General features: G+C 57.3%; 55 protein-coding genes, 3 tRNA genes and 1 pseudogene (2 of these 59 cut by a window edge). 18 read left to right on the plus strand and 41 right to left on the minus strand.

All coding sequences use genetic code 11. The features are described from left to right. Positions 1-1,298: the 3' portion of an acylating sulfoacetaldehyde dehydrogenase gene (sauS, locus tag AC2FFP_RS03055; RefSeq protein WP_496843725.1), read on the plus strand. 124 nt of this gene lie to the left of the window's left edge; only the last 1,298 of its 1,422 coding nucleotides appear in the window; its start codon lies beyond the left edge, outside the window; the stop codon is at positions 1,296-1,298. Beyond that, a complete protein-coding gene (locus AC2FFP_RS03060; RefSeq protein ID WP_496880696.1) occupies positions 1,295-2,791 on the plus strand; it encodes an AMP-binding protein in 1,497 nt (498 codons plus the stop codon). Before sauS ends, AC2FFP_RS03060 begins: the two co-directional genes overlap by 4 nt. A 61-nt stretch (positions 2,792-2,852) precedes the next feature. Here the strand turns inward: AC2FFP_RS03060 and AC2FFP_RS03065 are convergent, their stop codons facing one another. The 7 genes from AC2FFP_RS03065 to AC2FFP_RS03095 form a co-directional block, all read right to left on the minus strand. Then, entirely contained in the window at positions 2,853-4,865 is a 2,013-nt protein-coding gene (locus tag AC2FFP_RS03065) for a DEAD/DEAH box helicase (protein ID WP_496880697.1), read from the minus strand. A 233-nt stretch (positions 4,866-5,098) separates the two neighbouring features. Continuing rightward, a tRNA-Phe gene (locus AC2FFP_RS03070) sits at positions 5,099-5,173 on the minus strand. Between the two features lie 79 nt (positions 5,174-5,252). Next, positions 5,253-5,435 carry a DNA gyrase inhibitor YacG gene (locus AC2FFP_RS03075; protein WP_058275399.1) on the minus strand — a complete coding sequence of 61 codons (183 nt, stop codon included), beginning with the start codon at positions 5,433-5,435 and terminating at the stop codon, positions 5,253-5,255. Further along, complete coding sequence (locus AC2FFP_RS03080) at positions 5,432-6,454, minus strand: ribonuclease E/G (RefSeq protein WP_496880698.1); 1,023 nt, start codon at positions 6,452-6,454, stop codon at positions 5,432-5,434. The genes AC2FFP_RS03075 and AC2FFP_RS03080 overlap by 4 nt, the downstream gene beginning before the upstream one ends. Then, positions 6,451-7,029 carry a Maf family protein gene (locus AC2FFP_RS03085; protein ID WP_496843728.1) on the minus strand — a complete coding sequence of 193 codons (579 nt, stop codon included), beginning with the start codon at positions 7,027-7,029 and terminating at the stop codon, positions 6,451-6,453. The genes AC2FFP_RS03080 and AC2FFP_RS03085 overlap by 4 nt, the downstream gene beginning before the upstream one ends. Positions 7,030-7,040: 11 nt before the next feature. Continuing rightward, positions 7,041-7,259: a translation initiation factor IF-1 gene (infA, locus tag AC2FFP_RS03090; protein ID WP_005978431.1), complete on the minus strand. Its 219-nt coding sequence runs from the start codon at positions 7,257-7,259 to the stop codon at positions 7,041-7,043. A gap of 91 nt (positions 7,260-7,350) precedes the next feature. Further along, positions 7,351-8,226 carry a carbon-nitrogen hydrolase family protein gene (locus AC2FFP_RS03095; RefSeq protein ID WP_496843730.1) on the minus strand — a complete coding sequence of 292 codons (876 nt, stop codon included), beginning with the start codon at positions 8,224-8,226 and terminating at the stop codon, positions 7,351-7,353. Between the two features lie 368 nt (positions 8,227-8,594). On the opposite strand from AC2FFP_RS03095, the gene AC2FFP_RS03100 reads away from it, so the two are divergent. Beyond that, positions 8,595-8,807 (plus strand): dodecin, encoded by a 213-nt coding sequence (locus AC2FFP_RS03100; protein WP_496880699.1) that lies wholly within the window; start codon positions 8,595-8,597, stop codon positions 8,805-8,807. Positions 8,808-8,863: 56 nt separating this feature from the next. Here AC2FFP_RS03100 and AC2FFP_RS03105 read toward each other — a convergent pair whose 3' ends face one another. The 10 genes from AC2FFP_RS03105 to AC2FFP_RS03150 form a co-directional block, all read right to left on the minus strand. Continuing rightward, positions 8,864-9,457 carry a GNAT family N-acetyltransferase gene (locus tag AC2FFP_RS03105; protein WP_496843733.1) on the minus strand — a complete coding sequence of 198 codons (594 nt, stop codon included), beginning with the start codon at positions 9,455-9,457 and terminating at the stop codon, positions 8,864-8,866. Beyond that, positions 9,450-9,848, minus strand: coding sequence for a ketosteroid isomerase-related protein (locus tag AC2FFP_RS03110; RefSeq protein ID WP_496725489.1), 399 nt, complete (start codon positions 9,846-9,848; stop codon positions 9,450-9,452). The genes AC2FFP_RS03105 and AC2FFP_RS03110 overlap by 8 nt, the downstream gene beginning before the upstream one ends. A gap of 2 nt (positions 9,849-9,850) precedes the next feature. Next, positions 9,851-10,303: an arsenate-mycothiol transferase ArsC gene (locus tag AC2FFP_RS03115; protein ID WP_058275393.1), complete on the minus strand. Its 453-nt coding sequence runs from the start codon at positions 10,301-10,303 to the stop codon at positions 9,851-9,853. 3 nt (positions 10,304-10,306) lie between these two features. Beyond that, positions 10,307-10,786: a UPF0262 family protein gene (locus AC2FFP_RS03120; protein WP_496696377.1), complete on the minus strand. Its 480-nt coding sequence runs from the start codon at positions 10,784-10,786 to the stop codon at positions 10,307-10,309. Positions 10,787-10,871: 85 nt separating this feature from the next. Further along, a complete protein-coding gene (locus AC2FFP_RS03125) occupies positions 10,872-11,669 on the minus strand; it encodes a hypothetical protein (RefSeq protein ID WP_496780589.1) in 798 nt (265 codons plus the stop codon). A gap of 124 nt (positions 11,670-11,793) precedes the next feature. Continuing rightward, on the minus strand, positions 11,794-13,095 hold the full coding sequence (hisD, locus tag AC2FFP_RS03130) for a histidinol dehydrogenase (protein WP_496741274.1): 1,302 nt from the start codon (positions 13,093-13,095) through the stop codon (positions 11,794-11,796). Between the two features lie 60 nt (positions 13,096-13,155). Next, positions 13,156-13,623, minus strand: coding sequence for a GNAT family N-acetyltransferase (locus AC2FFP_RS03135; protein WP_496780587.1), 468 nt, complete (start codon positions 13,621-13,623; stop codon positions 13,156-13,158). Positions 13,624-13,666: 43 nt separating this feature from the next. After that, positions 13,667-14,143, minus strand: coding sequence for a DUF2948 family protein (locus tag AC2FFP_RS03140; RefSeq protein WP_496880700.1), 477 nt, complete (start codon positions 14,141-14,143; stop codon positions 13,667-13,669). Further along, positions 14,140-15,408 (minus strand): UDP-N-acetylglucosamine 1-carboxyvinyltransferase, encoded by a 1,269-nt coding sequence (gene murA, locus AC2FFP_RS03145; RefSeq protein WP_496880701.1) that lies wholly within the window; start codon positions 15,406-15,408, stop codon positions 14,140-14,142. Before murA ends, AC2FFP_RS03140 begins: the two co-directional genes overlap by 4 nt. Positions 15,409-15,414: 6 nt before the next feature. Continuing rightward, positions 15,415-15,570 (minus strand): hypothetical protein, encoded by a 156-nt coding sequence (locus tag AC2FFP_RS03150; protein ID WP_496725483.1) that lies wholly within the window; start codon positions 15,568-15,570, stop codon positions 15,415-15,417. Positions 15,571-15,653: 83 nt separating this feature from the next. On the opposite strand from AC2FFP_RS03150, the gene AC2FFP_RS03155 reads away from it, so the two are divergent. Further along, a tRNA-Thr gene (locus tag AC2FFP_RS03155) sits at positions 15,654-15,728 on the plus strand. A gap of 160 nt (positions 15,729-15,888) precedes the next feature. Here AC2FFP_RS03155 and AC2FFP_RS03160 read toward each other — a convergent pair. Further along, a complete protein-coding gene (locus AC2FFP_RS03160; protein WP_496768814.1) occupies positions 15,889-16,392 on the minus strand; it encodes a hypothetical protein in 504 nt (167 codons plus the stop codon). A 385-nt stretch (positions 16,393-16,777) separates the two neighbouring features. After that, a complete protein-coding gene (locus AC2FFP_RS03165; RefSeq protein WP_108862113.1) occupies positions 16,778-17,728 on the minus strand; it encodes a GlxA family transcriptional regulator in 951 nt (316 codons plus the stop codon). Between the two features lie 137 nt (positions 17,729-17,865). On the opposite strand from AC2FFP_RS03165, the gene AC2FFP_RS03170 reads away from it, so the two are divergent. The 4 genes from AC2FFP_RS03170 to AC2FFP_RS03185 are packed head-to-tail and all read left to right on the plus strand — an operon-like array spanning position 17,866 to position 22,338. Then, positions 17,866-18,576 (plus strand): GntR family transcriptional regulator, encoded by a 711-nt coding sequence (locus AC2FFP_RS03170; RefSeq protein WP_109310760.1) that lies wholly within the window; start codon positions 17,866-17,868, stop codon positions 18,574-18,576. A gap of 7 nt (positions 18,577-18,583) precedes the next feature. Further along, entirely contained in the window at positions 18,584-19,501 is a 918-nt protein-coding gene (locus AC2FFP_RS03175; RefSeq protein WP_496740646.1) for a dihydrodipicolinate synthase family protein, read from the plus strand. 3 nt (positions 19,502-19,504) lie between these two features. Beyond that, positions 19,505-21,001, plus strand: coding sequence for an aldehyde dehydrogenase (locus tag AC2FFP_RS03180; protein WP_496880702.1), 1,497 nt, complete (start codon positions 19,505-19,507; stop codon positions 20,999-21,001). Next, positions 20,998-22,338, plus strand: a complete 1,341-nt coding sequence (locus tag AC2FFP_RS03185; protein ID WP_496768820.1) for an NAD(P)/FAD-dependent oxidoreductase — start codon at positions 20,998-21,000, stop codon at positions 22,336-22,338. Before AC2FFP_RS03180 ends, AC2FFP_RS03185 begins: the two co-directional genes overlap by 4 nt. A 4-nt stretch (positions 22,339-22,342) precedes the next feature. On the opposite strand, the gene AC2FFP_RS03190 is transcribed toward AC2FFP_RS03185, so the two are convergent. The 5 genes from AC2FFP_RS03190 to AC2FFP_RS03210 form a co-directional block, all read right to left on the minus strand. Beyond that, positions 22,343-23,077: an SDR family NAD(P)-dependent oxidoreductase gene (locus AC2FFP_RS03190; RefSeq protein WP_496740651.1), complete on the minus strand. Its 735-nt coding sequence runs from the start codon at positions 23,075-23,077 to the stop codon at positions 22,343-22,345. Further along, positions 23,074-23,805: an SDR family NAD(P)-dependent oxidoreductase gene (locus tag AC2FFP_RS03195; RefSeq protein WP_496843738.1), complete on the minus strand. Its 732-nt coding sequence runs from the start codon at positions 23,803-23,805 to the stop codon at positions 23,074-23,076. Before AC2FFP_RS03195 ends, AC2FFP_RS03190 begins: the two co-directional genes overlap by 4 nt. Positions 23,806-23,816: 11 nt before the next feature. Next, entirely contained in the window at positions 23,817-24,920 is a 1,104-nt protein-coding gene (locus AC2FFP_RS03200) for a mandelate racemase/muconate lactonizing enzyme family protein (protein WP_496768823.1), read from the minus strand. A gap of 76 nt (positions 24,921-24,996) precedes the next feature. Further along, a complete protein-coding gene (locus tag AC2FFP_RS03205) occupies positions 24,997-26,544 on the minus strand; it encodes a trimethylamine methyltransferase family protein (protein ID WP_496843739.1) in 1,548 nt (515 codons plus the stop codon). Between the two features lie 156 nt (positions 26,545-26,700). Continuing rightward, positions 26,701-28,527, minus strand: a complete 1,827-nt coding sequence (locus tag AC2FFP_RS03210; RefSeq protein ID WP_496843740.1) for a BCCT family transporter — start codon at positions 28,525-28,527, stop codon at positions 26,701-26,703. A 556-nt stretch (positions 28,528-29,083) separates the two neighbouring features. Here AC2FFP_RS03210 and AC2FFP_RS03215 point away from each other — a divergent pair. The 7 genes from AC2FFP_RS03215 to AC2FFP_RS03245 all read left to right on the plus strand — a co-directional run bounded on the left by AC2FFP_RS03215 (position 29,084) and on the right by AC2FFP_RS03245 (position 36,783). After that, a complete protein-coding gene (locus AC2FFP_RS03215) occupies positions 29,084-29,989 on the plus strand; it encodes a LysR substrate-binding domain-containing protein (RefSeq protein ID WP_496880703.1) in 906 nt (301 codons plus the stop codon). A 99-nt stretch (positions 29,990-30,088) separates the two neighbouring features. Further along, positions 30,089-31,243 carry an aromatic ring-hydroxylating oxygenase subunit alpha gene (locus AC2FFP_RS03220; RefSeq protein ID WP_496768830.1) on the plus strand — a complete coding sequence of 385 codons (1,155 nt, stop codon included), beginning with the start codon at positions 30,089-30,091 and terminating at the stop codon, positions 31,241-31,243. Between the two features lie 59 nt (positions 31,244-31,302). Continuing rightward, positions 31,303-31,542 carry a hypothetical protein gene (locus AC2FFP_RS03225; protein WP_496768832.1) on the plus strand — a complete coding sequence of 80 codons (240 nt, stop codon included), beginning with the start codon at positions 31,303-31,305 and terminating at the stop codon, positions 31,540-31,542. 110 nt (positions 31,543-31,652) lie between these two features. Continuing rightward, positions 31,653-34,073: a GcvT family protein gene (locus AC2FFP_RS03230; protein WP_496880704.1), complete on the plus strand. Its 2,421-nt coding sequence runs from the start codon at positions 31,653-31,655 to the stop codon at positions 34,071-34,073. A gap of 103 nt (positions 34,074-34,176) precedes the next feature. Then, positions 34,177-35,646, plus strand: coding sequence for a flavin-containing monooxygenase (locus tag AC2FFP_RS03235; RefSeq protein WP_496843746.1), 1,470 nt, complete (start codon positions 34,177-34,179; stop codon positions 35,644-35,646). A 4-nt stretch (positions 35,647-35,650) separates the two neighbouring features. After that, entirely contained in the window at positions 35,651-36,625 is a 975-nt protein-coding gene (locus AC2FFP_RS03240; RefSeq protein WP_496768837.1) for an alpha/beta fold hydrolase, read from the plus strand. Positions 36,626-36,706: 81 nt separating this feature from the next. Further along, a tRNA-Met gene (locus tag AC2FFP_RS03245) sits at positions 36,707-36,783 on the plus strand. Positions 36,784-36,990: 207 nt separating this feature from the next. Here the strand turns inward: AC2FFP_RS03245 and AC2FFP_RS03250 are convergent. From AC2FFP_RS03250 to AC2FFP_RS03325, 16 genes and pseudogenes are all read right to left on the minus strand, one after another. Next, positions 36,991-37,124, minus strand: a pseudogene (locus tag AC2FFP_RS03250) (IS5/IS1182 family transposase); the annotation flags it as partial. 153 nt (positions 37,125-37,277) lie between these two features. After that, the gene (locus AC2FFP_RS03255) at positions 37,278-37,973 is read right to left on the minus strand and encodes an RraA family protein (RefSeq protein ID WP_496725449.1); all 696 of its coding nucleotides are present in this window, start codon (positions 37,971-37,973) and stop codon (positions 37,278-37,280) included. Continuing rightward, positions 37,970-38,665 carry an alpha/beta fold hydrolase gene (locus AC2FFP_RS03260; RefSeq protein ID WP_496768838.1) on the minus strand — a complete coding sequence of 232 codons (696 nt, stop codon included), beginning with the start codon at positions 38,663-38,665 and terminating at the stop codon, positions 37,970-37,972. Before AC2FFP_RS03260 ends, AC2FFP_RS03255 begins: the two co-directional genes overlap by 4 nt. Further along, the gene (locus AC2FFP_RS03265; protein WP_496768840.1) at positions 38,662-39,786 is read right to left on the minus strand and encodes a cobalamin-independent methionine synthase II family protein; all 1,125 of its coding nucleotides are present in this window, start codon (positions 39,784-39,786) and stop codon (positions 38,662-38,664) included. Before AC2FFP_RS03265 ends, AC2FFP_RS03260 begins: the two co-directional genes overlap by 4 nt. 10 nt (positions 39,787-39,796) lie before the next feature. Continuing rightward, positions 39,797-40,399 (minus strand): class I SAM-dependent DNA methyltransferase, encoded by a 603-nt coding sequence (locus AC2FFP_RS03270; RefSeq protein ID WP_496756251.1) that lies wholly within the window; start codon positions 40,397-40,399, stop codon positions 39,797-39,799. Further along, a complete protein-coding gene (locus AC2FFP_RS03275) occupies positions 40,396-41,361 on the minus strand; it encodes a cupin domain-containing protein (RefSeq protein ID WP_496768842.1) in 966 nt (321 codons plus the stop codon). Before AC2FFP_RS03275 ends, AC2FFP_RS03270 begins: the two co-directional genes overlap by 4 nt. A 192-nt stretch (positions 41,362-41,553) precedes the next feature. Beyond that, positions 41,554-42,543 carry a nuclear transport factor 2 family protein gene (locus AC2FFP_RS03280; protein WP_496880705.1) on the minus strand — a complete coding sequence of 330 codons (990 nt, stop codon included), beginning with the start codon at positions 42,541-42,543 and terminating at the stop codon, positions 41,554-41,556. After that, a complete protein-coding gene (locus tag AC2FFP_RS03285) occupies positions 42,540-43,583 on the minus strand; it encodes a LacI family DNA-binding transcriptional regulator (protein WP_496725441.1) in 1,044 nt (347 codons plus the stop codon). Before AC2FFP_RS03285 ends, AC2FFP_RS03280 begins: the two co-directional genes overlap by 4 nt. Next, positions 43,583-44,347: an SDR family NAD(P)-dependent oxidoreductase gene (locus tag AC2FFP_RS03290; protein ID WP_496768846.1), complete on the minus strand. Its 765-nt coding sequence runs from the start codon at positions 44,345-44,347 to the stop codon at positions 43,583-43,585. Before AC2FFP_RS03290 ends, AC2FFP_RS03285 begins: the two co-directional genes overlap by 1 nt. Beyond that, positions 44,347-45,399, minus strand: a complete 1,053-nt coding sequence (locus AC2FFP_RS03295; protein ID WP_496768848.1) for an ester cyclase — start codon at positions 45,397-45,399, stop codon at positions 44,347-44,349. Before AC2FFP_RS03295 ends, AC2FFP_RS03290 begins: the two co-directional genes overlap by 1 nt. Then, the gene (hisD, locus tag AC2FFP_RS03300) at positions 45,396-46,727 is read right to left on the minus strand and encodes a histidinol dehydrogenase (protein ID WP_496725437.1); all 1,332 of its coding nucleotides are present in this window, start codon (positions 46,725-46,727) and stop codon (positions 45,396-45,398) included. The genes AC2FFP_RS03295 and hisD (AC2FFP_RS03300) overlap by 4 nt, the downstream gene beginning before the upstream one ends. An 11-nt stretch (positions 46,728-46,738) precedes the next feature. Then, positions 46,739-47,269 (minus strand): ester cyclase, encoded by a 531-nt coding sequence (locus AC2FFP_RS03305; protein ID WP_108859141.1) that lies wholly within the window; start codon positions 47,267-47,269, stop codon positions 46,739-46,741. A 127-nt stretch (positions 47,270-47,396) separates the two neighbouring features. After that, positions 47,397-48,551 carry a carbohydrate ABC transporter permease gene (locus tag AC2FFP_RS03310; protein WP_170561322.1) on the minus strand — a complete coding sequence of 385 codons (1,155 nt, stop codon included), beginning with the start codon at positions 48,549-48,551 and terminating at the stop codon, positions 47,397-47,399. Position 48,552: 1 nt separating this feature from the next. Beyond that, positions 48,553-49,575 carry a carbohydrate ABC transporter permease gene (locus AC2FFP_RS03315; RefSeq protein ID WP_496740692.1) on the minus strand — a complete coding sequence of 341 codons (1,023 nt, stop codon included), beginning with the start codon at positions 49,573-49,575 and terminating at the stop codon, positions 48,553-48,555. A gap of 66 nt (positions 49,576-49,641) precedes the next feature. Further along, positions 49,642-50,853 (minus strand): ABC transporter substrate-binding protein, encoded by a 1,212-nt coding sequence (locus tag AC2FFP_RS03320; protein WP_282153301.1) that lies wholly within the window; start codon positions 50,851-50,853, stop codon positions 49,642-49,644. A 48-nt stretch (positions 50,854-50,901) separates the two neighbouring features. Then, the gene (locus tag AC2FFP_RS03325) at positions 50,902-51,975 is read right to left on the minus strand and encodes an ABC transporter ATP-binding protein (RefSeq protein ID WP_496768851.1); all 1,074 of its coding nucleotides are present in this window, start codon (positions 51,973-51,975) and stop codon (positions 50,902-50,904) included. Between the two features lie 164 nt (positions 51,976-52,139). Here AC2FFP_RS03325 and AC2FFP_RS03330 point away from each other — a divergent pair, with 164 nt between their 5' ends. Together AC2FFP_RS03330 and AC2FFP_RS03335 are read left to right on the plus strand one after the other, a co-directional pair. After that, positions 52,140-53,141 carry a nuclear transport factor 2 family protein gene (locus AC2FFP_RS03330; protein WP_496843749.1) on the plus strand — a complete coding sequence of 334 codons (1,002 nt, stop codon included), beginning with the start codon at positions 52,140-52,142 and terminating at the stop codon, positions 53,139-53,141. Then, positions 53,138-54,013, plus strand: coding sequence for an amidohydrolase family protein (locus AC2FFP_RS03335; RefSeq protein WP_496768855.1), 876 nt, complete (start codon positions 53,138-53,140; stop codon positions 54,011-54,013). The genes AC2FFP_RS03330 and AC2FFP_RS03335 overlap by 4 nt, the downstream gene beginning before the upstream one ends. A gap of 582 nt (positions 54,014-54,595) precedes the next feature. Here the strand turns inward: AC2FFP_RS03335 and AC2FFP_RS03340 are convergent. After that, positions 54,596-55,465 (minus strand): LysR family transcriptional regulator, encoded by an 870-nt coding sequence (locus AC2FFP_RS03340; protein WP_496768857.1) that lies wholly within the window; start codon positions 55,463-55,465, stop codon positions 54,596-54,598. Positions 55,466-55,562: 97 nt separating this feature from the next. Between AC2FFP_RS03340 and glyA the strand changes: the two genes are divergently transcribed. Continuing rightward, positions 55,563-56,809: the 5' portion of a serine hydroxymethyltransferase gene (gene glyA, locus AC2FFP_RS03345; RefSeq protein WP_496843750.1), read on the plus strand. It continues 61 nt past the right edge of the window; 1,247 of the gene's 1,308 nt are visible here — the first part of the coding sequence; its start codon is at positions 55,563-55,565; the stop codon falls past the right edge of the window.

Raw genomic sequence — 56,809 nt, forward strand, 5'->3', positions numbered from 1 at the left:
TGGCGGCAGGTTGGGCGATCATGGATCCCGCACGCAATCAGGCACTGGCAGAACTGGCGGTTGAAACCACCGGACTGGGCAATGTCCCCGACAAGATTACCAAGAACCACCGCAAAACTCTGGGTCTTCTGCGCGACATTGCCGAGGCAAAGACATATGGCATCATCAGCGACGATCCTGAAACAGGGATCACAGAAATCGCCCGTGCGATCGGCGTCGTAGGCGCGGTGGTCCCTTCGACCAATCCGGCCGCAACACCGGCCAACAACATCATTAATGCTCTCAAAGGTGGCAACGCCATCGTCGTCGCCCCCTCGCCCAAGGGCGTGGCATCCTGTGAGAAGCTGCTAAGCTTCATCCACGCGGAGTTTGACAAGCTGGGTCTGGATCGGGATCTGGTTCAGATGATCCCCGCACCGGGGTCAAAGGCCAAAACCCAACGGCTGATGGAGACCTCGGATCGGGTGATTTGTACCGGCAGTCAGAACAACGTTCACCGCGCTCAGTCCTGCGGCACACCCGCCGTCGCGGTCGGCGCGGGCAATGTCATCGTGATTGTCGATGAAACCGCCGATTTGTCGGCGGCGGCAGCCAAGATCACGGCGTCAAAGTGTTTTGATAATGCGACTTCGTGCTCGTCCGAGAACGCAGTTGTGGTGGTAGACGCGGTCTATGATGACTTTGTCGCAGCAATGGCCGCCGAAGGTGGCGCGCTGGTCCCCGCATCCGATGCCGCAGGTATCATTGCGCGTCTCTGGCCGGACGGGCACCTCAACCGATCCGCGATTGCTCAGGACGCCGACAAGATGCTTGATGCGTTGGGGATGGCAGACAAAGCACCCGAAGGCACAAAGTTTCTGGCGGTAGAGACCGATGGGATCGGTCCCGATCATCCCCTGTCCGGAGAGAAGCTGAGCCGCGTTCTGGCCCTATATCGGGCGTCGGACTACGCGGGCGCCAAAGCTCTCGCAGCGCGCGTCCTGGCCTATCAGGGGGCCGGACACTCGGTCGGCATTCACACCAGTGACGACGCACGCGCCATTGAACTGGGTCGAGAGTTACCCACCTGCCGGGTAATCGTGAACCAAGCCCATACCTTTGCCACGGGCGGCAGCTTCACCAACGGAATGCCTTTCTCTCTATCTATGGGATGCGGCAGTTGGGGCGGAAACTCTATCGATACCAACCTGCATTGGCGGCACTTCGTCCAGACCACCAAAATTGTGCGTGAAATAGCCCCACGCGAGCCCGCGCTCGAGGACGTATTCGGCGCGTATTGGAGGGAGGCTGGCCAATGATGGAACCGCCCAATGGAACGGTCCGCGATTGGCTGGACCTAAGAGCCGATCAGGGCGGAACCGGGTTTGTGTTTCCCGATGGCGCACAGGATCTGAGCTGGGCTGAATTGCGCGGCTCGGCCAAATACGTCGCAAGCATGTTGACCAGCCTTGGGGCGCAAAAAGGCGAAAGCGCCGCCCTTATCTATCCCAATTGCCGCGAGGCTCTTATCGCCTTGTTCGGCGTACTCTATGGCGGATTCCGGGCAACCATGATCAATCTCGTCGCTGGCGACGGTGCCGTAGCCTACGCACTTGAACACAGCGGCGCGCGCTTTGCCTTCGTGCACCCGGATCAAGCAGAGTTGTTTGGCCGAACAGCCGACCCTGCCGTGACCAAACCTTTGCAGATCGCCGATGCTGGTGACGCAGATACCCAGCTTTACGACCTGACGCCCGATGATCATGCCCTTCTCATGTACACCTCAGGCACAACCGGCAGACCAAAGGGCGTTGTTCATACCCATTCCAGCCTTTTGGCAGGCGGCTGGACCACCGCTGTCGCACATGAACTGACCGACACTGATCGCGGTTTCTGCGTCCTGCCGATCTATCACATCAACGGTCTGTGCGTGACTGTAATGGGAACGCTCGTTTCGGGCGGGTCCCTGGCTATGTGCGAGCGGTTTTCGGCCAGCCGATTCTGGGAGAACCTTGGAAAGACTCAGGCTACTTGGTTTTCGGTTGTGCCCACCATCATCTCTCATCTGCTGCAATCCGACACCAATCCGGACATCCAAACCCGCCAGCGGTTGCGGTTCGGGCGCTCTGCCTCGTCCGCGCTGGCACCGGACGTACAACGGGCTTTCGAAGACCGGTTCGACGTTCCCATCGTCGAAACCATGGGGCTTACCGAAACCGCCGCGCAGATCCTGTCGAACCCACTTCCGCCCGGTGTGCGCAAGATCGGCTCACCGGGCGTTGCCTATGGAAACGACGCCGCGATCCGGGATGCGAACCAACAGCCCGTCCCGCACGGAACCGAGGGTGAGCTGGTCATACGCGGCCCGAACGTGATGCTTGAGTACCTCAAGGATCCGGATGCGACCGCAGGCACGTTTACTGCCGATGGATGGCTTCGCACCGGCGATCTGGCGCGTATGGATGAGGATGGATACGTCTATGTCACGGGCCGCTTGAAAGAGCTGATCATCAAGGGCGGCGAGAACATCGCCCCGCGTGAAATCGACGAGGCGCTTTATTCCCACCCCGACGTTGTCGAAGCCGCAGCCTTTGCACGCCCCTGCCGCAGCTATGGTGAAACCGTCGAAGCCGCTGTCAAAATCCGGGACGGGTCTGAGCTGACGCCGCTTACCCTATTAGAAATTTGTGAGACCAAACTGGGTCGGTTCAAATCCCCTGACGAGGTTCACATTCTGCATGATCTGCCAAAGGGGCCATCGGGTAAGATTCAGCGCAACCGGATACTCGAAATCGTTGACGATCAGGGCTGAGTACCAGAGGGACTATTCCCGCTGGCGCGCAGCCGGGGCCGACCGCGTGCATTGAACGGCGCTAAGTCTTGCGCCGTTTCGGCAAGGCGTCTCCACCTTTTCCCGGTTTCGCTGTCGCAGCGCGGGCGCGATTTTTCTTGCTGCTGGGTTTTCCCTTGGGCGGCGGTAGGCCTTTGGTAGATTTACCGCCGGGCTTTACGCTCGCGTCTTTACTTTTTCCGGCAGGTGCTTTGTGGGACTTCTTCTTTGCGCTCGTTGCCGTGAATTTAACATCCGGCTCGCTGAGTGACGAGTCGCGGTGCGGTGTCGAGCCATGTTCTTTTGATCGGGTCTGTTTGAAACCGCGTTCCGCTGCTTTTTTGGGCTTGCGATCTTCGGGCTTGGGTTTGCGGTTACGGGGCGTCGGGGCATCGTTCCAATCAACCGGGGTGGTGTCCCCTTTGCGCGGACGCGGTTTACCCTTGGGTGGGCGGTTGGACCTTGGACGCTCAAACGCTGGCACGTCAGGCGCGCCATCCAAGCGCACAACGTCTTTCGAACCTTCGATTTTCATACCCGGTCCAACAGCCGCTAGAAAGCCCGAAACACTGGCTTCGCGGATCTCAACGTAAGACACATCATCGGCAATCCGGATCGCACCGATATCGTCTTTGGTCAGATCACCGGCCTTGCAGATCATCGGCAGCAAATGGCGCGGCGAAGCATTTTGGTTGCGACCTTCAGACAAGGAAAACCAAACGCTCGGACCAAAGGCGGCGCGGGGTTTGGGGCGGTCCGCCGTAACCGGGGCCAACTCTTCCGGTGCTGAATGGCGCAATTTATACTGACGTAGATACGCTGCTGCTATTTGCTCAGGGGTAAATTTTTCAACCAGGTGCCGAACCGCGTCCTGTTCGCTTTCGGTAACTTCGACTTGCCAGTCATCAGAGGCGAGCATCCGCGTCTGATCTCGCTCGTTCACCTCATCCGAAGACGGGGCGACGCCCCAATCCGCCGTGAGCTTTGCGAACTTCAGAATACGCTCGGCCTTTTTCCGCGATGACGGTTCGACCACCAGGGCGCTGACGCCCTTTCGCCCTGCCCGGCCCGTGCGCCCAGAGCGATGCAAAAGCGTCTCGTGACTGTTGGGCAATTCAGCATGGATCACCAGATCGAGGTTCGGCAAATCAATCCCGCGCGCCGCGACATCTGTCGCCACACATACCCTCGCACGCCCATCGCGCATCGACTGCAACGCGTTAGAGCGTTCACTCTGCGTCAGCTCACCGGACAGTGCCACCACAGAAAACCCGCGGTTTGAAAGCCGCGTGGTCAGTCGTGACACCATCGCGCGGGTGTTACAGAAAACGATGGCATTGGGGGCTTCGTAATACCGCAATGCATTGATGATCGCGTTATCCCCGTCCCGCGGCGCCACCATCATCGCACGATATTCGATATCGGCATGTTGGGTTTTCTCGCTGACAGTGCTCACCCGCTCGGCATCGCGCTGATAGCGCGTTGCCAGGCTAGCAATGGCGCGCGGGACCGTGGCTGAGAACAGCAACGTTTGCCGCTCTGCCGGAGTTTCATCCAGGATGAACTCAAGATCCTCGCGAAATCCAAGGTCCAGCATTTCATCGGCTTCGTCCAGAACCACAGCCCGGATCGCGGTCAGATCAATGGAACCACGCATGATATGATCGCGCAGGCGACCCGGCGTTGCGACAACAATATGCGCCCCACGCGCCAGAGCCCGGCGTTCATCACGCATATCCATGCCACCAACACACGAGGCCAGAAACGCACCAGCATCCGAGTACAGCCAGCTCAGCTCGCGCTTGACCTGCATGGCCAGTTCCCGCGTTGGCGCAACCACCAAAGCCAACGGCGCGCCGGACGCCCCGAACGTCTCATCTTCGCCCAGCAACTGTGGTGCGATCGCCAACCCGAACCCGATGGTTTTTCCCGATCCGGTTTGCGCCGACACCAACATATCGCGCCCTTCCAGCTCGGGCTGTGTCACGGCCTGCTGGACTTGTGTCAAAGTATCGTAACCCTTGCGGGCAAGCGCATCTGCGATGGTCTGTTTCACGGTGGTGTTCTTTGTATCAGCCGGGGGATACGTGCCTTGCGGTATTGCAATCAGCGCATCTTCCAAGGTTAAAGACCGCCTCTTAACGGGAGTCGCTGGCAATGTATAGCCGTGTCTTTTGTGGTGACCGAAGTAAAAAACCGCCGGTCACGTAGGTATCTTTTGATGAACTTGTCTGCAGTTTCAGCCAACTGTCAAAAGCCGATGCGAAACCAATACTTTACCAGATAAAGTGGTGCCCGGGGGCGGAATCGAACCACCGACACGAGGATTTTCAATCCACTGCTCTACCCCTGAGCTACCCGGGCACGGGAACGGCGTTTACCGTTGGGTGGAGGCCTTCTATGACTTGCTACAGGCAGTGTCCAGAGGCTTTTTCACATTTTTTCAATGTGGACGTTGTTGCTCTGGTTCGGGATCGGAGACTTCTGTTTCAACGTCCTCTTCCCGCTGCGATGGAACCGCGTAGGACCCGTTCAGCCACTTGGCCAGATCAATATCAGCACACCGCTTCGAACAGAATGGTCGAAACTCGGTTACAGACTTTTCTGCGCAGATCGGGCAGCTCATTTCAGCACTTCCGACAACGGGATACGGCCGCGTTTGCGCTGTAGCTCGTAGTGGCCAAGAGGGGTCCAACCTGCCAGCGTGGTTTCGACCGAATCTGCCTTCAACGCAGCGCGCAGAGAGGCCTCGAACCCACGGCGATCCTTTTTAGGCATTGGTGCTAGGTCCAGAGTAATTTGCCCCCCAAGACCACGAACGCGCAAGGCACGGGCAAGCCCCTTGGCACAGGCGAAATTGACCTTGGTTCCGGCTGCCATCGACGTGTCGGACCCGGTGTTGACATCCACAGCGACCAAGGCCCGGGTGGGCTGAATATATAGATACCCGCCTCCGGGCAGTGGCTCGGAAATACCACGCGCCAAGTCCAATGCATCCAATACGCCATGCGTTTCGAAACTGCCCGGCTGTGTCACAACCTCAGCTGGGTCAGTCCAGTCGCGCCAGGCCAGAACATGGGGTCCGTCACCTTCCAGCAGCAGCTCGGGCTCAGTTCCCGGATCGTTCAAAACCTGATCCGCATGGGCCAGCATCGCACCGATATCTTCGGCGATTTCAGCCGCACCTTCGCCCTCACAACAGGACCGCAGGATCAGGCCATGGCTGCTGCCCTCCATGCTCTCATGAGCGATTTCAAGAAGGCGGTCACGCTCATCTTCGTCGTGGATGGAACGTGAGATATTCAAACCGGGCGCATCAGGCGTGACAATCGCATAGCGGCTTTTGAACAGAACCCGATCGGTCACTGGCAGCGCCTTACCGGGTTCGGCATAGCCCGTCACCTGAACCAACATGAGTGCACCGGGTGCGAGCCCTTTGATCTGTCGTAGAAAGGCCGGACCGTCGGGTGTGGTCAGGAACATGCCACCCTGCCCTTTGACCGGTCGGTCGGCACGGGCACGGTAAATCGTACCCGGCGCGGGCGCGTCAGCTGCAATCAGGAAATCTTCCAGCTGACCGTCGACCATAAGGGCGGCAGCTTCGCGGTTTTCGATGTGATCCAGAACAATGGTTCGACCCTTCATGACACCTCACGATACAGGGGATAGCCGATGCCTTGCAAAAGCGCGGCAGTCTCGGACAGGGGGAGCCCCACGATGCCGGTAAACGAACCAGAAATCCACGGGATGAAAGCCCCGGCAGGGCCTTGAATGGCGTAAGCGCCTGCTTTGCCCTGCCAGTCTCCGGTCGCCAGGTAGGCGTTGATTTCAACGTCTGACAGACGTTTGACCTTGACCTGAGACACAACATCACGTTGCAGAACGCGGTCCCCGCACCGTACGGCGACCGAGGTGATTACGCGGTGCCGTCGACCGGACAAAGCATGCAGAAACTCAGCCGCCTGGCCCGCGTCTTCCGGTTTTCCCAGAATACGGCGCCCCAGTGCGACCGTGGTATCCGCGCAAAGAGTTACATCGTCGCCATCGGCCTGTACCGCCTGTACTTTTGCCCGCGTAATGCGATTGCAATAGGACACCGGCAGCTCACCTTTCAGCGGCGTTTCATCAATGTCGGGTGCACGGATGGCATCGGGCTGCACGCCAAGCTGGGCCAACAGGTCCAGCCGCCTTGGGCTGCCCGATCCTAAGATAAACGCCATTGCGGCAGGCGTTACTTGAAGCGGTAGTTGATCCGACCCTTGGTCAGATCATAGGGGGTCATCTCGACCTGAACTTTGTCGCCGGCCAGAACACGGATGCGGTTCTTGCGCATCTTGCCTGCCGTATGTGCGATGATCTCATGGCCGTTTTCCAGCTCGACCCGAAACGTCGCATTAGGCAGGAGTTCCTTCACGACACCGGGAAATTCGAGCGTATCTTCCTTGGCCATGTTGTCTCCACATTTAAGTTGCACTCGCAGAATCTGCGAGGATGTGCGCTTAAATGAGCCCATTTTGGGCTTATTTCAAGGGCGGAATCACCTAAAGGGCGGATAATGTGACCGATTCGACTCGGGGGGCTTGTTCTTCCCAGTGCGTTCGGTTCAGCACCTGGCCGTCGGCACGCACTTCCGCGATGGCGGACAGATCGATGTCTGCATAGGTCCAACCGGGGTGGTTAAGTGTGCCTTCGGCCAGTACGCCGGTGGCCGGAAAGCCCTTGTCTGGCGGGCCGAAAATGCCACCCGTTCCGGTATTCATATCTACAGCCTCGGACCAGTCGTTGTTCCCGACCAATGACGCCATAACCGTAACGCACTGATTTTCCAACGCTCTTGACATAGCACCAATCCGAACGCGCCAGTAACCTGAAAGCGCTTCGGTACACGAGGGGACAAGGATTAGGTCGGCGTCGCTGAGCGCACGGCCCAGCAACGGAAACTCGCTATCATAACAGATCAACACCCCGATCTTGCCCAGCGCCGTATCGAACAGTTTCAATGGGCCGCCAGGGGCGATATCCCACGACTCGCGTTCGAACCGGGTCATGATCTGTTTGTCCTGGTGGTCCTGTTTGCCATCTGGGGCATAAAGTGCTGCCCGGTTCACAGGTCGACCGGGGCCATCCACAACCGGGGCCGATGCGCCCAGAATGTACGCCTTGTACTCCTGTGCGAGGCGCTGGTGCAGGTTTTGCACATCCTCCATCCGATCCGAGACTGCATGGATCGAACGCTCCAGATCACCCGCCACCTCGGTTCCATCGAGTGCCGACAGTTCCATCGCGCCGTATTCGGGGAAAACCAGCAGTTCCGCCCCCTGCCTCGCGGCGTCTGAGACCCAACGGTCGAGCTTGTCCTCATATTGCGCCCAACTGTCGAGCCAATCGAGGTTATAGGCGGCAGTAGCGACTTTCATGGGCTTTCCTTGCGGTCCAAACTCGGGCGAATTTAAGTGTGAGTTCGCGGGCTGTATAGCCCCATCCTGACACCTTGGGTTTTGAGTGACCATTTCCGCTATGACCCCGAACTGTCAAATGCCGCAGGATGCATGAATGACTGCCAAACCTTGCTCTTGTCGGAAATGAGCGGCCAACGAAACCGTCATTGTTGACCGGTGAACCAGCACACAATTCATTTTAAAGTGCTGGTATGTCAGCATGCAACCATCTGTCAGTCTGCAAGAGACAGATTCAGTTGATGTCTTGGCAATGATGAGAGAGCCTGAGGGTCGGTTCCGAGGGGCCATCAAACACGCACCCAATAATCCAGTTCAGCTTAGGGAGAATGAAAGTGACGAATGCAACCTACAAGAAAGTCGATGTCGTCGGCACGTCAACGGAATCTGTTGATGCAGCTATCAGGTCGGGTATCTCAAAGGCGGCTGAGACAGTTAAAAACCTTGATTGGTTCGAAGTTTCGGATATCCGAGGTCACATAACGGATGGCGAAGTTGGTCACTTCCAGGTCGCTATGAAAATCGGGTTCAGGCTCGACTAAGACAAGGCACAAGAACAGCAAAAGACCGATTTGTCCGCAGAGCAGACGAAAACTATCTACAGATCCCGCATCCAAAACTGCAGTCGCTTTGCTGTCTCGCCCTCTTCGCCAACATCCTTCCACGAAAACTGCGCGATCACACCGGGCAGCGGCTCATATCCCCGCGCGCGCCAGAAGGTATCCAAGGGGCGATAATTTTTGGGCCGCATGGGGTGGTCTGGGGCGCGCTGTACACTGCAAAAGGCGCATTTTCTGTAGCCCAGCTTGCGCGCGTGTGCCTCGCGAAGGTCAAAAAACTTATGCCCAACCCCCTGCCCCCGATAGTCCGGCAAAAGGACAGATTCGGCGCAGTAGAAGATGTCGGTCAGGTCCAGGCCCGAGCCTTCAAAGGCGGCGGCGAAATCATCAGCGTGATCGGTCAGAGGGGCACCGGTTGAAGTGCCTATCAGGCGGTCACCATCGAACGCTCCAACAACGACCGCTTTGTCGCTGTCACGGTAAGATTGCAGGTACTTCCGCTCGTAATCGATGTCGCCGTCATACAGATACGGCCATGCCCGAAACACTAGAATCCGCAAACGCGCCACATCGTCCAAAGCATTTGTCAGCGCCGCGCCAGTCAGGGGGCGGACAGCTGTAACCTCAGCCATTCGAAACCTGCTTTGTCCAGTCAGCGAGGTTGTAGAACGTGGTAACGCGGGTGATCTTGCCGTCTTTCAAGTCAAAGAACGACCCAGCGGGCAAGCGATAGGTCTGGCCGTGGGCTTCGGGCAAACCCTCATCCGTTTGCAGATAGGTGCCGTTCACAGTGAACTCGGCCGAAGCGCGGGTGCCGCCTTCGGCCTCAAACACCACGATGTCCGTCAGGTGTTCCTTGTAGCAGCGGTTCATATGGGCGCAGAAGGCTGCAAATTTTTCCTTGCCAGTGCGGATCTGGCCTTCGTTCACGTGATGCGCCACGTCATCTGACAGGCAAGCCAGCATGCCGTCGACGTCACCGGCATTGAAAGCGTCGAAATAGGTTTTGACGGTCTGGTTCATGGTCACTCCGTAGGTTCGCCCCAGCGACCTTTGAGATGCTGAATGATCTGGTCGCGGGTCTGTCGGTAGTGAATTAACTTGTCTGCGCGGCTTTCGCCCAGTCCGGTAGGGTCCATTATTGGCCAATAATCGACATCCAAGTGAAAAATGCGCGTCAATTCCAGAGCCTGGCGCTGACTGGCTGGAGACAACGCAACGATCAAGTCGAACGAGCTGAGGTCGTCACCCCATTCCTGCATCTCATCAAACGAGCGGGACCGATGGCGGGACAGTTCAACGCCGACTTCCTGACAGACAGCAATGCAAAATCCGTCAATCTCAAGGTCATTTCGCACACCGGCGGACTGCACATAAGTGCCCGTACCATAGAACTTTTTCATGAGCCCTTCGGCCATAGGGGACCGAACCGCGTTATGGTCGCAACAAAACAGGACCGACTGCGGTAAAGGCTTCACGCGTCAGCCCCCGAAATGCAGCACGCAGATCAGCGTGAAAAGGCGACGCGCGGTATCGGTATCTATGTCGGCCTTACCTTCAAGTCGCTCCTGCAAGACGCGGCTGCCTTCGTTGTGGATGCCGCGACGGGCCATGTCGATGGTTTCGATCTGGCTGGGCGGCAGGGTTTTTACCGCGTTGAAATAGCTTTCGCAGATCTGAAAATAATCTTTGACCACTTGCCGGAACGGCCCCAGCGACAGGTGAAACTCAGCTGCCTTTTCCTCGGCCTCGGTGGCTATGTCAAAGACCAGCCGCTTATCGCGGATCGACAGCTGCACACGGTATGGTCCATCAGGCGTGACACGGTCATCGCGCACCGGCAGCGCAAAGCTGTTTTCTTCCAGCAAATCATAGATCGCAACCTTACGCTCCTGCTCAATCTCGGGGGTCGGCGGAGGCAGGTTTCGGTCGTCAAGTTCGATGTGCGAGATACGAGTCATAAGGCGTGGTCCGTTCAGGTCGGGACAGACTTATAGCAACAAAATTAAATGGGCAACGCACACAGACCATTTCCTGACAAACTCGCTACAACGGGTGATCCGAAGGGTCGATTCCGTGCTTCCGCAGCAGGGTGTCGACAAGCGAGCCCTTGGCGATTTCACGACCCTGAAAAATCTTCCGAAACCAAGATCCAAAGAAATGCACGGACATTTTGTTCTGCCAGTCCAGAAACTCGAGCGCCGACATATCCGGATCGTTCCAGTGCTTTCTGTACCTAAGAGGAATCGCGTAAAGCTCGGCGCGGGCAGAACACATATCATGTTCCGGCGTGTTATAAATGTAGTGAAAGAACAAAGGTGGCCCAAAGGTCGAAAGCGGCAAACTCCAGACAGTTGATCTGCCGAATATGTCGATGTAGCTCTTTCGCCGATCCTCTGCCCACCAGGGCGGAACAAGGTCGCTGGCAAAAGCAAAATCACACATTTTTTTCAATGCCAGGCTGTCGCTTGGCAAGGCAACAACACCATTCATCATACGCCGACGTTTCATATTCGCCTTAGGAAACAAGTAACCCTGTTTGGTCTCGAACGGTCTGTTCGCGTAGGCATCGGCATCCACCCAGATATAGTCGGTATCCTGCATAAGCTTCAGGCGGAACAGATCCGCATGAACGGCAACGGATCGGGTGATCGGGTCGCGGTAAATCTCGGACGTATCAAATACTTCACGTGCGTCACGCGCCTCGATGTAATCCGGAATATCCTCGAGGTCGCCATAGTGGTAGACGATCGGCTTCTGGTCCACATCCGCGAAGGATTTCAGGCACAAATGCTCTAGAAAACTAAACCGTTTGCCGATCCAGAGTGTTGCCACGCGTTCCAAGTCTGGCTCCTTTGTGCCGGGTCGTCTTGCGGCTAGGGCGCCGTTGAACACCCATATGTTTCAAGCCCAATCCATGAGAACCAATGCAGGTTCACAGCAGGTGTGACCCCATAGCCATAAACCTTCAGCCATTCAGACGCTTCAGTCGCGCCGTGACAGACAGCCCATGCGCCTCAAGGCTTTCGGATTGTGCCAGTTGCTCAGCTGCTGGTCCGATTGCACGCAGGGCTTCTGGTGTCATTTGGCTGAGTGTGGTGCGCTTGAGAAAATCCATCACGCTGAGACCGGAGGAGAAGCGGGCCGAACGGGCCGTCGGCAGCACGTGGTTGGGGCCGCCAACATAGTCTCCAATGGCCTCGGGCGTGTACTGGCCCAGGAAGATAGCGCCAGCGTGGACAGTCTTGGCGCTCAGCGCGACCGGGTCGGCCACGCACAACTCAAGGTGTTCGGGCGCGATGCGGTTCGACAATGCCGCCGCCTCGTCCAAATCACGCACGGTGATGATCGCGCCGAAATCACGCCAGCTGGCCCCCGCGATTGCGCGGCGTTGCAGGGTTTCAAGGCGTTTATCGACGGCTTTGACGACAGCCTGCCCAAACCCGGCGTCATCTGTAATCAGAATCGACTGCGCGCTTTCGTCATGTTCTGCTTGGCTAAGCAGATCCAACGCGATCCAGTCGGGGTCGTTGTCCTTGTCGGCAATCACCAGAATCTCGGACGGGCCGGCAATCATGTCTATGCCAACCTTTCCAAAAACGCGGCGCTTGGCGGCGGCGACAAAGGCGTTGCCCGGCCCGGTGATCTTGTCGACGGGCGCGATACTGTCGGTGCCATAGGCCAGTGCGGCAATCGCCTGTGCACCGCCTACACGATAGACTGTATCCACACCGGAAAGCTGCGCCGCCAGCAGGACCAGCGGGTTCACCTGCCCGTCCGGCGTTGGCACCGCGATGGCCAAACGCTCGACTCCCGCAACCTTGGCCGGGATTGCGTTCATCAGCACTGATGACGGATAAGATGCCAGCCCGCCGGGCACATAAAGACCAGCAGCCGACACTGCAGACCAGCGCCACCCCAGCGTTGCGCCTGCTTCATCGGTCCACGCGTGATCCTCAGGCATCTGCCTTTCGTGATAGGTCCGGATACGGTCGGCAGCCAATTCCAGCGCGGCCCGATCTTCGGCCGAGACCTGATCCACAGCCTCAGTGATCTGTTCAGCGCTGAAGGCCAATGTTTCGGGGGTCAGCTCCAGCCGGTCAAACTTGGCGGTCAGTTCGATCACCGCCGCATCGCCGCGTTTCCGCACGTCATCGATAATCTCAGCGACAACGGCGTCCACATCCGGGCTGTCCTCGCGCTTGGCGGACAATAGTGTTTTGAAGGCGGTCTCGAATTCAGACGACGTCGTGTCGAGGAAAACAGGCATGTTCTGGCACTCCGGAGCGTTTGATCGGGACATACCGCCCAGATGGGCCGGCCTCAACCCTCAGTCCTGTAGGTGCAGCGATTTGCGCATACTCAGACAGGGCACGTCATTGCGCTGACTGCATCCTCCGGTGGCTTCCCAGCCGTGCCGCGCATAGAAACCCTGTGCCGTTTGGGTGGCTTCAAGCTGCCCCTCGGTACAGCCAAGAGCGATTAGTTCCCGCTCAAGCGTCTTCAACAAAGCACCGCCAATACCGCAACCAATGTGACCTGGATCGATATACAAAAGCGTGACTTCTCCGGCTTCGGTCAGCCCACCGACTGCAGCAGGCTGCCCGTTATTCTCGGCGAGCCAGATTTGTGCCCCGTTCCTGATCCAGCCTCTGATCGTCTCCGGATCTTTGTTTGCGACCCATTGTGCGATCACCTTAGGATCATCCTGATGGTCCGCCTTGCAAAGCTCGGTAATTGACCGGACCAGAACACGGCTCAGATCGAACACGTCGAAAACGGTCGCACGGCGCAGCACCAGACCCTGTGGGGGTCCGGGGAATGCCTGCGCTATGCCGCGCTTATTCCGGATGGTGCGGTGCCTGACCGGAAGGGGCCTGATACGGCCGGGTCACGTCCTTGAGGGTGACATCCAGCGCCTCGACCGACAAGCGGATCGTACCATCTCCGGCCAGTGTTAGCATGATCTGCCCGGTGCCGTCTTCGCCCGCTTCGAAATCAATCGACAGCAGGGACATCACCATTTCCTTGTCGCCGCGTTCGACCCCTTGGCTCGCCACAGAAAGCACTGAATCGAAAACCAGAACCGACTGCACCCGTTCAAACGGGCGGTCGCGGCGGGCGGCGGCATCTTTGTCTTCCCAGCGGAACCGGTTCAGCAACAGGCCAAAGCGACGTTCAGAGGGCCGCCACGTCATCTCGGTGATTGGGAAAACCGCATCCTGCGCCAGGGTCGAAATCACCTGAAGGTCATCGGCGTCCTCGGCCCCCAGATTCAGTGGGGCTTCGCGTCCGTCTTCAAAACTTGCATCTGTCATTGGCCTTTGATCCGTTCAATCTTTGCGCCCACGCCTTCCAGCTTACGCACCACATGTTCATATCCGCGGTCCAGATGATAGACCCGACTGACTGTCGTTTCCCCTTCGGCCGCCATACCGGCCAGAATCAACGACACCGAGGCCCGCAAATCCGTCGCCATTACGGGCGCGCCTTTTAGGCGTTCAACTCCGGTCACGGTCGCCGTGCCACCGTGCACTTCAATATTCGCGCCCATGCGCACCAATTCCGGGGCATGCATAAAGCGGTTCTCAAAGATACGTTCTTCCAGAACTGAGGTACCTTCGGCCGTGCACATCAGCGCCATCATCTGCGCCTGCAAATCCGTCGGGAAACCGGGAAACGGCTCGGTCACAACGTCCACAGCGTTAACACGGCCGTTCTTACGGGCAACCTTCAGGCCTTTTGGGGTTTCTTCGACATGCACGCCTGCCGCATCCAGCTTCGCCGCGAAAGAATCGACCAAAGCCATACGACCTCCCAACAGCTCAACCTCGCCGCCGCACATGGCCGGGGCCAGCATATAGGTGCCCAGTTCAATCCGGTCGGTCACCACCTGATGTGTTGCACCATGCAGCCGATCTACGCCCTGAATCTCGATGGTCGAGGTCCCCTCACCCGAAATCTGTGCACCCATCTTGCGCAGACATTCTACTAGATCGACGATCTCAGGTTCTCGTGCAGCGTTCTTCAGAACGGTCGTGCCTTTGGCCAGCGTCGCAGCCATGACGATGTTCTCGGTCGCGCCCACCGAGGCAAAGCGCATTTCATGCACCGCGCCTTTCAACCCTCCGGGGGCTTTGGCGTGCAAGTAACCGTCTTTCAGTTCAATATCCGCGCCCAGCGCTTCAAGTCCTTCGACGTGCAGATCCATCGGACGCGCGCCGATGGCACACCCCCCCGGCAGCGACACGACGGCCTGCCCGAAACGCGCCAGCAACGGACCCAGCACCAGATTGGACGCCCGCATCTTGCGCACGATCTCATAATCCGCCGTCTGACTGGTCAGGTCATGGCTGGACATCGCCAGCACCTGCCCATCCTGCAACGAGGACACTTCGGCCCCCAGCGATTGCAACAGCGCAGTCATTGTCTTGATGTCACTCAGCCGTGGCGCATTGGTCAACGTCAGCGGTTCTTCGCTGAGCAACGTTGCGGGCATCAGCGTCAGACAAGCGTTCTTGGCCCCCGCAATCGGTATCTGACCGTTCAGCGGCCCGTTGCCCGTTACCAAAATCGAATCCATCTGCTCTTATCCCTCGTCCTTGCCGGCCTTGTCTCCGGAAGCCGCTCGTGCCTTGGCCTGCGCTTTGCGCCGCGCCATATTTGCCTTGAGCGCGGCCTTAAGCCGTTCTTCGCGCGCGTCCCCGGATTTACCGTCTTTTTTAGGTGAATTTTTGTCTGCCATTGTCTTTCTCTACAGGAGACGAAAAAAACCGTCCAGACACCCTTGCGCCGCGTTTCGTTTGAGTCTAATCACCCGCCCACAGCGCTGCTGTAGCTCAGAGGTAGAGCACTCCCTTGGTAAGGGAGAGGTCGAGAGTTCAATTCTCTCCAGCAGCACCATCTAATCTCCACTGCTAAACGCAAGCGCTGCTTTGTTATGAATGCGGAATCTGGTTGTCGCGCCAGTTGCGCCACAAATGCCCGGAACCAGGGCTGTGCGGTTCACGCCCGAAAGCCCGTATTAGAAATCACCCAGTTTGCGACAGTACCGTTGAATGCGTCAAATGCGCCGTTCCGACGCCGACAATGCACCAGCTAGTGAGCTTTTGATCTCAGACGGGATGTTCCGGCCTTGCTGTTTTATCTTTGCGGCGATCCAGCCCGCAGAATGTCCGCGGCATCCTATTTTGTTCGTGCGCGCAGCGGCCAGAGTTGTCGCCTTGTCGCGAGCCAAGGCCATGGAAACCTCAACCTCGGACTCCGGCAGGGCCATTCGAACTGCGCTGAACACGTCCATCGAGACCTGTAAAGTCTGACGTTCTAGCCGATGGGCAGCGTTGGTCAGCAGTCGCGTGCAATAAGCCGACAAGAAATACCAACGGAACACCTGAAAAACCTGACCGTTGGACGCCGCCATATCCGGCGCGCGGTCCGCAACAGCGGTCAGTTCGGAAAAGGCAGCTTCGGCCAATTTGGCCGCATCGCAAATCTGACGCTCGCGACTGGCACGAGAAACCGCGCCGTTGGCGAAGCGGGAGTCAGATTTACCGATTTCCAAGTGCATTGATATCCTCCACCGTCAATTTGTGATGAAGATATAAAATCTGACGGCATCGCCGGCATGGGAATTGCGGTCAGAATTTCCCGATTTGTCGTCTTTTTTGGCCAACTTCAGAGTCTGTCTATACATTTCACTCTATAAGTTGGCCTGTTTTGAGCCATTTGGTCAACTGGTGAACACCGCAAACGTTAATGTTTTAAACAAAAAGCACACATATCTGACACGATCTTGTAATAGTTATGCCCACTTCGATATGTATGAATACTCAATCCTGCTGACCAGTTTACCAGTAAAGTTTTAACGAGGGGGTACGAAGCAGGATCAGGGGGTGAGCGCCTGTTCAGCCAGGCTCGCCTTAGGACAGAGACGCTCCCCCCGTCCTTATCACTTAGTCTATCTTGTTCTTTTGGGCATGTGGCGTCACACCAAAACTCGACCGGTACACGCGCGAAAAATGTCCCGGATTTTCGAATCCGCAGGCCATGGCCACCTCGGTGACAGACGCTTCGGTCTGCAATAGCAGCTTCTGCGCGCGCTCCAGCCGAAGCTCCATAAAGTACTTCTTGGGCGACGTGTTGAGGTATTTACCGAACAGCCGTTCCAACTGGCGCGTTGAAATCCCCAGATCCCCGGCAATATCAGATGGGGAAACCGGTGCCTCGATGCAGTCCTGCATGATATGAATTGCCTTGGCGAGATGCGCGTTACGCATCCCGTTGCGCGATTGAAGGGACACGCGCTGTTTGGCCGTGGCATTGCGCACGGCGTTGTAGACCATCTGGTCAGCAACCGCGATGGACAACTCTTCGCCGTGGTCCCTTTCAATCAGGTGCAACATCAGGTCGGCGGTCGCCGTGCCACCCGAGGCAGTAATGTGCTTTTCATCGGCGACAAAGACACTGCGCACCAGATTCACCTCGGGAAAGGCCTCCATAAAGGCATCGTGGTACTCCCAGTGAATGGCGGCCTGCATCCCGTCCAGAAATCCTGCCTCGGCAAGCAACCACGCGCCCGAACACAAAGCGCCGATGGCCGTACCTCTCGCCCGCTCGCGCCGAAGGGTTGCTAGCAAAGGGCGCGAGACATGGTTGCGCATATGAATACCTGACAGCACGAACAGTTGGTCGGTCTTTGGCAGCGCGTCCAGTCCCCCATGAACCAAAGTCACCGACCCGTTGGAACAAACGGCCTGCTTGCTGTGTTCGGATACAAAAGACCACTCATACAGATCTTGACCGCTGACGAGGTTGGCAATGCGCAGCGGTTCGACCGCGCAGGAAAAGGCGAGATGCGAGAATTCCTCGATCAGGATGAAAGTGATGTGGCGGGGTTGGCGCATAGACGTCCGATTCAGTTTGACGTGGTCGACGGCCTATGCTGCACGATTCTTTTCTGTATACAACTTGTATTTTATTGGAATACAGAGAATGAACGAAATAGCCGGCACGATTCGCGCAGCGACTGTTGGAGGAACGGATGAAAGACGACGCCAAATCCCGAAAGGCCGAGTTGATGGAGCACCTGAAAGTGTCGATCCTGACGCTGCGCCTGCAACCAGGCACAGATCTGGACGAAGCGCATCTGTCCGACGCTTTCGGCTTGTCCCGGACACCGTTGCGCGAAGTGTTCCGGCAACTGGCGGGCGAAGGCTATCTGGACTTGCGTACCAACCGCAGTGCCCGGGTGTCTGAGATGTCTTATACCACCCTGCGTGACTTCTTTCTGGCTGCACCCATGGTCTATGGCGCGGTTTTGCGACTTGCCGCGCAGAACGCCACACGAACTCAGATCAACGACCTGAAAGACGCGCAACAGGCGTTCAAGGCTGCGTTGCAATCCGGATCCGCCGAAGATCGGGCGCTGGCCAATAACCGCTTTCATGATGTGACCGGAGAGATGTCAGGCAATGTCTACTTGCGGCCATCATTCAACCGGTTGCTGATCGACCATGCCCGGATCGGGATGACCTTCTATAGACCCCAATCCGCGCACAAGACCGAGAACCTGTCCGAGGCAAGTCGCCAGCATGACGCCATCATCGCCGCCATCGAGGCGGGCGATGAGGCGGCTGCTGCGCAGCTGGCCGAGGATCACTGGAACCTGTCACGCGACCAAATCGAACTGTTCGTGATGCCTGCTGCGCTGGATATCCCGATGGGTATCCCGCCCCTTTCGAAACCTGCATGAGGACGGAATGAACCCGATTTTTAGATTTGAGGGGATCTATACCCCGGTGGTCACGCCCTATCACCAAGATGGCGGCGTGAACTGGGATGCCCTGTCCCACGTGATCGAATACCTGATAGAGAATAGTGTGCACGGGCTGATATCGGGCGGGTCAACGGGTGAGAACTATGCCCAGACTGTCGAAGAACGACTGGAACTGGCGTCGTTCACGCATAAGCAGTTGAAAGGCCGGTTGCCTCTGGTTGTCGGAACCGGCGCGATGCTGACGCCGGATTCCATCGCGCTGGCCTCGGGCGCGCGTGAGATTGGCGCGGACGCGATCCTGCTGGCCAGCCCACCCTATTCGGTGCCGACCGATCGGGAAAACGCCCTGAACGCGCTGGCCATCGACAAGGCCGCTGACTTGCCGGTGATGTTGTACAACTACCCGCACCGCACCGGTACGATGATGGGGGAAGAATTCCTTGACCGCGTGGGGCGCAGCCGAAACTTCTGCGGCATCAAGGAAAGCTCGGGGGATATCAACCGGGTGCATTTGTTGGCGAGGGATTACCCGCATATCCAGCTTGGCTGCGGCATGGATGATCAGGCGCTGGAATTCTTCGCCTGGGGCGCACCGTTCTGGGTCTGCGGTGGGTCGAACTTCCTGCCAGCCGAACATGTAGCACTATATCAAGCCTGCGTTGTCGAAAGGAACTTCGCCAAGGGCCGCCGCATCATGTCCGCCATGATGCCGTTGATGCGGGTGCTGGAACAGGGCGGCAAGTTCATCCAGACCATCAAGCATGGCGTCACCATGAACGGGATCGACGCAGGCGCGATGCGGCCCCCGCTAAAGGGGCTGAACAAGGATGACAAACGCGCATTGGAACAGGTGACGCGCGTGCTGAAGAAAACAATCGCAGATATCGTGGCGGAGGGCTAAGGCATGGAATTGCTGACACAGGACGAATACAAATCCATCGCTGCGGGCCTGACCTTGCCCACCGGGGCCTTCATCGACGGTGCTTACCGCCCGGCTATCTCGGGCAATACTTTTGAGACGGTGAACCCCGCTACAGGTGAGAATCTGGCCGATATTACCGCTTGCGACGCGGCGGATGTGGATTTTGCCGTCGAAAAAGCGCGCGAGGCGTTTGACGATGGACGCTGGTCCAGAATGCACCCCTCGGATCGCAAGGACATACTGATCCGACTGGCCAAGTTGATGACTCGCAATGCCCGTGAATTGGCAGTGATGGAGAGTATCGACAGCGGCAAGACCATTTATGACTGCGAAACCGTGGATATCCCCGAAACGATCCACTGCCTGAAATGGCATGCCGAGGCGATCGACAAAATCTATGATCAGGTCTCGCCCGCCAGCGACGACCACATCGCCATGGTGGTTCGCGAACCCATCGGAGTTGTGGGGTTGGTGCTGCCGTGGAACTTCCCGCTGCTGATGCTGGCGTGGAAGATCGGGCCTGCCTTGGCGGCGGGCTGCTCGGTTGTGGTGAAACCGGCAACCGAAACCACGCTGACCGCCCTGCGCCTCGCGGAACTGGCGATGGAGGCGGGCCTGCCGCGCGGCGTTCTGAACATCGTTCCGGGCGGCGGTGCTGATGTCGGTGAGCCGATTGGTCGACACATGGATATCGACATGGTCTCTTTCACCGGCTCGACCGTCACTGGCAAACGGTTCCTGACCTATTCGGCGGAAAGCAACGCCAAGGAGGTTGTGTTGGAGATGGGCGGCAAGAACCCGGCCATCGTGATGGATGACGCCGAGAACCTTGACCGCGTGGCGGCCCATGTCGTGAATGGCGCGTTCTGGAACATGGGTGAGAACTGTTCCGCCTCGTCCCGTCTGATCGTGCACAAGGACGTAAAGGCCGAGTTGCTAGAGCGGATCGCCCATCACGCGAAGCAGTGGAACATCGGTGATCCGCTGGACCCGGAAACCCGAATGGGTGCGTTGGTCAGCGAAGGCCACTACAACAAGGTCTGCGGCTACTTAGAGCAAGCCGAAAACGTGGTGATTGGTGGCAATGCCAACAAGGGTTTTGTCGAAGCGACCGTGGTCGAAGTGCCCGGCAATCACAGCACTCTGGCGCGCGAAGAGATCTTTGGTCCCGTTCTGTCGGTGATCGAAGTGTCTGGCTTTGACGAGGCCATCAAGATTGCCAATGACACCGACTATGGCCTGTGTGCTTCGATCTTTACGGCTAACGCCAAGCGAGCCATCCGCGGCGCGCGGGCGATCCGCGCCGGAACCGTGACGGTGAACAGCTTTGGCGAGGGTGACATCACCACCCCCTTCGGCGGCTACAAACAATCCGGTTTTGGTGGCCGCGACAACTCGGTCCACGCCCACGACCAGTACACCCAGTTGAAAACCATCTGGATTGATCTGGCCGATGATGCGGACGAGGCGATCGATTGACGGCCTATACTGCAAAACGGCTGCCACGACAGACTGGGCCGGCGGGGTGGAACGCCATTCTGCCGCCCCAAACATCGCTCCCCCGACTTGAACAGAACATCTCTGCCGACGTCACAATTGTCGGTGGCGGGTTTGCCGGGCTGAGCGCTGCGCGCCGGCTGCATCAGGTTGACCCAGCGCTCAAGGTTGTTCTGCTAGAGGCCGGTCGTTTTGCCGAAGGTTCCGCTGGCCGCAATTCGGGCTTCATGATCGATCTGCCCCATGATCTGGCCTCGGACAATTACGCCGGAGACGGGCTGGAAGCTGACCGCGCAACCATAGCCCTAAACCGCCGCGCAATAAGATTTGCAACGAACGTGGCAGATGAATGCAACCTGCCGCAGGAAATGTTCGATCCATGTGGCAAGTTCAACGCCGCTGCCACACGAGTCGGGGACAGGCACAACCGCGAATTCGCCGCGCATCTGGACCGGTTGGGCGAACCTTACACGCTTTATGACCGCCAACAGATGCAAGAGATCACGGGTAGTCCGCACTATTCCTCGGGCCTTTATGCGCCCGGCACGGTGATGATCCAGCCCGCCGGTTACATTCGGGCTCTGTCCTCTCACCTGTCGTCACAGGTTGATCTGTTCGAAAACTCTCCCGTTACCGGCTTTGAAAAACAAGGCGCGGGATGGCGGGTGAAAACACCTGAAGCGCAGGTTTCGACGGGCCGTATCATTCTGGCCAATAACGGCCATCTGGAGAGTTTTGGCTTCTACGAACGCCGACTGATGCACATCTGCCTTTACGCGTCGATCACCGAGCGATTGACGCCTGAACAGATCAAGACATTGGGAGGCCAGCCCCGCTGGGCCGTCACCCCAGCCGATCCGATGGGCACGTCGGTCCGGCGCGTCTCGGGCAGTTATGGGGATCGACTGCTGGTCCGCACCTGCTCGACCTTCCACCCGACGATCGAGACCAGCCCCATGCGCCTGCGCAATGCAGGGTGGGTGCATGACCGCAAGTTTCGTGAACGGTTTCCGCATCTGCCCGATGTACGAATGGAGCATCGTTGGGCTGGAATGCTTTGCCTTAGCCGAAACGGATCAGCGGCGTTCGGAGAGTTGGACAAGGGCGTCTTCTCGGCCTGTTGTCAGAACGGTTTGGGAATTGCCCGAGGGACATTGCAGGGCATGGCAGCGGCGGAATTGGTCACGCAGGGCGGATCGGACATTGCAAATCATTTCCTGGCCCAACCGATGCCGCCGCGCCTACCACCCGAGCCGTTCGCATCTTTGGGTGCAAATAGCTATCTGATTTGGAAAGAGTGGCGTTCCGGCAAGGAATGACCTGTCAGGGCAGGCTGAGCTTGGACATACGACCCCCATCCACCGTGTAAATCTGACCGGTGACAAAGCTGGCCTCTTCAGACGCAAGAAACGCCACCACTGCCGCGACCTCCTCTGGTCGGCCAGTCCGGGCGACGGGATGGATGCGGCCAATGTCGCGGCGAAATGCATCCGGGTCCGGCTGAGCGTCGATGAAACCCATGTTCAGTTCAGTGTCGATCCAGCCGGGCGCCACCGCGTTGCAGCGGACCCCCTCCGTCCCGTGATCCACGGCGACGGCACGGGTCAAGCCGTGCAACCCGGCCTTGGTCGCACAATAGGCCGCATGGCCCGGATTACTGCCTAACCCTTCGATCGAGCCGATATTGACGATGTTTCCTTGCGTCTGCCGCAAATGAGGCAGCGCCGCCTTGATCAGCAAAAAAGGAGCCGTCAGGTTGACTGTCAGGTTGCGCTGCCAGTCCTCCAGGCTCGTGTCTTCGACAAGGGCTTCCTGCATCATGCCCGCGTTGTTGACGAGGATATCCAGACGCCCTGCCCGTTCAACGACTTGATTTACCACAGATTGCGGGCTGCTCGGATCACCAAAATCTGCCTCGATCCCTTCGAACCTGGGATCTTGCCCGCGTTGTGCGGTAAACACCTGCGCCCCGTCCTGACGCAGTCGATCAGCAATGGCCCGACCGATCCCGCTGCGTCCGCCGGTGACAAGGGCGGTTTTGCCATTAAATCGGGTCATGATACCGGCTTGCCTCCATTCACTTCCAGCAACGCACCGCACACATACCGCGACGCATCCGAGGCCAAAAACAGGATCACATCAGCTATGTCTTCGGGTTCCGCAATTCGCCCCAAGGGAACAGTCTGCCCCAGCTTGGCGACAGCTGTGTCCGGGTCGAAGCCACGCTTGGCAAAACCGGATCGCAACATAGGCGTGTTCACCTCGTTCGGGCAAACCGCGTTGATGCGAATGCCCTGATGGGCGTGGTCCATCCCCATGCATTGGGTCAGAGAGGCAATCGCGGCCTTGGTCATGCAGTAAACTGCATGGTTTGGGCCAGGACGCAGACCCCAACAGGATGCGGTGTTCACAATCGCCCCGCCTCCGTTCGCAGCCATTATCGGTATCGCAGCGCGGCAAATGCGAAAGGGGGCTTCGACGTTCACGCCCAGAGACAGAGACCAATCCTGATCCGAAGTTTCAGTGACGGCACCCCGCGTAATGACACCTGCGTTGTTAACAACAATGTCCAACCCGCCCAGCGCATCTGCTGCCCTTTGCGGAAGTGCATCGGCATAGGTCGCGTCCAGCAGATCACCAGGCAGATGGGCATCAGCCTCGATCCCGTCAGTCAGGCGGTCAGCAACGGCAACCTGCGCGCCGGCAGCAAGTAGGCGGCGCACCAGAGAGGTTCCGATCCCCCCTGCAGCGCCTGTGACCAAAGCCGATTTTCCTTCAAACTCCATGATATGCTCCATCAGAAAGATGCGACCGGTGCGCCAAAGCGGGTTTCGTCGGGCACAACGCCCAACCCAGGCCCGGTTGGAACTTGGATATACCCACCCTCTATGCTGATTCCATTCTGGGCATCGTAGTTGCCTTCGATGTATGGCGCGGCCAGCCAAACACCTTCCAGCAGATCGGGTCGGACCGTCGCGCCAATATGCACGCAGGCCGCGGCGATAATGTCCCCGCCCCAACTGTCGTCGCAGGTTTGAGGCAGATTGCGCGCCTCGCAGAGGTCTCGAAACGCGCGCATTGGCTGCAGGCCACCAATCCGTGTGACTTTCATACCAAACCCATCCACCAGGCCAGTGCCGACCGCTGAGATAACCGTGTTCAGATCGGTGGAGTTCTCGTCCATGTAGATCGGATGACCAAGTTGTGGCCGTATCTTTTGCAGGTCCTCAATCGTGTTGCAGGGTTGTTCCATGACAAACGGGATATCCGGGCATTCGCGACTGACGCGCAATGCATCGCGGGTTGTCCAACCTCGGTTTCCGTCCACGGCCAAGCGCATTCCGGACCCGTCAATGACCTCCCACACTTTGCGGATGGTTTCGATGTCAACCTCAACCGGACGACCGCCAACCTTGATTTGCAGTCGCGGATAACCTTCAGCCAACTTTCCTGCTGCCAGTGTGGCGATGTCAACTGGCGCCCCAACACCAGTCGCGTAATACGACGGAACCTTGTCCACTTCGGCACCGCCGAGCAGTTCCGATACGCTGACCCCAAAATGCTTGCCCAGCAGGTCATGCGCTGCAATGTCGATGGCCGCTTTGGCATAGTTGTGGCCGTTTAGAAGACCATCCATCCGACGGTGCAGCCCCAGCAGCGAAACCTCGGCGCCTAGCAACCCATTTGCCATTTGGGCCAGAGCGGCACGCGCACCAGCGGCGTGGGCCTCGGCATAGGTGGGGCCAACCGGGCAGGTCTCGCCCCATCCGACCAACCCGTTGTCGGCCACCAGTTTGACCAATGTGGTGTCTAGCGCCCAGATCTCGGCATTGGCCATTGTGTAGGGGCCGTTTTTGACAGGCAGATCGTGGCTATAGATGTGAATTTCAGCGATTTTCACGACTTGTGTTCCGTACAGCTATTGAAGGGACAAACCCGCCCAACTGGCCGGGCGGGTGGAAAACGGGGGATTAACTTCAGTAACTTTGGTTCAGCTCATCAGCGGCCGGGATTTCACGCTCACGTCGGGCGATGTAGTCCAGCAGGGCCTCGTTTTTCGCCTCATCGAGTTTGGGTTCTTCATACTCGGCCAGCAACGCGCGTGCGCGGTTCAGGGCGCGCGCGGTGATTTCAATGCTGCCTTCTGCCTGCCATTGTTCGATCGAGTTGTTGTCGAACAGCTCGGGCATGAAGAACGCACTCTGGAAATTGTCCTGTGTATGGGGGTGACCAAGATAATGACCACCGGGCCCAACATCCGGAACCGCTGCGAGGGCTTGATCGAAATCGTGCCACTTTGGCCCCTCGGCCATGCGGTACGCCATCGCACATTGTTCGGCGTCGACGATGAACTTGGCCACGGAACAGTGCATCCCGGCCTCATTCCATCCGGCCGAGTGCCAGATGTAGTTGGCACCCGCATGCATGACTGCCTGCAAGGTGGTGGCAGATTCATATCCGGCCTGAGCATCAAAGGTTTTGGCCCCACCCAACGTGTTCGAAGTACGCCAAGGGACGTCATAATGCCGTGCCATCTGGCCAATCATGAAATTCATCAGGCTGATCTCGGGTGTACCCGCCATCGGCGCACCGGATTTCATCGACACGGTCGACAGATAGTGCCCATAGATCGCCGGCGCACCCTTGCGAATGACCTGTGTGTAGGCCAGCGCGCTAAGCGCCTCGGCATTCAGCTGCGCCACAGTGGCCGGAACAGATGCAGGCGTGTTGGCCCCCCCCAGAACGAAGGGTGAGCAGAGCACTGGTTGATTGCGACGGCAAAAGGCCCGCAATGCACCAAGCATGGTTTCATCCCAGACCAGTGGTGAGTTGCCGTTACAGTTGCCGGTTGTTACCGGGTGGTCCTCAAGGAAGTCGTCACCGAACAAGATGGCACACATGTCCATCACATCCTCAGCGTTCCTGGGCGAAGTGGTCATGCCCATGAACGTTTTGTCGGAATACTTCATCGACGAATAGGTGATACGCAAATGCCGCTGGCTGATCGGGTGATCATAGGGTTCCACGATGTGATGGGCCGAGGAATGCAGCGCGGGCATCATGTGGCTGAGTTTGTGGAACATCGCCAGATCTTCCAGCAACGGATTTCGGCGCACGTCGTCCAGATCGCGCAGGAATGGTGCGCCGGTCATCGGCACAAAGATCGAGTGCTTACCGCCCAGCCGCACATTCTTTTTCGGATCCCGCGCGTGATATGTGAAGTCGCTGGGTATGGTGGCGATCAACTCGCGCACCAACCCGCGGTCGAGGTAAACCAGCTCGCCATCGACTTTAGCGCCGACCTTCTTCCAATCTTCCAGCGCGATGGGGTCTCGGAACTGAACGCCAACGTTCTCAAGAATGTCCATCGAGGCACTGTCTATGCGTTCGACTTGAACGCCATCCATCACTTCACACAAGGGGATGCCTCTGGTCAGGCCAGGCAGCATTTCAAAGTTCGGGGCAGTGCGCAGGGCGCGGCGGGCAGAGCGTCCACCCGAGCGTGTCGCAGTACGAATGTTCACGGGGCAATCCTCCAATCTTGCTGATCAGACTGACGGATTCGGCGCCGGCGCACCTCACTGATTGCGATATCTGTTTGCAGGAAACGACATGGGCACCCGGAACGAAAAACGCCGCCCCACATGGGGCGGCGTCTGTTTTGGCATTGAGACCTGCGCTTATTCTGCGGCCTGCGTGCTAGCATCGGTGTGCTTGTCGCGCCGACCATCACGATAGAGCGCCTTGGTCAGCGAAACCATCATCAGGCCCATCACGATGGTAAAGGGCAGAGCACCGATGATCATCGCATTGCGCAACGCGTCCATCGGGTTGTTTTCACCAGCGGCCAAGATCAGCGCACCGATCACGGCGGTCAGGATAACACCCCAGATGATACGGTGCTTGACGCCGGTTTCCTGGCTGCCACCGGACATGATGGTGTTCATAACCAGAATGCCTGAGTCCGCAGAAGTCACCAGGAAGGTCATGATCAGAATCACGCACATGACGTTCAGCATGGACAGAAGCCCACCGTCGATCATGTAAGACAGCGTCACGAACAGCTTGTTGGTGTTCGACGCACCGATGATCGCGCCTTCAGCTACACCAGCCAATTCCAGATCAATTGCAGTACCACCCAGAACAGTCATCCAGGCAAAGCAAACCAGCGCCGGCGCCAGTACGCAGCCAAGAATGAACTCACGAACAGACCGACCCTTGGAGATGCGCGCCAGGAACAGGCCCACAAACGGCGAGAACGCAATCCACCAAGCCCAGTAGAAGGTGGTCCAGCCCGACTGCCAGCCAAACTGACGGCCTTGCTCGCCTGCGGCGTAAACAGCCGCCAGCGTGTCGTCACTCAGCTCAGCCGCAGAACCTTCAAGACCGCTCTTAAAGCCGTCAAAGCTGCCCCATGCGTTGGTTGCGCCACCCACCAGATCAGCTGCATGCGCCTGCGCTTCAGCGGGCAGAGCCGCTGCAAACGCTTCGGTCGACAACGGACCGTATGCACCAAAGCTCAGCGAGAGGAAGTGCAGAAGGTAGTCAAACAGTGCTGTGCCATAGGTTGTCATGGCGAAAACGAACGAGCCGAAGATCACAAAAGTGCCCAGCAGGATGATCGACAGAACAAGGTTCAGGTTCGACAGGTACTTAACACCACGTCCAACACCGGAAACCGCCGAAATGATCGACAGACCCATGATGACAACCAAACCCGCGATCAGACCAACTTTGCTTGGCGTGGGTACTTCACCACCAAAATCCATGATCCATTCCATGCCGGTGATTGCATACAGACCATCGATGAACTGGCTGACACCAAATCCGATCGTAACGGACACACCCAGGATCGTTGCAACAACGCCCAGAACGTCAACGACGTGGCCGAGGAAACCGTTCATCAGACGACCAAAAAGCGGGGTAAGAGCCGCGCGAATGGTCAGTGGCATGTCACGGGTATAAGCGTAGTAGGCCAGCGACAGGCCGGTCACCACGTAAATCGCCCAAGCATGGAAACCATAGTGCAGGAAGGTGTACCGATACGCGGATTGAACGGACTCTGGATCGTTGCCGGCAACTGCACCAGCCACGACCTCGGGGTTCGATCCCCACAGGCCCAAAGGTTCAGCGGTGGCAAAAACCATCAGGCCGACACCCAGACCCGCGCCGAACATCATCGAGAACCAGGAAAAGTTCGAAAACTCGGGTTTCTCGCCCGCTGTTCCCATAACCCGCTTTCCGGTCGTTGGAAGGATGGCAACAATGACGAGGAAGATGACAAACAGGCCGACAATGACCACGTAGAAGCTGTTGAAGATTTCCAGCAACTTTCCATTCCAGCTGCCAAGTGTGCTGTTGGCATTGGCCGGGAAGACAAGTGCCCACAGTACAAGGGCAACCATGATGCCCTTACTGATTAGGGCGATTGGGACGCTGTAGTTTTCATAGAATCCGGCATCGGCCGTTTCTATTTCTAGATCCGTAAAGGGTTCGGGTATCGACATGTTGCTCCTCCGTGGTGCTGTATCAATTGCGAAACTGCCTCTGCATTTCACGCAATTCGCCCAATCGCCTCGAACGATGGGGAAGGTGCTGCAGCAGACGTATCGGCTCTTTCTTGTTTCGTTTCTGTGTTTCAGAAATGCGGCACCGCCGCATGGTCTTACGCCTTCTGAGTTGCATTGAATTCAACACACCGTGCAATCAGGCGATACTCGGTCTTACCAACTGGGAATGGGTTCGCGCCTCCTTCACGTCCCCTTTCGACCTTTCCCGTTTGTCAGTTCGGGACATCATTGTGTCGCAGTACCGTCTTGCGACGTCCGGAAAATTCTCTCGAAAAGCCCGAAAAACACAACGTTTGTTGGTAGAACTGACTATAGTGGCGCTCCGTTCTAAATTCGGCCAGAACCGACGCATTGACGAAAAATGCGACATCCGCCTTTAACTTGAGCCAGAAAAACATCAAATCATCAAAAGCGCTATAGCTTTCACCTTCAAAAAAACTAAAACTGAGTTGATAAAAATTAAACTAACCCGAAAAACGATTCACCAGCTTCCATGTCCAGACGCCACTACAACCTGCCGCCACTGACAACCTTGTCAGCTTTTGAGGCCGCCGCCCGCCACCTGAGCTTTAAGAATGCCGCCGTTGAACTGTCTGTCACTCCCGGTGCGGTCAGCCACCAGATCAAAGCGTTGGAAGGCGATCTGGACACACCCTTGTTTCAGCGCAAGCACCGCGGCGTTGATCTGACCGAGGATGGCAAGGCGCTTTACGAGGCGCTGTCCACGTCCTTCGGGCGCATCTCGAAAACGCTGAGCATGATCCGCGACCGATCGACAGCCGGAAAGGTGACCGTAGGATCGACAACAGCGGTTGCTGCTTTGTGGTTGTCTCCGGCTGTCATTCGGTTTTGGCGGGACATGCCCGAAGTCAATGTTGATCAACTGTCACAGGATCGACCTTTTCGCGATCGCCCAGACGTCGACTTTTTCATCCGCTACGGGCGGGACAGCGATCCGAACCTGTCACATACGCCGCTGTTTCGCGACCAGCTTGTCCCGGTTGGAAGCCCCGAGATGGCAGAGAGGCTGGCGGATGCCGGTCTTGAAGATTTGACGTCTGAACGGCTGATTCATCTGGATTCAGAAGACCGTACCTGGACCACCTGGCCGGAATGGTTTCAGCAGCTAGGGTACAATGGCACAGTGCCCATTGAATCCCGTGTCAACAGCTATTCAGTCGCGCTGCAGCTTGCACGCAAGGGAGCGGGGCTGGCGCTGGGTTGGCAGCGGCTGATCCAACCCATGCTGCAATCAGGCAAACTGGTGCCGATTGGCACGCATCAAGTGCCCGCTCCGAACCAGTTTTATTTAGTCGGGCGACCGGACGAAGAGCTCTCAGAAAGTGCCCGCGCCCTTAAGAACTGGATCGTTCAAGAGGTTCAGGAAGGTTCGGTTTAGGTGAAATCACTCTCTGATGAGCTTTTCTGATATTGAGACCAACAGGTTCAATCCGCCAATAGGGATTAATAGCATCCAGCAAAACCTCAGGAGAGCCCGATGAACAAGCATAGCGCGCTGTCTTCCGTTCTGGCCGATGTAAACGTCGCAAATGGCCTGCCGAACGAACATTACATCGATCCGACCGTTTTTGACGAAGAAAAGCGTTCTGTGCTGTATGCCAACTGGTCCGGGATCGGCTTCGGCAAGGATGTTCCGGAAGAAGGCGATGCAAAACCAGTCGATTTTCTGGGCATGCCGCTGCTGATTGTCCGGGACAAAGACGGCGAGGTTGGCGTTTTCCAAAACACCTGCCGCCACCGCGGGATGATTCTGGTAGACACGCCGCGCAAAATCGGCGGCGCAATCCGCTGCCCCTATCACAGCTGGTGCTACAGTCTGAAAGGCGAGCTGCGCGCAACTCCACATGTTGGTGGCCCCGGCCAGAACAAGCACGAGGACGTCAAGCGCGAAGACCTGGGCCTTGTTCGCGTACGCTCCTATGTCTGGCGGGATGTGATCTTTGTGAATGTCGATGGCAATGCGCCTGAGTTTGAAGAGGTCCACGGCCCCCTGCTGGAACGTTGGAAGGAATTTGAGAAACCCGTCTTCCACGGCGGTGAAACGTCCTCATTCAAGCTTGAGGTCAAGACCAACTGGAAGCTGGCGGTCGAGAACTATTGCGAAAGCTATCACCTGCCATGGGTGCATCCCGGTTTGAACAGTTATTCGCGGCTGGAGGATCACTACAACATCGAAGAGCGCGGTCAGTATTCGGGCCAAGGGACCCTGGTTTACCGCCAACTTACAGATCAGGACGGCGCAACGTTCCCGGACTTCGATGGGCTAAGCGACAAATGGGACGAAGGCGCAGAGTACATAGCGCTGTACCCGAACGTTCTGTTGGGCGTTCAGCGCGACCATGCATTCGCTATCGTGTTGGAGCCGGTCGATCAGGAAAACACGGTGGAACACATCGAATTATACTACGCAAAAAGCGTTGAAGACACGCCCCAACATGACGGGCTGCGCGCCTCAAACGCGCAGCTGTGGAAAACCGTGTTCGAAGAGGATGTCTTTGTCGTCGAAGGCATGCAGAAAGGCAGACATGGGATGTTGTTCGACGGCGGACGGTTTTCGCCTGCGATGGACGGGCCGACGCATAACTTCCACCATTGGGTCGCGACGCAAGTTGAAAACGGCCGCGCAGGCTAACCTTATCGGATCGGCCAGCCAGTCAGAAGTTGGCCGGTCGACGACAAATAGGGACACCTATGGACAAACAGGAACTGGATCGACTTCTGCTGGACGCTCATGATCGCAACGATCCTGCCGACCTGATCCGGTACTATACGCTGGCCGCGGATGAGCGCGAAACGGCGCGGGACATCGACGCCGCCTGTTTCTACCTGACACATGCCTTCATTTTCGCGCTGGAATCCGGCGCGCCCGAAGCTGATGCGCTGAACCAACGGCTGGTCGCATATGGCCGGGCGCATAAGCTGGATTTCTGAGTTTAGCCTCAGATTAAACTCACTCAACCCAACTTGAAATTTATGTCCGTTGCCGATGCCATTACGATGATGACACATGGCGGCGGGACCAACTTTGATACGGCAGGCTCATGAAAACGAATGCACAGGCGGTGGTGATTGGCGGCGGGGTGATCGGGTGCTCGATCCTCTATCATTTGACCAAACTGGGATGGTCGGATGTGGTGCTACTGGAACGGGATGAGCTGACGTCAGGCTCGACCTGGCATGCGGCGGCAAACATCCACGGGCTGCATGACAGCACCAATATCAGCCGCATTCAGCACTATACGATGAACCTGTACAAAGAGCTTGAGGCCGAAACCGGCCAAAGCTGCGGCGTGTTCCAGCCCGGCTCGCTTTACCTCGCTCAAACCGAAGAACGCGAACATCAGCTGAAGCTGCAAGCCGCTAAGGCCAAGCTTTACGGCATGAACTTTTATGAGATCAGCATCGAAGAGGCCCAGCGACTGAACCCGCTGGTCAACTACGATGGCATCCGCTGCGTGATGTACGAACCAGACGGTGGCAATGTGGATCCATCGGGCGTCACAAACGCCTATGCGGTGGGCGCCCGGCAACGCGGAGCCGAGATCCATCGATTTACCCCCGTCACGGCGACTGACCAGCAAGAAGATGGCACTTGGATCGTACGAACACCCAAGGGCGACATCCACACCCCTTGGGTCGTCAATGCCGCCGGTCTGTGGGGGCGCGAAGTCGCCAAACTTGCCGGAATTGAGCTGCCCCTACAACCGACTGAGCACCAGTATTTCGTGACCGAAACAATGGCGGACGTGGCAGCGCATGGCACCCGGCTGCCCTCAGTCAGTGATCGTGACGGCGAGTATTACTTGCGGCAGGAAGGTCAGGGCCTGCTGGTTGGCGCCTATGAAAAGGACATGAAATTCTGGGCCGAGGACGGCACGCCACTCGACTTCGCGCATGATCTCTTCCCCGACGATCTGGAACGGATCGAAGAGAATATGATGAACGCCATCGAACGTCTGCCCGCCGTGGGTGAAGCCGGTATCAAGCGGGTTATCAACGGGCCGATGATCTGGTCGCCCGACAGCAACGTGCTGATGGGACCAGTGCCCGAGGTCGACGGCTATTTCTGTTGCAACGGTATCATCCCCGGCTTCTCACAATCTGGCGGCATGGGCCTGATGGCGGCGCAATGGATCATCGAGGGTGAAACGCAGTACGATATGTTCGCCTGGGATATGGCTCGGTTCGATGACTGGGCGACGAAAGAGTTCACAATGGCCCGCGTTCAGGACCAGTACGCCCACCGGTTCGCCATTCACTTCCCCAACGAAGAGCGCAGCGCAGGTCGTCCGGCGCGTACGCGCCCTGTCTACGGCACGCAGGCTCAAATGGGTGCGGTCTTCGGCCTGAATGCTGGTTGGGAACATCCGCTATGGTTCGCAGACACTCCGGGTGCCAAAGACACCAATGGTTTTACGCGCCAGAACTGGTGGGGGCCGGTTGGCGAGGAATGCCGTATGCTGCGTGACCGCGCAGGGATCATCGACATCTCGAACTTTGCCAAATATGTCTGCAAAGGCCCCGGGGCCGAGGGTTGGCTCAACGCAGTTTTCGCCAACACTATGCCTAAGGCTGTAGGTCGGTCCTGCCTGACGCCGCTGATCTCGAAACGCGGAGGAATCGCTGGGGACTTCACCGTTACCCGCGTGGCCGAGGACGAATTCTGGGTCATCGGTTCAGGCATGGCGGAACGCTATCACAAGCGGTTCTTCAAGCAGGTTCCTCTGCCCAAGGGCACCACTTTCGAAAGCAAGACCCAAGCTGTGTGCGGGTTCAACGCCGCGGGCCCAAAATCGCGCGAGATTTTGCAACGACTCACTAATACCTCACTCGCCACGGAGGATTTTCCGTTCATGCGGTCGGCGAAAGTCGAACTGGCCGGGATTGAGGTGTTGGCCCTGCGGGTCTCGTTCACGGGTGATCTGGGCTGGGAGGTGCACTGCGCCACCCAAGATCAGGCCCGCCTGTATGACGCCCTGCTTCAGGTCGGTCAGGAGTTTGGCGCAGGCCCAGTGGGAAGCCGGGCACTGATGTCATTGCGCGTCGAAAAGGGGTATGGATCGTGGAGCCGCGAATACAGCCCCGAATACTGGCCGCATGAGGTAGGTCTGGATCGGTTGTGCAAGTTCAGTAAAGACTTTCTGAACAAGAACGCAGCCGAGACCGTTTTAGCCAACCCTGCCCGCGAACAGCTTGTCCTTTTGCAACTGGATGAGGCCGACACCAGCGCGTCGAACGCCGACGCGACTGGCGGTGAGCCAATCTTCAAAAATGGTCAGGGTATCGGCCGCGTGACCTCAGGCGCTTATGGTTATTCCGTCGGCATGTCTCTGGCGCTTGGCTTTGTGACCGGTGCCAAAGCAGGGGATGAGGTCGAGGTGATGGTATTGGGACATCCGCACAAGGCGACCATTCTGTCCGAGCCGCCTTTTGATCCAAATGGTGAAATCCTGCGCGGCTGAATAAACCGTGAAAGGCGCCTGACCCTACAAGAGGCTGTTCTCACGCATTCCAGCGCCTATAGTCTGACCCAACCATATCGGTCGTTTTGGGAGGGACGGGCGCATGGAATATCAAACCGATATGCTGATCGTCGGCGCTGGATTTTCCGGCCTGACGATGGCGATTGAGGCCCGAAAACGGGGCATCAAGAATATTGCGATCCTTGAAAAAGCGAATGAGATTGGCGGGACGTGGCGTGAGAACACCTATCCCGGTGTCGCATGTGATATCCCATCGCACCTCTATTCCATGGCAACGCATCTGAACCCGGACTGGAGCCGGGCTTATGCGGGCGGTGCTGAAATTCAGGCCTATCTGAAAAAGGTCTGCCTTGATGAGGGGATTTACGAGCTGTGCCATTTCGATCAACAGCTGAAATCTGCCCGCTGGGACGGCATGCGCTGGCAGGTGGAAACCGAAAGTGGGCAGCGCTGGTCGGCGCGGTTTCTGGTCTCGGCCATAGGAGCGCTGCATCTGCCCAGCATCCCCGATTTACCCGGTGCGGACAGTTTTCCCGGGCCTTGCTTTCACTCTGCCGAGTGGGATCACGACGCGCCGCTTGAGGAAAAACGCATCGCAGTTGTCGGAACCGGCGCATCCGCTGTCCAGTTTGTTCCAGAGATTGCGAAAACTGCTGCACACGTCACAATCTTTCAACGCAGCGCGCCCTATGTCCTGCCCCGCCCGGATGGCCCAATCGCGCCCTGGTTACGCCGCCTTTATCGCAGCATCCCGGTGTTACCTTGGGCACGCCGGAAACTGGTTTACATGGTCTTCGAGTATCGCCACCGCGTGTTCAGCGGCGAAAAACGGATGGTAAATTTTGCCATGAAGATGTGGCGCAAATCGTTGGAAAGCGCGATCGCCGACCCAGGCCTGCGCAAACAGCTGACGCCGGACTATAGGATCGGTTGCAAACGCATCCTCAGCTCGAACGATTGGTACCCGGCACTGGCGCGTGAAAACGTGACAGTTCTCCCGCACGGTGTGGCATCAATTGAGGGCGATCAGATCCTTTCCTCTGACGGAAGCCGAACACATGCTGACGTTCTGATCTGGGGCACCGGGTTTCATGTCACAGATGTCGTCGAGCGCCTCGACATAACGGGATCCGATGGACTGACATTGCGCCAGGCATGGTCGGACGGAATGAAAGCGCATTTGGGTACTGCCATCGCAGGTTTCCCCAATTTCTTCATCTTGCTCGGGCCACATACCGGCCTCGGTCACAACTCGGTTGTGCTGATGATCGAAGCACAGGTTCGCCACATCGGCCGAGTGCTGGACCAGATGAACCGCGACGGACTGCAGATTATAACACCCCGCCCGGACTACCAGGAAGCCTTCGAACAGGAGATGCGCGAACGGCACAAAGGCAGCGTATGGCAGGTGGGTGGCTGCGCCTCATGGTATAAGGATGCACTGGGCCGGAACACGACGCTTTGGCCCGGGACCGTTTCAGAGTATGAAAAGCGCATGGCGCAATCCGGGCTGGAACAATACCAACCTGCCCCTTCCTCAGGCGGAAAGTGATGAGATGACCACAATTCTAATTATCGCCCTTCTGGTCGGCGGCTTCTTTGTCGGCATGAACCTGTGGACCCGGCGACTGACCCGGCAGGGGTTGCAGCGCGTCCCGCAACTTGGACAGATTGTCCCGGTGCGCGGCGGCAGCATTCATTACGTGGAAAAGGGCGACCCCACTAAGCAGACAGTCATCATGATCCACGGGCTTGCGGGGCAACTGCAGCATTTCACCTATTCTCTGATGGACCTGTTGGCGGATGACTATCACGTCATCGCAGTCGACCGCCCTGGCTGCGGATACTCAACCCGCGATAGCGCCGATCTTGGGCGCTTGCCCGAACAGGCCCGCATGATTCAAGAGTTTCTGGACACCAAAGGCATTTCCAACGCCGTTCTGGTCGGGCACTCATTGGGCGGGGCCGTATCGCTGGCCATGGCTTTGGAACACCCGGAGAAAGCCAAAGCGCTCGCTTTGCTCGCCCCGTTGACGCAAAAGCTGTCGAACACGCCGCAAGTTTTTAAACCGCTGGAAATACGTACCGAGTGGTTGCGCAACTTTATCGGCAACACGATCGCTGTCCCCATATCGGCTAAGACCGCCCCGCATACATTGGGAGCCGTTTTCTATCCGGAACCCGCGCCAGATGACTTTCTGGACCGCGCCGGCGGTGCGCTGGGGTTGCGCCCTTCGGCCTTCATTGCCGCGTCGCAGGATGTTGTAGGGGTGGATGAAAGTATCGGAGCCCAGGTAGACCGCTATACCGACTTGTCCGTACCCGGCGGCATTCTGTACGGCGCGCAAGACACCATACTTTCACCCACCGCCAACGGTGCCCCCATGACCCGGTTCGGATTGAGCGACGAACAGATCGAAGGGTTGGGCCATATGATCCCGATCACCGCACCCGACGCCTGCGCGGCCTTCATTCGTAGAATTGCTGATACTCCTGGGGTCGCCGCACAACAGGCAACCAAAGCAGATTGATCGGGGCAAAAATAATCTCCGTAAGTCGGTGTTTCCCCCTTGACCCTTTCCGGCCCCTCGCTTAAATCGCCTCTCACTCATGGCGGAGTAGCTCAGTTGGTTAGAGCAGCGGAATCATAATCCGCGTGTCGGGGGTTCAAGTCCCTCCTCCGCTACCAAATCCCCCAAATAACCATCTGAATAAAAAAATATTTTTTTGATAGCCGATGCTAGCTAGCATCATTGTTCCATACTTTGTGCGGAAATTCCCTTCCAAACTCCGGAAAAAATTTGGCACTATGTGTAGCGCGGCGGCAGCTTTCAGACAATTTGGTGGGATTTTCCGGGCAAACTATGACTGACGTGTCCATAACGAAATAGCCGAGCGGTCGGTAGGCTTCCGAGGCGTCTCGCCAGCGCACCCCATTGCGTCTGACGAAGATAATCCCGCTCAACACCCGCTTGTCATATAACCGAGGCTTGCCGTGCGGCTTCGGAAAAAAGGCAGGAGCTTGGCCATCTGCTCGTCGGTCAGTCAATAAAGGTAGCTCATGTTACCGCTCAGTTTTCCGAACCGTGAATCATCCAGCGCAGCAAAAATCAATGCATCCTGACCCTAGGTGTAAATCATCGGATCCACCCCATCGGCATTCATACTCTCAGTCTCATACAATCAGACCCTGGCTTTTTCGAAAGCCGCCCAAGCGGTCTCAAAAGCATCAAAATCAAACTCCGGTTGGCGGGCTGCATCCAAGACGATGCGTTCTGTCACCAATAGTTTTTGGATTGCGGCTTCTAGCTGATCAACGACATCACCGGGTACGACCAACGCGCCATGACGGTCGGCGTGCACCAATTCGCCAGGATTAACCGTCAGGCCAAAAACGGAAACCGGTGTATCGATCTCGCGGACGTGGACGAAACCGTGGCTTGGCCCGACGGAACCTGCCACGACCGGGAACCCCTTGGGTAAGTCGCCCAGATCCCTCATGACGCCATTGGTTACGACTCCGGACATACCAAAACCCTTGTGGACGGATGTATTGATTTCACCCCAATAGGCTCCGATGCAATCCGGAAAATCCATATCCTCGATCACAGCGACGCACGGGTTGGGGGCTTCGGCCATGTATTTGTAATAAGCCATGCGCCGGGCCTTGATGACTTCAGGCGGCTCAGTCGGCGGATTGACCGCCGCGATCTTGGCCGTACGGGCATAGCCGACGATCGCGGGCTCTTCGGGCGCTGAACACAGCATGGTACCGCGCGTAAAATCGTCGAACCCGCGCTTGCCCTGTGCCACTTCGATGGCATTGCAGACCGTGGGGGTGTCGACCTTGCGAAGCAGGGACAAAAGGGATGGCGTCATGTGTCCTCCAACCAGCGGATCAAGGCCGCTGTGGTTTTTTGGGGTTGTTCCAATGTCGGCAGATGCCCGGCGCCTTCGATGATCTCCAGCGCGCTGTCTGGCAATAGATCGTGCATCAACTGGTGGCGTTCAACGGGGCACAGCCTGTCTTCTTGCCCACACAGGACCAAAGCCTTTCCCGTGTAAGCCGTCAGCGTCGCGCTTTGGTCCGGGCGATCCATCAGCGCCCGCGATTGGCGCAAAAATACGTCAGGGCCCAAGTCGGTGGCCATTGCCATGCACAGATCCAGGATAGCCCCCCGGTTAGGCCCGTCGGACAGGTAACTGGGCTTCATCTCGTCCCGCATTACCGACCTCAGATTGCCGTCGCGAACGGTTGCAATCTGGGGCGCGCGGCGGGCTTTAACTTCTGGCTTTTCAATCAGTGGATTTGTGTCGAGTAAGGCCAGGCGCGAGACACGTGCAGGGGCCTGACGCAATACTTCCATGGCCACGATCCCCCCCATCGACAAGCCAGCCAGCGCAAATTCAGCCGGCGCATTTTGTAGAATGTCATCTGCCATGACTTGCACGCTGTCGTGTCGCGACAACGGGAATGTCATCACCGGCATCCTGCCTGACAGAGCGTTGATCTGCGGACCAAAAAGGCGGGCGTCACACATCATGCCAGGCAAGAAGATCACGGGTATCATGCCGAGGCCAGCTTGGCCCCCTCAGACAGCGCGGCCAACTTGGCGTAGGCGATCTGAGGGTCAACCGCGCCGAAGCCCGCAAAGGTGCCAAAGCCACAATCGCTGCCTGCTATCACCCGGTCCGCGCCGACGATTCCCGTGAAACGTTCGATCCGTTGGGCCACAAGCTCGGGGTGCTCGACGAAATTGGTGGTGGTGTCGACCACCCCGGGGACCAGAACCTTGTCATCTGGTATCTCAGATTTGCGGTCACGGAACACAGTCCACTCGTGGGCGTGACGCGGGTTCGAGGTCTCAAAGAGGACATAGCGCGATTTGGTCGCCATCAGGGTGTTGAACACCTTGTCCATCGCAATGTCGCAGCAATGCGGACCCTCATAGTTGCCCCAGCAGATATGCACCCGCACGCGATCCTGCGGGACGTTCTGAAGCGCGTGGTTCAGCGCCTCGACATGCATATCGGCGATTTCGACGAACGCGTCGTCTGAAAGGTCTGTGAACAGCATATGGCGCGACAAGGCCAGATCGGGACAATCCAGTTGCAGATCCAGACCTGCGGCCACGATGGTCTCGTATTCCTCTTTCATGGCATCGGCCAGCGCCGCCAGATAGGCCTCACGCGTGGGGTAGAAATCGTTCTGCAAAAACAGTGAGATCACGCCCGGGGACGCGGCATTCATGAAACCGCGCTCGACCCCATGCTGCGCCATAGCCGCTTTGAGGTTGGCGATGTCCTTCTCTAACTCACCCTGCCCTTTTGATCGCACTTCTCCGGTGCACATTGGTCGGGCGTATTGCGGCGTGCCGCCGTCATTGGCCAGCCGCTGCAGAAAGCCGGGGAACATCTTCAAATCAGCAGGCGCATTTCGAGGGCTGTCGCCGGAAAACCCGGTGTAGCGGTCCTTGACATAGGTTGCATAAGAAATCTTCGAAGTCTCACCGTCGCTGACTATATCAACGCCGGCTTCGACCTGTTTGCGCACCGTTTCAGAGACTGCGGCGGTCATACACGTATCAAACGCGGCTGCTTCATAAGGTTCGCCGTTTTCCCTGGCAAAGATAAGATCCACGACGTCCTGTGTTCGGGGCAAAGACCCAACATGTGTGGTTTTTACGGCCATAAAGACCTCCTTACAGTTTTCGTGCCATCAGCACAGTATGGCTTTGAGTTTCGGGGTCTTCGGCCAAAAAGCCGGTCAATTGCAGCCCGTTCTCTTCAAGGCACGTTGCATAACCGGCCGGGGACAACGAGGCGTGATAGACAAGCTCTGATCCGACCGTACCGCTGACTTCCCCAGCGCGTGGGCCTACGGTCAACATCAGCATTCCACCGTTATGTAAATGGCGTGCCATGCGGGTGATGCAGCCCTTCTGCTCATCTGCCGTCAGGTGAAAAAAGCTGTTCCAGGCGATGATCCCATCGAATTGCTGATCCAGCTCAAAATCCCGCATGTCAGCCATCCGCCAATCCCCGTCCGGCCAGCGTTCTTTGGCGATTTTCAGCATGGCTGCGGAAAAATCGACACCCGTGACGTCAAACCCTTCGGCCATAAACCAGCGCGCAATGGGATCGCCTGTGCCACAGCCCAGATCCAGTACGTGGTCACCCGGTTTGAGGCTGGCCGTGAAGCGCGCCAACCAGCGCGCCTCGAAAAGGGCTTTAGAGCGGCGCTTGTCATACTCTGTGGCTTGCCGCTCATATATGGCTTGGGTGTCGTTCGGGTCTGCGCTCATCCTGTCCAGGTCGCTCCTGCCGGTTCATCGGTTGCAGTGATCCGGTACAGGCCCGCCTGCCCGGTCATTGATGGCTGAACGCTATAGGATTCACCGGGCAAAACCAGAGCCGTGTCACCTGTCGAAATTGTGGTTTCGTGCTCGTCGATCGAGATATGCCAGTGACCGCTGGCTGGCATCAGAACCACAGGTTTATCCGCCGCAATCGGTTCGGTCACAGAGGACCCCCGGCCAAGGAAGTCTACCGCAAACCCCGGCTTATCCTTGATCAACCCGCTCTCACCAATCACCTGCGCAGGCTTATTGGCCGACAACGCCATCAGATCCCAATACCGTGCAACATATTTGCCGACGACATCCTCAACCGGAACCTCAGGGTAGCCCTTCAACTGCTCTTCGGTCAGCAAGGGCATTGGGTGCACATTATGAGGCAGCTCCTGACCTTTCTTGGTGTCGTACAGAACGCCATTGTCGCCCAGCATCAGACCATGCGCCTGCGCATCTTCGATGACCTGAGGAGCCCAAGTGACGCCTCCGCCCGCGTCGTCACCGCCCAGGATTGCCATGATCATACCGTAGTCCTGGCCAACGTTTTCGAAACCACGGAAGATGCCGGTCGGGATGTTGAAAATATCGCCCTCCTCGGCGATGAACTCACCAGCGGTGCCATAAAGGCCCCAGAAAAAGCGCCAGCGTCCTTTGGCAACAAAGAAAACCTCGGCCGTTGTGTGGCTGTGCAATGAGTTCCGGCATTTCGGCGGCTGACCTGCGGCACCGATGTTGAAGCCGATCTTGTCGGTGATGTGCACATGCTGATCTGGCGATTCCGAGACGCCACCGCCGATGATCGTGAAATTCTCTTTCTGATCGCTGCCCGGCGTATGGGCATCGATAAATGCGGTTTTACAGGGTTGGAGCTCGCCGTAGCGGACAATGCGGGAAGTGATGGCTGATTTGGTCATGACGTATGATCCGATTTTTTGTTTTCTGGAATGCAAGCTCGTGTGCTCTGGCGGCACAGGCGCTCACTCCCCTGGAGGGCGCAGATTCAGTCGCCGCGCCCGCAGGCTTTGACGGAACATATGGAAACGTCGACGGGCTCCGGTTTCACGCAGACCACCTGCAAGGATACGATATACGACCGGACGGGCCACTCAGACCTCTCCGCTCTGCAACAGGATCTGCTTCCAGACCGAGGTTTCATCGAACAGAGTATATTCACGGCGCAACTGCAGTTGCCCCGCAATCAGTGCGCCAAACTCGGCATGGCTGATCCCGAGGACATAAACCTGTGCCCCTGACGGCGCCCCGAACATGCCCCAGCCGTCATGCTTGCCCCAAAGGCTCCAGCGAATTGCTGATCGCGGCGGCATATCCGGGTCGTCGCGCCCGATCTGGTGTTCAATCTTGAATTCAGCATTCGGGAAACTCGCCCGCAGCCCCATCCAGAACCGGTCGACGGCATTCCAGCCATGCCCCGTGACGCCGCCCACATACTCAGACTGCACCGCACGGTCATATTCAGCCGCGATTGTGCCCATATCGGCACTCATGATCCGGGTCAGGATATCAGCATATCGCTGCCCCCACGCATTATCATTTCCGCGACCCTTGTAGGGGCCGGGCTGGTCGATTTCGGGGGTCAGAGGCTTGGTGCAGCTGTCCTTACCGCCCTCGCGCGCAATCAGACCAGCGGCGTATTCCTTTGGGTCCCAGCCCATCTGCCGCACAATCGCGCCCTGATCGCGGATCAACCATTCGTCGTTGATCTGGTTGTCGATGGCGTGGCAGTCGGCCAGAATTCGATAGCATAGTTTTGTACCCGTAGGTTTGCCGTAAACCCCCTCGGCCAGATGCGTGGCAGTAGACAGGATGCGGTGAGAGCTCAGCATGCCTTCTTCCGGCGTGCCCGACCAGATCACATCTTCACCCATCAACTGCCGGTCCGGAAACTCGGCCAGGGTCGCCATCGTCGCGCCGATCACATTCTGATTTCCCAAAACCACCGAACCGGGTGAGCGAACGACGATATCTTCGCTGTAATACTCGTGCAGGGTTGCGATGCCCCGGTCTTCCCAGATCTCTTTGGTAATTCCGATGATATAGTCGGGAAAATCCCGGAACTTGGGATCAAAGCCTTTCATGTTTTCATCCTTTGCGGGGTCCAGCCTTTGGGCAGCCGTGCCGAAGTGCGCACGATCAACGGCCCATCAATCGCGACCTTGCGGGCTGCGGCAACTGCCGGGTTTTCAATATGGTCCAACAAGGCATCAACGGTTTCCGCCACCATCAGGTTGGCGCGCTGACGAATGGTGGTGAGATTATAGGCAAGCCATCCGGCCTGCGGAACATCATCGTATCCAACGACAGAAACATCTTCTGGTATACGCATTCCAAGTTCAAACCGAATGACGTCCATCACGGCAAGCGCCATATGGTCATTGGCGACGAACACCGCATCGGGCCGTTTTTGCGGTTCAACATCAAACATGCGGCGCGCGGCCAATCGCGCATTCTCGGTCAGAAACTCTCCTATTTCATAGGCGTACAGATCCTGACCTGCATCACCGAGAGCGGCGCGAAACCCGGCCTCGCGGTCTCGCTGGGTTGAGGCACCCTGCCAACCGGCAATGTAAGCGATGCGACCGTGGCCTGCGGCAATAAAGAATTCAGCGACCTTGCGGCCGCCGGAATAATTGTCAGAGGTCACAGAGGTGATCCCGTCGATATCCTGACTACGGTTGAACAGCACGACCGGCACACCAGCTTGTTGGCACCGTGTTGCGATATCGGACGACATCGCGACCGAGGCCAGGATCACGCCATCAACCTGATAATCAAGAATTTCCTCCATAACGTCGTCAATGTTTCCGGCGGTTCTGGAGGCCATGAAAATCAGGACGTGATAGCCCTGCTCCTGCAACTCGTTCGACAGCTTCTCGAGCGCTTCGGGGTAGAAATAGTTGTCCAAATAGGCGACGACCAAACCGATGATGCGGCTTTTGCCCGACACCATCGCGCGCGCCAATACATTGGGGCGATACCCAAGCTCAGTCGCGGCTTTGCGCACCTTTTCTTCCGTCTTCTTGCTGACCGAAGCGCCCGGCGTGAAGACGCGACTGACGGCGGATTGGCTGACACCGGCCAGTTGCGCGACCTGGAGTGATGTTACTTTCTCAGCCATCAATCTGCTGTCCAACCTCCGTCAATCAACATCGAGGTGCCTGTAACCAGCGCTGAGGCATCCGAGGCGAGGTAGCGTACCGCACCCATGATATCTTCGACCTCGCCCACGCGACCCAGTTTGATCTTTTCCATGATCCACGCGGCGCGTTCTGGGTTGTCAAAGGTGGATTGGGTCAGAGGCGTTCGAATGAACGTCGGGCAGACCGTGTTGATTCGGATGCCCTGCTTGCCCCATTCGATGGCCATGGATTTGACCATACCTTCGAGCCCATGCTTGGTTGCACAGTAAAGCGCCCTGTCTACGCCGCCCACATGGCCCATTTGACTGGAGATATGAATTATGGACCCTGGCTTGCCAGCATCGATCAAGGCACGCGCAGCATAGGCGGAAAGGAAGTAGGCGGAACGCAAGTTGACGCCGGTAACGACATCGAAGTCTTCGGGTGTCGTTTCAATTGCGGGGCTATGACGGGCGACCCCGGCCGAGTTCACCACGACTTCGAAGTTTCGCGTTTCGAAAAGCTGTTTCAGCTTTCCCAGATCGCCCTGGTCCAGCACAAGCGCTTCGGCTGACCAGCCCTGCCCCTGCAGAGCAGCCACCGTATCATTCAACCGGTCCTCGCCTCTGGCCGCACAGACGACATGCGCGCCCGCCTCGGCCAGCGCCACGGCACAGCCCTGCCCAATGCCTGAAGAGGCACCTGTCACCAGGGCGGTCTTTCCTGTCAGGGAAAACGAAGGGGTGCGCGGCAGTTCAGTCATCAGCTCATTCCATCCGGTATATCAATGCGCCCCATGTTTCGGGCCTTGTTGAATTCCCGCAGACGGGCAAAGACGTCAACGCCTAGCTGACGATAAGCATCCAGAAGATCGACCAGCACCCAGTTTTCACGAATGCGCCCGTTTTCCTGCCGCCAAAAATCGAGGCTGCGCATGGTGATCTTCTGGCCCGCAGGCGCGATCCCCATCCATCCGTCATGGGTGACGGTCTGGATCATATTAGGCCAGCCGGTCACAGCCGCGTATTCGCCATCGCCGAAGAAATGGTAGGTGATGTCCTCGACGTATTTCCCGCGATCCGGCATCCCGTTCAGGAACGGAATCTGGTGCCAGTTACGGAATCCTGCATAGCCTCGTCCGGTGCCGATGCCTGAGGGGCCGTACCAATTCATACGGGGATGCCAGAACCGCTCCATCTCCATCACCTCGGGGCCGCCTTGCGACGGGTGTTTCTTGAGGTGCTCCAGCATGTCGATGATGTGTTTGCAGGTCTCTTTACCTTTGGCCTCATCATGGGGCCCAGGTACCAACCCGTCCTGCGCGGCCGGCCCGGGCACGTGCCATTCGCGGCCAAGACTGGGGGCCATGGGCCAGGTACTTGCCTGAATCATAACCTCGGGGATATCCCAAAGGGCTTGCATTTCAGCAACTTTGCCGTTTTCGAAACGGTAAAACTCATGAAACCGCATGGTGACCTGGTGGCCTGTCGGCGGGATGTCCAGCCACGGGCCGGTGAACGTACCGGTGTAGTAGCCGCCGCATCCAATCCAGTCAGAACCATGTTCATCCGGTCCACCCATGACGATATAATCCCGCCGTTCCAGATCGGGCCAGGCAACCAACAGATCTTTATAGGCGCGGTCATAGAAAGCGTCGCTGCCAATGCTGTCGCCAAAGGGATGGCATAGGTGGAAAACGGCGTCCGAGGCCGTTACCTCGGCCAGTGCCGCGCGAACACCGGCCTCGGAAAAATCATACATCGCGGCCCTGAGCGGAGCGATCAGGGCCTTGTGTTGAGTATGCCTGTCACTCATTCAGCGGCATCCCGATACGGCGCGGGTTCGCCATAGGGCACATTGATGCCACCATAGCGACGCACGCGGACGTTGCACTGTTCTGCGTGGCCTACAAAACCTTCCAACATGCACAGACGCGAGCCGTATTCGCCGATTAGTGTCGCCGCCTCGTTGGTCAGAACTTTCTGATAACTGTGCGTTTTCAGGTACTTCCCGACCCAAAGCCCACCGGTGTAGCGCCCGGCCTTCTTCGTTGGCAGGGTGTGGTTCGTACCAATCACCTTGTCCCCGTTTGACACGTTGGTGCGCGGACCAAGGAACAACGCGCCGTAGCAGGTCATATTCTCAAGGAACCAGTCGTCACGATCCGTCATCACCTGCACATGTTCCGAGGCGATATCATCGGCAACCTGCAGCATCTCGTCATACGTGTCGCAGACAATCACCTCGCCATATTCCTCCCAGGACACTTTCGCAGTGTCGGCGGTCGGCAGGATGCCCAACAGGCGGTCCACCTCGGAGAGCGTCTCATTAGCAAGCTTTTCAGAGTTTGTCAGCAACACGCAGGGGCTGTTGTATCCGTGTTCGGCCTGCCCCAGCAGGTCGGTTGCGCATAGCTCGGCATCTGCCGCGGTCTCGTCCGCGATCACCATGGTTTCGGTGGGACCTGCAAACAGATCAATGCCGACGCGCCCGAACAACTGGCGCTTGGCTTCGGCAACAAAAGCGTTGCCGGGGCCAACCAGCATGTGGACCGGATCAATCGTCTCGGTGCCCAAAGCCATCGCACCAATGGCCTGTATGCCACCCATAACGTAGATCTCATGCGCGCCACCCAAATGCATGGCCGCAATCACTGCTGGGTTCGGCTTGCCTTTGAACGGAGGCGTGCAGGCAATGATACGAGGGACACCCGCGACCGAAGCCGTGGCCACGGACATGTGAGCCGAGGCCACCATTGGGAACTTGCCACCGGGGACATAACATCCGACCGATTGTACGGGGATGTTCTTATGGCCAAGGATCACGCCCGGCAGGGTTTCGACCTCAATGTCCAGCATTGAATCCCGCTGAGCCTGCGCAAAGTTGCGCACCTGTTCCTGTGCGAATTTTATGTCGGCCAGTTCCCTATCGGTCAGTTGACCGATCAAGTCATCGATTTCCTTCTGGCTCAGGCGGAACGAGGCTGGCGAGTAGTTGTCGAACTTCTCACTCAACTCACGCACCGCAGCATCACCGCGGGTTTCAATGTCTTTCAGCGTCGCCTCAACCACGGCGCGGGTCTTGGCATCATCTTCAGCCCGGTCCGCATCGGATTTGCCGCGTTTAAGATACTCGATTGCCATGTTTCCAATCCTCAGTTTTCGGGCCGGGGTGGACATTTCTCACCCCGGTCAAATGCTTCCCAGCCTTCGCCGTTGAACAGGTCGACGCCCAGTTGCGCCGCGACATGTGCGAAATCGACATTCACCCAGTTGTCGACGATCTTGCCGTCAACGACTTTCCAAAAATCCATATAGCGGATCTCGACCCGCTTGCCGGTAGGGGCGATGCCCAGAAACTCACCCGTATGGGTTGCTTCCTGACGACCAAAGGCTGCTGCCCATTCGCCCATGTAAAGACGGGCTTCATCGATGCAGGTTTTGTCCGAAAACGCCGCTTGAAACGGGCGCTGCCAGTTTTCCTGAAACTCTTTCAGCCCGGTTTTGGTGCCGCAGCCTTGATTGCCCATCCAGCGGAAGCCTTGGGTGAAGAATTCTCCGATGTCATCAATGCGGTGATCGTTCAGACCATCCACCATGGTTTCGATCACGCGGCGCGTGTCTTCGGTTTTGCTCATGTCCGTGTCGCGGGTCAGGACCGCTTGTTCGGGACGGGAACCTTTCATGTCTATGTCCTTTCAGGTTGCCAGAGAGAGAGTTTGGGGATCGCAGCCCCTATACTCAGAAAGTCCCTCGGCATCCTGTTCAGCGCCGGGTGGCGCGACATGGCGTTATGGCGTGCATGGTTGCTCATCAGCCTTTGACCGCTCCGGCTGTCAGACCGCTGACGATCTGGCGCTGGAAGATCAGAACAAGGAAGATCAGCGGCGCAGTGATCGACACGGCGGCGGCAACCGCGACCACCTGATCGGTTGTTGTCGTCTCTCGGTTGAACATGCCGACAATAGCGGGAACCATGGTCTGGTTCTGCGCATCCAGCAGCAGTGCAGTGACAAGAAAGTCGTTATACGCCAGCAGGAAGCTGAACAGACCTGTGGTGATCACCCCCGGCCACATTACCGGCATGATCACACGGCGGAAGGCCTGAAAATGGCTGCAACCATCAACGCGCGCAGCCTCATCCAGCTCTGCCGGGATATTCTGAAAGAACGAACGCAGCATCCAGATCGTGAATGGCTGATTGATCGCAACCAGAACGGCGATCACCGCAAATGGCTTGCCATACAGCGTCGGTGCGTTTTCACCCAGGATCGGGGCCAGCCACTCGGCCGAGTTGATGAATACCGGTAGATAACCGGCCACCAGCACCGAATGCGGCAGGGCCCGGAACACCAAGGCGACAATCAGGATCCAGAAAGCCAAAGTCGATCCAGACCGTGCCAGACCATATCCCGCCAACGTGCCAACGGTCAGCGACACGGTCACCACACCTGTTGTCACGATCAGTGAGTTTTTGAAGTTGTTTGAAAAGCCCCGGTCAATCCAGACGGTCTTGTAGTGTTCGGTGGTCAGGCCAAGCACGTCCCGACCCAAGGGTCCGAACCAGGGGTTCAGCACGTTTAGAACGGCGGGCAGGACGACAAAGAATGCAAGCAGAAAGCCAACAAGAACAACCAGCACGCCGATCACCCAGCCAAACCATTCTTGCTCGGGTTTCGTGTAAGACTTCACCATCGACGGGAGTGTTTTTGTGGAGATCACAATCGTCGCCCAAATCACCGCGATGCCCAGAATGATGTCCAGCAGCGAAAGACCTTTGCCAACGCCCAGAGTGGCAGGACCGAAGATCACGTTCAACGCGTTGCTGTCGAAGGCATCCACTGGCGACTTGAAGCTCATCACCACGATCCAGAAGATCGGGAAGGCCGCGATCAGGCACCACAGCGCAAGGAAGATGTTTGAAGTCAGCCGCAGGCCAAAAGGCTGGCGAAGCGCACGCGAGGACATATCAGTGACCTCCTTTATGATCGCGCCATGTGCGGCGCAGCGGAAGGATAAGCAGGATGACAACGCCAATCATGGTCAGCATCGAGTTGGCCGAGGCACGGCTGATCGACCGGTTACCCGCCTGATCCGGCGTCAGGTAGTCAAAGGTCAGCCACTGTAGCGAGATCACATAGCCCTGGCTTGAGAAGCCTACGATTTCTTCGAACACGCGGTAGCTGTCCATCAGGTGGATCATTGATACAAATATGATAAGCGGCATCAGATGCGGAATGACGATGTATTTCAGCCGCTGCCAGCGGGTCGCCCCGTCAATTACCGCGCTCTCCAAACTGTCTTGATTAACCGTTTGGAGACCGGCGTAAAAGATGATGGCCGCAAAGGGCGCCACGTGCCAGACGCGGTAGATCATCATCAGGACTTCAATCGTCCAAGCCTGGGCAAACAGGGCTATGTCACGGTTCAGCCACCATTCCATCATCGCAGTCAGGATACCGTCGCCGCGAAACAGCCAATTGATTGACAGAACTCCGATCACCGGAGTGATGATAAAAGGTAGCAGAGAGACGAATATCACCGGGCCGCGGATAGAACGCGCGGCATTGTTTATCAGAATGGCAATCCCAAGCCCGCAACCGACCACCAGCGGCAGGGTGATCAAAGTAAACGTCAGAGTGAACCGCAGGGCCTTCCAGAAATTGATCGTCGACAGCACATGCCAGCTGCCATCACTTATGGCGCGCCATGCACGGTCAGGTTCCAGAACATTGCGATAGCTTTGCAACCCCACGTACTGGGTTTGCGTGATTATCTCACCATGCTCATCCAACTTTGGCTGCGACACATTTTCAGTCACACAGGTCTGGGTCAGGAAACCGGGGGTACAGGTTTCTTTTTCAACCGTCTCATAGATCGGCTGAGTGACATAGAAACTCTGCTTGAACACGCTGACCAGCGGGAACGCGATGAAGAGAAGCATCATAAAGACAGAGGGACCGACAAAAGCAGCAAATGTCCGGAAGTTCATGGCTCTGCCTTTCTAATGGTTCTCGGGGGAAAGGGATGGGAGGGCCGTAGCCCTCCCAAGGGAGGATCAGTTGCTGATCAGACCCGCTTCTTTCGCGGCAGTGACATAGTCTGCCTCGATATCGGCCAGAGTCGTCTGCGCGTCTTTGGCACCGGTCAGGTAGTCGGCCAGTCCGTTACCCAACGAGGTGTGCATGATGCCCATAGGACCGGAAGCCGGGTAAGCCTTGGCGCCGCCTTCAGCGGACGCTGCAGCACCTGCAGCCAAAGGGCCTGCCGAATAGGCCGTGCTCAGCCATACTGCGACATCGTTGTTCGCACTGACCGTATCGGTGTCCATGCCCTCAAGTGCGACGCGGAAGGCAGCATCCGCTTCTTCGTCGCTCATGTTCGAAGCCAGAACAATACCGTCCCACCAGATTGTGGTCGCCGGAACCGCCGATCCCATTGGAGCCGCGGCCATGGTCACCTTGCCAACGACCTGGCTTTCGGCCTCATCGTTCATCGCAGCGGCACGGCTGGCCCACAGGTTCGCCATGGCAATCTTGCCCTGCTGGAACTGCTGTTGCACATAGGTCGAGTCGGAAACCAGATATTCTGGGTCCATATACTCGGTCATGGCTTTCAGGGTTTCCAGCGCCGCTACGCCTTGCTCGTTGTTGATTGCAGGCATGTTGCCGTCACCAAAGAACGAACCGCCCTCGCCCAAATACATATTGACGAATTCCTGACCAAGGTTCCAACCGGTCTTGAACGTCCCACCAATGGGATAGTCCATGACGCCGGCTTCCTTGATCTTGGCAGCCGCGGAAAGAACATCGCCATATGTCTTGGGTTCTTCGATGCCCAGTTCAGCCAGAACATCGTCGCGATACATCAGGTGCTGCGCATTCACCATCATCGCAATCGCCATGGTCTTGCCATCGACTTTGATCAACTGATTGGGCAGCAAATCCTGACCGTACTTCTCGACCAGATCGTCCAGCGGACGGATCGTACCGGCATTGAGCAAAGGCACCAGAGTTGCGTTCGAAACACCGCCGATCTGATAAAGCGCCGGATCAGCGGCAAATGCCTCAGGTTGCTTTTCGCGGAATTCCTGGTCCAGCGAAGCGCTGAAGTTACCGCATTCCGCCATTGCATCGGTGACCGCTTTCCAGGCTTCAAACCCGGCGGACAGCGACTTCAGTGGCACGTCGTTTTCAAAGGCACATTCCGCCCATGCGCCGGTGGCGGCGATGGACATGGCACCTGCCATAAGGATCGTCTTGAGTTTCATGCGTTTCTCCCTGTCAGGATCGGTCCGTCGTCGACGTCCGGACCGGTGTTAAGCCCGTTTGGGCTGTTTGTGGGGGTGGTCCCCAATCCGCGCACCGCTTTCAGCTTCAAAGAGGTGACAGATTTCTTTTGGCACCGATAACGAGACTGTCTCGCCAATCTCGGCGCGGAAGGCTTTATCGGCTTTGACCGATACCAGAGCACCGCCGACCCGGACCGAGATCATGGTCGCGTCGCCCAGCAATTCCAGCGTGTAAATGGGTGCTGTGATCTGGCCCTGCCCTTCGGCAAGGCTGGCGTCTTCTGCGCGGAATCCCAGTGTCATTGGTCCGTCCGGAGCATCGACTGGAATTTCGACATGCTCGGCTCGGAACACGCCGCCCGAAACCTCGCCATCCATCAAATTCATCGCGGGTGAGCCGATGAAGCTGGCCACAAACGTGTTAGCCGGCATGTCGTAGATTTCCGTGGGGCTACCCACTTGCTGAACCACGCCTTGTTTCATCACCACAACGCGGTCGGCCAAAGTCATGGCCTCAATCTGGTCATGGGTTACATAGATGGTGGTGACGGCCAACTCATGACTTAGATTTTTGATCTGCGCCCGGGTGGAAACCCGCAGTTTAGCATCCAGATTTGAAAGAGGCTCGTCCATCAGGAACACGTTGGGTTCGCGCACAATGGCACGGGCGAGTGCCACACGCTGCCTTTGACCACCTGACAATTCGGCAGGCTTACGATGCAGGAAGTCGTCCAGCTCGACCATCGCGCTGGCGCGGCGCACTTTCTCGTCATGGGTCGACGGGTCGATGCCGCGCACTTTCAGCGGAAAGCGGATGTTTTCATAGACGTTCATGTTGGGATAAAGCGCATAGCTCTGGAACACCATCGCAACGTCGCGGTCCTTCGGCTCCAGATCGTTGACCACATTGCCATCGACCAAGATTTCGCCCTCGGTCACGTCCTCAAGTCCGGCGATCATCCGCATCGTCGTTGTCTTGCCGCAGCCCGAGGGGCCGAGCAGGACCAGAAACTCGCGATCAGCAATGGTCAGGTCGAAATTGTGAACCCCAACGAATGAGCCCCATCGCTTGCCGACGTTCCGCAATTGAATTTCCGCCATGGTGCCCCCTGCAAGGAATCATTTTGCATACGTTTGCAAAACTGTAATTCGCATACGTCAATTCAGGCAAGACTTTTTTGCATACGTATGCAAAACTGACGCAAATACCCGACTCAACCCGGCTTCGTGCCTCTCGTAAAACTTTGATCACAATGGCAAATACCGTGACCTTTCAGACAGAAAAAAAACTCGTCTCTGCGTTTCACACCGCGTTGGATTCCGCGACAGAACAAGAAATCCCGAAGGCAATGGGCCAATACTGCGCCCCGGATCTGAAGTGGCGCGGCTTTCACCCATTCAACGAAATCAATGGCGCCGAACAGGTTGCCCGGCAGTTCTGGCAACCACTAAAGAGCAGCCTAACCCGCCAGCAGAACCGTGTAGATATCCTGTTTGCGGGGCAAAACTCGCTGCGGGACGAGGCCCACGTTTGGGTCGTATCTATGGGGCATTTGATGGGGCTGTTCGACCGTCCGTGGCTGGGCATTCGCCCAACTGGCAAGCTGGCATTCCTGCCCTATTGCGCGTTCTACAAGGTCGCCGGTGACAGGATTGTCGAAACAGCGATGTATTTCGACATACCGCACCTGATGGTGCAAGCCGGGCAGAATCCGTTTCCCCCGCAAACAGCGGCGCATTTGGTGCAACCCGGACCAAGGCCCCATAACGGTCTGCTACTGAACGAGCAGCCCATTGAAGAAGGCGAAAGGACGCTGGCAGTCATCAACGCGATGATCTCGGATCTGGGCCAATGGGACAGTGGGTTGTCGCTTGAGGATGAATTGGCCCGAACCTGGCACCAAGACATGATCTGGTGGGGACCTGAAGGGATCGGCGCGACCTACACGATAGAACGCTATGCCAAGCAGCACTCAGGCCCGTTCCGCGCCGCCTTCGCAGACCGGTCAAAGACCAATCATTTCTGCCGTTTGGCCGAGGGGCATTATGGCGGGTTCTTCGGCTGGCCCAACTTCACGGCAACTCCGTCCGGTGGGTTCATGGGTATGCCCGCAACCGGTACGCCCGGCGAATTCAGGGTGATCGATATCTATCGCCGCGCTGGTGACAAACTGGCAGAAAACTGGGTCTTCATTGACCTGTTGCATTTCTGGAATGCGCAAGGTGTCGATATTCTGGAACGCACGACGGGGATCGAAACGCCATGAGAATAGATGCGCATCACCACTTGTGGGACCTGTCTGCCGTGAACTACCCCTGGCTCATGGAAAAGGGCGTCGCTCGTTTCTTTGGCGACCCCTCCCCCATCCAACGAAACTATTTGCTGCCGGAATTTCGCGCAGATGCCAAAGCCGAGGGTTTCGGCGCCTCGGTCCATATTCAGGTGGGCGCGGCTGACCCCTGGGCCGAAGCGCAATGGGTGCAAACAGTGACCGACCGGTTCCCAGACTGGCCGTTGGTGCAAGTGGCGTTCTGCGATCTGACCGCTGATGATCTGGACAAACAACTCGACCGGCTTCAAACCCTGCCGTCTGTACGTGGCGTTCGTCAGATTATTGGCCGTGCTCCGGGCGAAGATGCCTCAACTGGAACGAACTCGCTGCTAAAAAACCCAGAGTTTTTGGCTGGACTGAAGCAACTGGGCCGCCGCGGTCTTTCCTTTGACCTTCAACTACTGCCTGAACTTATGGGTCAAGCTGCAGATGTCCTTGCGCAAGCTCCGGAAACCCAGACGGCGTTGTGCCACGCAGGTTCACCGTATGACCGGACTCCGCCAGGTTTGCGAAAGTGGGCTGACGAATTGACCGCATTGTCAAGCCTTCCGCAGGTCTATTGCAAACTCTCCGGCCTTGGAATGTTCGATCACAACTGGAGCGCAGAAAGTGTCGCGCCTATCGTTTCAAATTGCTTGTCTCAATTTGGCAGCGATCGCTGCATGTTCGGATCGAATTTCCCAGTTGATAGCCTAACATCAACTTTCAAAGATCTTGTTTCCTGTCACCAACAGATCATCTCAAAATCGGACCATGACGACGTGTTTCATATCACCGCAAAACGCTTTTATCGTTTTGAAGAATGAAAAAACGCATAAACCGAAGTTTTTGGCACCACTTTCTGATGGCTTCTTTGCAATTGCGGCGGATGTCTACTGTCCGCCGTAAGTTCTGAATGCAACGAACAACTTTCGGCTGCCCTTCCAAATGGGTTTTAGCATGCTGCAAAGTACACAATATATGACGCGAGTTGAGTGTACGTAGAATTCGAGAACGAGTGCTGTTGGCCCGCCGCAATGCAACAGTTTTGCCTATCACGTACAAATCTCTTGACGGTAGGCTACTGGCGTGGCTTGCCGCGCTCAGTGCCATTAGGTTGCGACGAGAGATACCTCGTTGTCCGGCGAGTAAGTGTCCCAGATGTTCCAGTGTCCGGTCGTTGGTGTCGGGTTGTTGATTATTGGAACATCGAGCACGGTGGGCTTGCCACCGTCCACAAACCAATATGCCGCAGGTAAATCTGACCGTTCCGTTTAACCCTCGAGGGTATTGGGGCTTATATATTATAAGGTCTATTGTGTGAGGTTCTCATCCAAATTGGGCGTCCGAACCAGTCCTCGCAAAATTCTGTTACTCTTCGCGGGCAATGATCATTGGTTCCCTTGCCACTAATCTTCCCGCAACAGCTCAACTATTTCATCAAGTTCCGCGCGTCGCCTCGATGAATGCGGAAGAGTTATCATCAGCGACCGGCCTGTTTCGCAGGCCTGCGCCGATACACGCACCAAATGCCCGGCCTTCAGCGCAGGCTCGATCAAGCATCCATGCGCCATCAAGGCACCGGCCCCGGACTTGGCCTCTTCGACTGCAAGACCGTAAAGCGAATATTTCGGCCCTTTGGTAGGATCGCTGATAATTGTCCCCGTCTCCTCGGACCACCGCCGCCAATCGTCCTGCCATGTCTGATCGTGCAGCAGCGGGGTGGTTTCAAAGTCGAAACGCTCGACCAGTTCTGGCGCGCAAACCGGGAAAATGACATCCTTCGCGACTACAATTTGATCAGCCGCCCCATCAGGATCGGCAATGAAGACCGAAAGATCAAACAGATCACGTGATAGGCGAGGCGGTGTTTCCATGGCCGTTACCGAGAACTTCATGTCCGGCCAAGTGTTTCGGATGCGCCCCAAACGCGCCGGCAGCCAAAGTTGCGCGACCGAAGGCAGGGCGGCGATGTGGATCTCAACGCTCGGGCTCAGGTTCCGCAGGTTCTGCGTTGCGGCGGCAAGCTGATCGAAGGCCTGGGTGAAATCACTGGCCAAGTGGCGCCCAGGCGCGGTCAGCTCAACCCCTTGCGCGTTTCGCCGGAACAGCGGCACGTCCGCCCAAGCCTCAATCGTTTTGATGTGTTGCGAAATCGCACCGGGAGTGACGCTCAGCTCTTCGGCAGCAGCGACGAAACTGCCCAGCCTTGCTGCAGCTTCAAAAGCGCGGAGTGCGTTGAGAGGTGGCCCTTTCGGGCGTCTTGGTAGAACAGCCATTGTCTTAGACTCAGTTTTTCTACGCCAAGAAATAGCAATTCTGATTTGCGATGTCGCCCCGTTTGTTCAATCTGGTGACAAGCAGGAGGTCACAGACATGACAATCACACACCGAAACTGGGTCCCGGATCAGTGCGAAACCCGTGTTCAGCAAATCGCCGCCAAGGCGTCTCAGGCCGCGTCTGATGAGCTGATCAAACGGATCGGCGATCTTGCGACGCGGAACCGCGAGATCCACGAGCAAGAGTGTTTCAACCTTAACCCGGCAACAAATGTGATGAATCCAAGGGCCGAGGCCCTGTTGTCATCCGGCATCGGGTCCCGACCATCGCTGGGCTATCCCGGCGACAAGTACGAGATGGGGCTGGAAGCTATTGAAGAGATTGAAGTGATTGCCGCCGAGCTTTGCGCCGAGATCTTTGAAGCCAAATTCGCCGAAATTAGGGTGCCGTCAGGCGCGATTGCCAACCTCTATGGGTTTATGGCGACCTGCAAGCCGGGCGATACAATCATTGCACCGCCAGCCTCGATTGGTGGGCACGTGACTCATCACCTTGGGGGGTGTGCTGGGTTGTTTGGTCTGCGCACGATTGAGGCGCCAACGGATGGTGACGGCTATACGGTCGATCTGGATCAGCTACGCGCGTTGGCGCTGAAAGAACGGCCCAAGCTGATCACTATCGGGGGCAGCCTCAATCTGTTCGAACATCCCGTAAAAGAGGTCCGGCAGATCGCTGACGAGATCGGGGCCAAGGTCATGTTCGACGCCGCCCATCAATGCGGGATCATCGCAGGCAAAGCGTGGTGCAATCCTTTGGCCGAGGGCGCGCATTTCATGACGATGAGCACTTACAAAAGCCTGGGCGGCCCCGCCGGTGGTTTGATCGTCTCCAATGACGCGGAGATTGCGCAAAAGCTCGACGCGATTGCCTTTCCGGGAATGACGGCAAACTTCGACGCGGCCAAGTCTGCAGCATTGGCCGTAACAATGCTGGACTGGCGCGATTTCGGCAAACAATACGCGGCCGAAATGATCTCGATGGCGCAAGCGGTCGCAGAACGATTGGACGCTCGTGGTGTTCCCGTCTTTGCGGGTCGGGAAGGATTTACCAACTCGCACCAGTTTGCTGTGTTGGCAGACTCTTATGGTGGCGGGCAAGCGGCGTCCAAAACGCTGCACCGCGCTGGGTTTCTTGCTTGCGGAATTGGACTGCCTGCACCCGAAGTGAAAGGGGACATGAACGGCCTTCGGTTCGGGACGCCTGAACTGGTCAGATGGGGGATGACGTCTCAGGACGCTGATCGGTTGGCGGCATTGATCACTTCTGGATTGGCGGGCGCGGA

This window comes from Ruegeria sp. YTSC004 (assembly GCF_059609805.1).

Excerpts from the sequence above, each read along its gene's own strand:
- AC2FFP_RS03340 (WP_496768857.1), bottom strand. The coding sequence starts at position 55,465 with ATGGCTGTTCTACCAAGACGCCCGAAAGGGCCACCTCTCAACGCACTC.
- AC2FFP_RS03220 (WP_496768830.1), top strand. The coding sequence starts at position 30,089 with ATGAACAAGCATAGCGCGCTGTCTTCCGTTCTGGCCGATGTAAACGTC.
- AC2FFP_RS03160 (WP_496768814.1), bottom strand. The coding sequence starts at position 16,392 with ATGCACTTGGAAATCGGTAAATCTGACTCCCGCTTCGCCAACGGCGCG.
- AC2FFP_RS03235 (WP_496843746.1), top strand. The coding sequence starts at position 34,177 with ATGGAATATCAAACCGATATGCTGATCGTCGGCGCTGGATTTTCCGGC.
- hisD (WP_496741274.1), bottom strand. The coding sequence starts at position 13,095 with ATGCCTGTTTTCCTCGACACGACGTCGTCTGAATTCGAGACCGCCTTC.
- AC2FFP_RS03270 (WP_496756251.1), bottom strand. The coding sequence starts at position 40,399 with ATGAGCGCAGACCCGAACGACACCCAAGCCATATATGAGCGGCAAGCC.
- AC2FFP_RS03315 (WP_496740692.1), bottom strand. The coding sequence starts at position 49,575 with ATGAACTTCCGGACATTTGCTGCTTTTGTCGGTCCCTCTGTCTTTATG.
- AC2FFP_RS03320 (WP_282153301.1), bottom strand. The coding sequence starts at position 50,853 with ATGAAACTCAAGACGATCCTTATGGCAGGTGCCATGTCCATCGCCGCC.
- hisD (WP_496725437.1), bottom strand. The coding sequence starts at position 46,727 with ATGGCAATCGAGTATCTTAAACGCGGCAAATCCGATGCGGACCGGGCT.
- AC2FFP_RS03290 (WP_496768846.1), bottom strand. The coding sequence starts at position 44,347 with ATGACTGAACTGCCGCGCACCCCTTCGTTTTCCCTGACAGGAAAGACC.
- AC2FFP_RS03260 (WP_496768838.1), bottom strand. The coding sequence starts at position 38,665 with ATGATACCCGTGATCTTCTTGCCTGGCATGATGTGTGACGCCCGCCTT.
- AC2FFP_RS03180 (WP_496880702.1), top strand. The coding sequence starts at position 19,505 with ATGGAATTGCTGACACAGGACGAATACAAATCCATCGCTGCGGGCCTG.
- AC2FFP_RS03240 (WP_496768837.1), top strand. The coding sequence starts at position 35,651 with ATGACCACAATTCTAATTATCGCCCTTCTGGTCGGCGGCTTCTTTGTC.
- AC2FFP_RS03075 (WP_058275399.1), bottom strand. The coding sequence starts at position 5,435 with ATGAGCTGCCCGATCTGCGCAGAAAAGTCTGTAACCGAGTTTCGACCA.
- AC2FFP_RS03335 (WP_496768855.1), top strand. The coding sequence starts at position 53,138 with ATGAGAATAGATGCGCATCACCACTTGTGGGACCTGTCTGCCGTGAAC.
- AC2FFP_RS03215 (WP_496880703.1), top strand. The coding sequence starts at position 29,084 with ATGTCCAGACGCCACTACAACCTGCCGCCACTGACAACCTTGTCAGCT.
- AC2FFP_RS03195 (WP_496843738.1), bottom strand. The coding sequence starts at position 23,805 with ATGGAGTTTGAAGGAAAATCGGCTTTGGTCACAGGCGCTGCAGGGGGG.
- AC2FFP_RS03255 (WP_496725449.1), bottom strand. The coding sequence starts at position 37,973 with ATGACGCCATCCCTTTTGTCCCTGCTTCGCAAGGTCGACACCCCCACG.
- AC2FFP_RS03265 (WP_496768840.1), bottom strand. The coding sequence starts at position 39,786 with ATGGCCGTAAAAACCACACATGTTGGGTCTTTGCCCCGAACACAGGAC.
- AC2FFP_RS03150 (WP_496725483.1), bottom strand. The coding sequence starts at position 15,570 with ATGGCAGACAAAAATTCACCTAAAAAAGACGGTAAATCCGGGGACGCG.
- AC2FFP_RS03175 (WP_496740646.1), top strand. The coding sequence starts at position 18,584 with ATGAACCCGATTTTTAGATTTGAGGGGATCTATACCCCGGTGGTCACG.
- AC2FFP_RS03225 (WP_496768832.1), top strand. The coding sequence starts at position 31,303 with ATGGACAAACAGGAACTGGATCGACTTCTGCTGGACGCTCATGATCGC.
- infA (WP_005978431.1), bottom strand. The coding sequence starts at position 7,259 with ATGGCCAAGGAAGATACGCTCGAATTTCCCGGTGTCGTGAAGGAACTC.
- AC2FFP_RS03165 (WP_108862113.1), bottom strand. The coding sequence starts at position 17,728 with ATGCGCCAACCCCGCCACATCACTTTCATCCTGATCGAGGAATTCTCG.
- AC2FFP_RS03140 (WP_496880700.1), bottom strand. The coding sequence starts at position 14,143 with ATGACAGATGCAAGTTTTGAAGACGGACGCGAAGCCCCACTGAATCTG.
- AC2FFP_RS03310 (WP_170561322.1), bottom strand. The coding sequence starts at position 48,551 with ATGTCCTCGCGTGCGCTTCGCCAGCCTTTTGGCCTGCGGCTGACTTCA.
- AC2FFP_RS03080 (WP_496880698.1), bottom strand. The coding sequence starts at position 6,454 with ATGAAGGGTCGAACCATTGTTCTGGATCACATCGAAAACCGCGAAGCT.
- AC2FFP_RS03085 (WP_496843728.1), bottom strand. The coding sequence starts at position 7,029 with ATGGCGTTTATCTTAGGATCGGGCAGCCCAAGGCGGCTGGACCTGTTG.
- AC2FFP_RS03190 (WP_496740651.1), bottom strand. The coding sequence starts at position 23,077 with ATGACCCGATTTAATGGCAAAACCGCCCTTGTCACCGGCGGACGCAGC.
- AC2FFP_RS03325 (WP_496768851.1), bottom strand. The coding sequence starts at position 51,975 with ATGGCGGAAATTCAATTGCGGAACGTCGGCAAGCGATGGGGCTCATTC.
- AC2FFP_RS03095 (WP_496843730.1), bottom strand. The coding sequence starts at position 8,226 with ATGAAAGTCGCTACTGCCGCCTATAACCTCGATTGGCTCGACAGTTGG.
- AC2FFP_RS03120 (WP_496696377.1), bottom strand. The coding sequence starts at position 10,786 with ATGACTCGTATCTCGCACATCGAACTTGACGACCGAAACCTGCCTCCG.
- AC2FFP_RS03285 (WP_496725441.1), bottom strand. The coding sequence starts at position 43,583 with ATGGCTGAGAAAGTAACATCACTCCAGGTCGCGCAACTGGCCGGTGTC.
- AC2FFP_RS03110 (WP_496725489.1), bottom strand. The coding sequence starts at position 9,848 with ATGAACCAGACCGTCAAAACCTATTTCGACGCTTTCAATGCCGGTGAC.
- AC2FFP_RS03060 (WP_496880696.1), top strand. The coding sequence starts at position 1,295 with ATGATGGAACCGCCCAATGGAACGGTCCGCGATTGGCTGGACCTAAGA.
- AC2FFP_RS03230 (WP_496880704.1), top strand. The coding sequence starts at position 31,653 with ATGAAAACGAATGCACAGGCGGTGGTGATTGGCGGCGGGGTGATCGGG.
- AC2FFP_RS03305 (WP_108859141.1), bottom strand. The coding sequence starts at position 47,269 with ATGAAAGGTTCCCGTCCCGAACAAGCGGTCCTGACCCGCGACACGGAC.
- AC2FFP_RS03170 (WP_109310760.1), top strand. The coding sequence starts at position 17,866 with ATGAAAGACGACGCCAAATCCCGAAAGGCCGAGTTGATGGAGCACCTG.
- AC2FFP_RS03100 (WP_496880699.1), top strand. The coding sequence starts at position 8,595 with ATGAAAGTGACGAATGCAACCTACAAGAAAGTCGATGTCGTCGGCACG.
- AC2FFP_RS03280 (WP_496880705.1), bottom strand. The coding sequence starts at position 42,543 with ATGAAAGGCTTTGATCCCAAGTTCCGGGATTTTCCCGACTATATCATC.
- AC2FFP_RS03295 (WP_496768848.1), bottom strand. The coding sequence starts at position 45,399 with ATGAGTGACAGGCATACTCAACACAAGGCCCTGATCGCTCCGCTCAGG.
- AC2FFP_RS03105 (WP_496843733.1), bottom strand. The coding sequence starts at position 9,457 with ATGGCTGAGGTTACAGCTGTCCGCCCCCTGACTGGCGCGGCGCTGACA.
- murA (WP_496880701.1), bottom strand. The coding sequence starts at position 15,408 with ATGGATTCGATTTTGGTAACGGGCAACGGGCCGCTGAACGGTCAGATA.
- AC2FFP_RS03210 (WP_496843740.1), bottom strand. The coding sequence starts at position 28,527 with ATGTCGATACCCGAACCCTTTACGGATCTAGAAATAGAAACGGCCGAT.
- AC2FFP_RS03275 (WP_496768842.1), bottom strand. The coding sequence starts at position 41,361 with ATGACCAAATCAGCCATCACTTCCCGCATTGTCCGCTACGGCGAGCTC.